General features: G+C 63.9%; 51 protein-coding genes, 1 tRNA gene and 1 pseudogene (2 of these 53 only partly in view). 32 read left to right on the top strand and 21 right to left on the bottom strand.

Features of this window, described 5'->3' with window-relative positions; all coding sequences use genetic code 11:
- Window positions 1-549: the 3' portion of an adenylate/guanylate cyclase domain-containing protein gene (locus AC1DXM_RS04980; protein WP_477232062.1), read on the top strand. The gene continues 1,110 nt to the left of window position 1, outside the view; only the last 549 of its 1,659 coding nucleotides appear in the window; its start codon lies beyond the left edge, outside the window; the stop codon is at window positions 547-549.
- A gap of 47 nt (window positions 550-596) precedes the next feature.
- Here AC1DXM_RS04980 and AC1DXM_RS04975 read toward each other — a convergent pair whose 3' ends face one another.
- The 8 genes from AC1DXM_RS04975 to speB all read right to left on the bottom strand — a co-directional run bounded on the left by AC1DXM_RS04975 (window position 597) and on the right by speB (window position 7,765).
- Entirely contained in the window at window positions 597-1,400 is an 804-nt protein-coding gene (locus tag AC1DXM_RS04975; protein ID WP_477232061.1) for an ABC transporter permease, read from the bottom strand.
- The gene (locus AC1DXM_RS04970) at window positions 1,397-2,251 is read right to left on the bottom strand and encodes an ABC transporter permease (RefSeq protein ID WP_192255206.1); all 855 of its coding nucleotides are present in this window, start codon (window positions 2,249-2,251) and stop codon (window positions 1,397-1,399) included. Before AC1DXM_RS04970 ends, AC1DXM_RS04975 begins: the two co-directional genes overlap by 4 nt.
- Window positions 2,248-3,285 carry an ABC transporter ATP-binding protein gene (locus AC1DXM_RS04965; RefSeq protein WP_477232060.1) on the bottom strand — a complete coding sequence of 346 codons (1,038 nt, stop codon included), beginning with the start codon at window positions 3,283-3,285 and terminating at the stop codon, window positions 2,248-2,250. Before AC1DXM_RS04965 ends, AC1DXM_RS04970 begins: the two co-directional genes overlap by 4 nt.
- Before the next feature lie 81 nt (window positions 3,286-3,366).
- Entirely contained in the window at window positions 3,367-4,455 is a 1,089-nt protein-coding gene (locus AC1DXM_RS04960) for an ABC transporter substrate-binding protein (RefSeq protein ID WP_477232059.1), read from the bottom strand.
- Window positions 4,456-4,524: 69 nt separating this feature from the next.
- Complete coding sequence (locus tag AC1DXM_RS04955; RefSeq protein ID WP_477232058.1) at window positions 4,525-5,172, bottom strand: amino acid ABC transporter permease; 648 nt, start codon at window positions 5,170-5,172, stop codon at window positions 4,525-4,527.
- Window positions 5,169-5,825 (bottom strand): amino acid ABC transporter permease, encoded by a 657-nt coding sequence (locus AC1DXM_RS04950; protein ID WP_477232057.1) that lies wholly within the window; start codon window positions 5,823-5,825, stop codon window positions 5,169-5,171. The genes AC1DXM_RS04955 and AC1DXM_RS04950 overlap by 4 nt, the downstream gene beginning before the upstream one ends.
- 6 nt (window positions 5,826-5,831) lie before the next feature.
- Window positions 5,832-6,623, bottom strand: coding sequence for a transporter substrate-binding domain-containing protein (locus AC1DXM_RS04945; RefSeq protein ID WP_477232056.1), 792 nt, complete (start codon window positions 6,621-6,623; stop codon window positions 5,832-5,834).
- 80 nt (window positions 6,624-6,703) lie between these two features.
- The gene (speB, locus tag AC1DXM_RS04940; protein WP_203277625.1) at window positions 6,704-7,765 is read right to left on the bottom strand and encodes an agmatinase; all 1,062 of its coding nucleotides are present in this window, start codon (window positions 7,763-7,765) and stop codon (window positions 6,704-6,706) included.
- 212 nt (window positions 7,766-7,977) lie between these two features.
- On the opposite strand from speB, the gene gcvA reads away from it, so the two are divergent.
- The 8 genes from gcvA to AC1DXM_RS04900 all read left to right on the top strand — a co-directional run bounded on the left by gcvA (window position 7,978) and on the right by AC1DXM_RS04900 (window position 16,947).
- Complete coding sequence (gene gcvA, locus AC1DXM_RS04935; RefSeq protein ID WP_477232055.1) at window positions 7,978-8,946, top strand: transcriptional regulator GcvA; 969 nt, start codon at window positions 7,978-7,980, stop codon at window positions 8,944-8,946.
- A 169-nt stretch (window positions 8,947-9,115) separates the two neighbouring features.
- The gene (pncB, locus tag AC1DXM_RS04930) at window positions 9,116-10,420 is read left to right on the top strand and encodes a nicotinate phosphoribosyltransferase (RefSeq protein ID WP_477232054.1); all 1,305 of its coding nucleotides are present in this window, start codon (window positions 9,116-9,118) and stop codon (window positions 10,418-10,420) included.
- A 189-nt stretch (window positions 10,421-10,609) separates the two neighbouring features.
- Window positions 10,610-12,052 (top strand): hypothetical protein, encoded by a 1,443-nt coding sequence (locus AC1DXM_RS04925; RefSeq protein WP_477232053.1) that lies wholly within the window; start codon window positions 10,610-10,612, stop codon window positions 12,050-12,052.
- Window positions 12,053-12,203: 151 nt separating this feature from the next.
- Window positions 12,204-13,508, top strand: a complete 1,305-nt coding sequence (locus tag AC1DXM_RS04920; RefSeq protein ID WP_477232052.1) for an ABC transporter substrate-binding protein — start codon at window positions 12,204-12,206, stop codon at window positions 13,506-13,508.
- Between the two features lie 157 nt (window positions 13,509-13,665).
- A complete protein-coding gene (locus tag AC1DXM_RS04915) occupies window positions 13,666-14,547 on the top strand; it encodes a branched-chain amino acid ABC transporter permease (protein WP_477232051.1) in 882 nt (293 codons plus the stop codon).
- The gene (locus tag AC1DXM_RS04910; protein ID WP_477232050.1) at window positions 14,544-15,506 is read left to right on the top strand and encodes a branched-chain amino acid ABC transporter permease; all 963 of its coding nucleotides are present in this window, start codon (window positions 14,544-14,546) and stop codon (window positions 15,504-15,506) included. The genes AC1DXM_RS04915 and AC1DXM_RS04910 overlap by 4 nt, the downstream gene beginning before the upstream one ends.
- Complete coding sequence (locus AC1DXM_RS04905; protein WP_477232049.1) at window positions 15,503-16,228, top strand: ABC transporter ATP-binding protein; 726 nt, start codon at window positions 15,503-15,505, stop codon at window positions 16,226-16,228. Before AC1DXM_RS04910 ends, AC1DXM_RS04905 begins: the two co-directional genes overlap by 4 nt.
- Window positions 16,225-16,947, top strand: a complete 723-nt coding sequence (locus AC1DXM_RS04900) for an ABC transporter ATP-binding protein (RefSeq protein ID WP_477232048.1) — start codon at window positions 16,225-16,227, stop codon at window positions 16,945-16,947. Before AC1DXM_RS04905 ends, AC1DXM_RS04900 begins: the two co-directional genes overlap by 4 nt.
- A 373-nt stretch (window positions 16,948-17,320) precedes the next feature.
- On the opposite strand, the gene AC1DXM_RS04895 is transcribed toward AC1DXM_RS04900, so the two are convergent.
- On the bottom strand, window positions 17,321-18,733 hold the full coding sequence (locus AC1DXM_RS04895) for a sodium:proton antiporter (protein WP_477232460.1): 1,413 nt from the start codon (window positions 18,731-18,733) through the stop codon (window positions 17,321-17,323).
- A gap of 41 nt (window positions 18,734-18,774) precedes the next feature.
- Window positions 18,775-19,389: a bifunctional nicotinamidase/pyrazinamidase gene (gene pncA / locus AC1DXM_RS04890; protein WP_477232047.1), complete on the bottom strand. Its 615-nt coding sequence runs from the start codon at window positions 19,387-19,389 to the stop codon at window positions 18,775-18,777.
- Window positions 19,390-19,660: 271 nt separating this feature from the next.
- Between pncA and AC1DXM_RS04885 the strand changes: the two genes are divergently transcribed.
- From AC1DXM_RS04885 to AC1DXM_RS04860, 6 genes are read left to right on the top strand one after another with little or no spacing between them, the layout of a single operon-like run.
- Complete coding sequence (locus AC1DXM_RS04885) at window positions 19,661-20,524, top strand: FAD binding domain-containing protein (RefSeq protein WP_477232046.1); 864 nt, start codon at window positions 19,661-19,663, stop codon at window positions 20,522-20,524.
- Window positions 20,521-23,346 carry a molybdopterin-dependent oxidoreductase gene (locus AC1DXM_RS04880; protein WP_477232045.1) on the top strand — a complete coding sequence of 942 codons (2,826 nt, stop codon included), beginning with the start codon at window positions 20,521-20,523 and terminating at the stop codon, window positions 23,344-23,346. The genes AC1DXM_RS04885 and AC1DXM_RS04880 overlap by 4 nt, the downstream gene beginning before the upstream one ends.
- Complete coding sequence (locus AC1DXM_RS04875; protein ID WP_477232044.1) at window positions 23,343-24,884, top strand: 6-hydroxynicotinate reductase; 1,542 nt, start codon at window positions 23,343-23,345, stop codon at window positions 24,882-24,884. The genes AC1DXM_RS04880 and AC1DXM_RS04875 overlap by 4 nt, the downstream gene beginning before the upstream one ends.
- Window positions 24,884-25,768: a UPF0280 family protein gene (locus tag AC1DXM_RS04870; protein ID WP_477232043.1), complete on the top strand. Its 885-nt coding sequence runs from the start codon at window positions 24,884-24,886 to the stop codon at window positions 25,766-25,768. Before AC1DXM_RS04875 ends, AC1DXM_RS04870 begins: the two co-directional genes overlap by 1 nt.
- Window positions 25,761-26,345, top strand: coding sequence for an amino acid synthesis family protein (locus tag AC1DXM_RS04865; protein WP_477232042.1), 585 nt, complete (start codon window positions 25,761-25,763; stop codon window positions 26,343-26,345). Before AC1DXM_RS04870 ends, AC1DXM_RS04865 begins: the two co-directional genes overlap by 8 nt.
- Window positions 26,342-26,797 (top strand): MarR family winged helix-turn-helix transcriptional regulator, encoded by a 456-nt coding sequence (locus AC1DXM_RS04860; protein WP_477232041.1) that lies wholly within the window; start codon window positions 26,342-26,344, stop codon window positions 26,795-26,797. Before AC1DXM_RS04865 ends, AC1DXM_RS04860 begins: the two co-directional genes overlap by 4 nt.
- A gap of 4 nt (window positions 26,798-26,801) precedes the next feature.
- On the opposite strand, the gene AC1DXM_RS04855 is transcribed toward AC1DXM_RS04860, so the two are convergent.
- Both AC1DXM_RS04855 and AC1DXM_RS04850 read right to left on the bottom strand, forming a co-directional pair.
- On the bottom strand, window positions 26,802-27,932 hold the full coding sequence (locus AC1DXM_RS04855) for an aminomethyl transferase family protein (RefSeq protein WP_477232040.1): 1,131 nt from the start codon (window positions 27,930-27,932) through the stop codon (window positions 26,802-26,804).
- 54 nt (window positions 27,933-27,986) lie between these two features.
- On the bottom strand, window positions 27,987-28,757 hold the full coding sequence (locus AC1DXM_RS04850; protein ID WP_477232039.1) for an ABC transporter substrate-binding protein: 771 nt from the start codon (window positions 28,755-28,757) through the stop codon (window positions 27,987-27,989).
- A 254-nt stretch (window positions 28,758-29,011) separates the two neighbouring features.
- Between AC1DXM_RS04850 and AC1DXM_RS04845 the strand changes: the two genes are divergently transcribed.
- Window positions 29,012-29,902, top strand: a complete 891-nt coding sequence (locus tag AC1DXM_RS04845; RefSeq protein ID WP_477232038.1) for an SGNH/GDSL hydrolase family protein — start codon at window positions 29,012-29,014, stop codon at window positions 29,900-29,902.
- Window positions 29,903-29,941: 39 nt separating this feature from the next.
- Here AC1DXM_RS04845 and AC1DXM_RS04840 read toward each other — a convergent pair whose 3' ends face one another.
- Both AC1DXM_RS04840 and AC1DXM_RS04835 read right to left on the bottom strand, forming a co-directional pair.
- A complete protein-coding gene (locus tag AC1DXM_RS04840; RefSeq protein ID WP_477232037.1) occupies window positions 29,942-31,627 on the bottom strand; it encodes a hydantoinase B/oxoprolinase family protein in 1,686 nt (561 codons plus the stop codon).
- A gap of 1 nt (window position 31,628) precedes the next feature.
- Window positions 31,629-33,713 carry a hydantoinase/oxoprolinase family protein gene (locus AC1DXM_RS04835; RefSeq protein ID WP_477232036.1) on the bottom strand — a complete coding sequence of 695 codons (2,085 nt, stop codon included), beginning with the start codon at window positions 33,711-33,713 and terminating at the stop codon, window positions 31,629-31,631.
- Between the two features lie 221 nt (window positions 33,714-33,934).
- Between AC1DXM_RS04835 and AC1DXM_RS04830 the strand changes: the two genes are divergently transcribed.
- The 5 genes from AC1DXM_RS04830 (at window position 33,935) to AC1DXM_RS04810 (ending at window position 40,568) form a co-directional block, all read left to right on the top strand.
- A complete protein-coding gene (locus AC1DXM_RS04830; protein ID WP_477232035.1) occupies window positions 33,935-34,762 on the top strand; it encodes a ferredoxin--NADP reductase in 828 nt (275 codons plus the stop codon).
- Window positions 34,763-34,971: 209 nt separating this feature from the next.
- The gene (gene deoC, locus AC1DXM_RS04825; RefSeq protein WP_477232034.1) at window positions 34,972-36,021 is read left to right on the top strand and encodes a deoxyribose-phosphate aldolase; all 1,050 of its coding nucleotides are present in this window, start codon (window positions 34,972-34,974) and stop codon (window positions 36,019-36,021) included.
- 165 nt (window positions 36,022-36,186) lie between these two features.
- Window positions 36,187-38,559: an aldehyde dehydrogenase family protein gene (locus AC1DXM_RS04820; RefSeq protein ID WP_477232033.1), complete on the top strand. Its 2,373-nt coding sequence runs from the start codon at window positions 36,187-36,189 to the stop codon at window positions 38,557-38,559.
- A gap of 318 nt (window positions 38,560-38,877) precedes the next feature.
- Complete coding sequence (locus AC1DXM_RS04815; RefSeq protein WP_477232032.1) at window positions 38,878-39,609, top strand: SDR family oxidoreductase; 732 nt, start codon at window positions 38,878-38,880, stop codon at window positions 39,607-39,609.
- A gap of 113 nt (window positions 39,610-39,722) precedes the next feature.
- A complete protein-coding gene (locus AC1DXM_RS04810; protein WP_477232031.1) occupies window positions 39,723-40,568 on the top strand; it encodes a fumarylacetoacetate hydrolase family protein in 846 nt (281 codons plus the stop codon).
- 170 nt (window positions 40,569-40,738) lie between these two features.
- Here the strand turns inward: AC1DXM_RS04810 and AC1DXM_RS04805 are convergent, their stop codons facing one another.
- A complete protein-coding gene (locus AC1DXM_RS04805; RefSeq protein WP_477232030.1) occupies window positions 40,739-41,758 on the bottom strand; it encodes an LLM class flavin-dependent oxidoreductase in 1,020 nt (339 codons plus the stop codon).
- 331 nt (window positions 41,759-42,089) lie between these two features.
- Between AC1DXM_RS04805 and msuE the strand changes: the two genes are divergently transcribed.
- The 5 genes from msuE to AC1DXM_RS04780 are packed head-to-tail and all read left to right on the top strand — an operon-like array spanning window position 42,090 to window position 46,774.
- Entirely contained in the window at window positions 42,090-42,647 is a 558-nt protein-coding gene (gene msuE / locus AC1DXM_RS04800) for an FMN reductase (RefSeq protein WP_477232029.1), read from the top strand.
- 49 nt (window positions 42,648-42,696) lie between these two features.
- Entirely contained in the window at window positions 42,697-44,073 is a 1,377-nt protein-coding gene (locus AC1DXM_RS04795) for an LLM class flavin-dependent oxidoreductase (protein ID WP_477232028.1), read from the top strand.
- Between the two features lie 25 nt (window positions 44,074-44,098).
- Complete coding sequence (locus AC1DXM_RS04790; RefSeq protein ID WP_477232027.1) at window positions 44,099-44,947, top strand: ABC transporter permease; 849 nt, start codon at window positions 44,099-44,101, stop codon at window positions 44,945-44,947.
- Between the two features lie 39 nt (window positions 44,948-44,986).
- Entirely contained in the window at window positions 44,987-45,985 is a 999-nt protein-coding gene (locus AC1DXM_RS04785; RefSeq protein WP_477232026.1) for an ABC transporter substrate-binding protein, read from the top strand.
- Window positions 45,986-46,009: 24 nt separating this feature from the next.
- The gene (locus AC1DXM_RS04780) at window positions 46,010-46,774 is read left to right on the top strand and encodes an ABC transporter ATP-binding protein (RefSeq protein ID WP_477232025.1); all 765 of its coding nucleotides are present in this window, start codon (window positions 46,010-46,012) and stop codon (window positions 46,772-46,774) included.
- 48 nt (window positions 46,775-46,822) lie between these two features.
- Here the strand turns inward: AC1DXM_RS04780 and AC1DXM_RS04775 are convergent, their stop codons facing one another.
- The 3 genes from AC1DXM_RS04775 to AC1DXM_RS04765 form a co-directional block, all read right to left on the bottom strand.
- A complete protein-coding gene (locus AC1DXM_RS04775; protein WP_436257667.1) occupies window positions 46,823-47,149 on the bottom strand; it encodes a hypothetical protein in 327 nt (108 codons plus the stop codon).
- Between the two features lie 162 nt (window positions 47,150-47,311).
- Window positions 47,312-47,387 (bottom strand) — tRNA-Ala (locus tag AC1DXM_RS04770).
- 171 nt (window positions 47,388-47,558) lie between these two features.
- Window positions 47,559-47,951, bottom strand: a complete 393-nt coding sequence (locus tag AC1DXM_RS04765; RefSeq protein ID WP_181056631.1) for a TIGR02300 family protein — start codon at window positions 47,949-47,951, stop codon at window positions 47,559-47,561.
- A gap of 206 nt (window positions 47,952-48,157) precedes the next feature.
- Here AC1DXM_RS04765 and aroA point away from each other — a divergent pair, with 206 nt between their 5' ends.
- From aroA to AC1DXM_RS04735, 6 genes and pseudogenes are all read left to right on the top strand, one after another.
- Window positions 48,158-49,516, top strand: a complete 1,359-nt coding sequence (gene aroA, locus AC1DXM_RS04760; RefSeq protein WP_477232024.1) for a 3-phosphoshikimate 1-carboxyvinyltransferase — start codon at window positions 48,158-48,160, stop codon at window positions 49,514-49,516.
- A pseudogene (locus AC1DXM_RS04755) lies at window positions 49,513-49,791 on the top strand (DUF6881 domain-containing protein); the annotation flags it as partial. The gene aroA and the pseudogene AC1DXM_RS04755, both read left to right, overlap by 4 nt.
- Window positions 49,792-49,821: 30 nt before the next feature.
- Complete coding sequence (cmk, locus tag AC1DXM_RS04750) at window positions 49,822-50,472, top strand: (d)CMP kinase (protein WP_477232459.1); 651 nt, start codon at window positions 49,822-49,824, stop codon at window positions 50,470-50,472.
- A 206-nt stretch (window positions 50,473-50,678) separates the two neighbouring features.
- Entirely contained in the window at window positions 50,679-52,376 is a 1,698-nt protein-coding gene (gene rpsA / locus AC1DXM_RS04745) for a 30S ribosomal protein S1 (RefSeq protein WP_112563700.1), read from the top strand.
- 246 nt (window positions 52,377-52,622) lie between these two features.
- Complete coding sequence (locus AC1DXM_RS04740) at window positions 52,623-53,444, top strand: MOSC domain-containing protein (protein ID WP_477232023.1); 822 nt, start codon at window positions 52,623-52,625, stop codon at window positions 53,442-53,444.
- A 95-nt stretch (window positions 53,445-53,539) separates the two neighbouring features.
- Entirely contained in the window at window positions 53,540-53,842 is a 303-nt protein-coding gene (locus tag AC1DXM_RS04735; RefSeq protein WP_477232022.1) for a hypothetical protein, read from the top strand.
- A 22-nt stretch (window positions 53,843-53,864) separates the two neighbouring features.
- Here the strand turns inward: AC1DXM_RS04735 and AC1DXM_RS04730 are convergent, their stop codons facing one another.
- The 3 genes from AC1DXM_RS04730 to AC1DXM_RS04720 form a co-directional block, all read right to left on the bottom strand.
- Window positions 53,865-54,572 (bottom strand): SDR family NAD(P)-dependent oxidoreductase, encoded by a 708-nt coding sequence (locus AC1DXM_RS04730; RefSeq protein ID WP_477232021.1) that lies wholly within the window; start codon window positions 54,570-54,572, stop codon window positions 53,865-53,867.
- Window positions 54,573-54,757: 185 nt separating this feature from the next.
- Window positions 54,758-56,338: a 5-guanidino-2-oxopentanoate decarboxylase gene (locus AC1DXM_RS04725; protein ID WP_477232020.1), complete on the bottom strand. Its 1,581-nt coding sequence runs from the start codon at window positions 56,336-56,338 to the stop codon at window positions 54,758-54,760.
- On the bottom strand, window positions 56,335-56,386 hold the 3' end of the coding sequence (locus AC1DXM_RS04720; protein WP_477232019.1) for a TetR family transcriptional regulator C-terminal domain-containing protein. The gene runs 617 nt beyond the window's last position; 52 of the gene's 669 nt are visible here — the last part of the coding sequence; its start codon lies beyond the right edge, outside the window; it ends in the stop codon at window positions 56,335-56,337. The genes AC1DXM_RS04725 and AC1DXM_RS04720 overlap by 4 nt, the downstream gene beginning before the upstream one ends.

Genomic DNA, 56,386 nt, shown 5'->3' with positions numbered 1-56,386 from the left:
ACGCTTGGCCCGCGCGAAGACGCACGTGCATGTCTGCGTATGGCCTTGGCCATGCAAAAGCGGTTGGAGTACCTGCAAGTCAAATGGCGGCATCAGGGTATCGAGCACCCCTTCCGTGTCCGGATGGGAATAAACACCGGCTACTGCAATGTCGGCAACTTCGGCAGCGAAGATCGTATGGATTACACCATCATCGGCGCCGAAGCCAACCTCGCTGCCCGGCTGCAGAGCATTGCACCTGCCGGCGGGATAGTGCTCAGCTACGAAACATACGCCAACGTACGCGACATGGTCGATGCGTCGCCAGGTGAGCAGATCAGCATGAAGGGGATCAGCAGACCGATCGTGCCTTATATGGTGCGGGGTGTCCTGGAACAGGCGCGTGACGACACTGTCATAACGGAAACGGACGAGGGCATGTCGTTGACGCTCGATACTGCCGGGCTCGATCCCGCCAGGGGTGCGCGTCTGCGCGACAAACTCCAGTCGGCGCTAGCTCAACTCGAAGCTAAATTGGCTGTGCCTTCGCCAAAGGGAACGAGCGGTTAGCGCATCGGGGCCGTTCAAGGCCCCGATGCTCACGCTATTACATGCATTCAGTTGCCGTCCGACGACATCGCGCCGAGCAGCCTGCGTATATCGCCGAACCTGGCGATCGAGCCGAACACCAGTGCCGCCACCGCGACGAAGAACACCGACACCGCGGCCATGGTCGGCGTGTAGCCGTAGCGCAAGGCGTTGAAGATCTTGATCGGCAGCGTCTCGGTGGTGAAGCCGATGGTCATATAGGCGACGATGTATTCGTTGAGCGACAGCACGAAGGCGAAGGCATAGCCCGAGACGAGGTAGGGCAGGATCAGCGGCAGCACCACCGTCTTCAACACCGTGCGGTCGTCGGCGCCCATGGTGGCGGCGGCTTCGACCAGCGAGCGGTCGATCGAGGCAAAGCCCAGCGACAGCGTCACCAGCGGCAGCGTCACGAAGAAGATGGCGTGGCTGATGATGGCGGTGAAGAACTGGCCGAACAGCCCGACCGTCGCCCAGAAGGAGAGGAAGCCGAGCGCGGTGATGACCGGCGGCAGGATGAAAGGGGCAAGCCCCAGTACCTGGAAAATGTTCGCCCATGGCGCGATGCGCCGCCACAGGAACCAGGCCAGCGGCAGCGCGACCGCAACGGCAATCGCGGCCGAACAGACAGCCAGCGTCACTGAATGGATCAGCGCCAGCCGCCATTCCGGGTCGGTGAAGATCTGGGCGTACCAGGCCAGCGAGAAACCAACCGGCGGGAAGGTGAGTTCCTGGCGTGAGTTGATCGACACGCCCGCGACCACGATCAGCGGCGCGGCCAGGAACAGCGCGACGATGGTGAAATAGACACGGCGCAGCAAGGTCGCGGTCATAGGGCGTTCTCCCGGCGTCCGACGAGAAGGGTCAGTCCGACCAGCGCCAGCGAGATCAACACAAGGAACACGGCCATTGCCGCGGCGAACGGCATGTTGGACTGGTAGATCGCCTGGTCGGTGATCAGCACGGACAGTGTCCAGTGTTGCGGCCGTCCGAGAATCTGCGGCAAAAGATAGGAGCCGAGCGCGAAGACGAACACCATGATCAGCGTCGCCACGATCGTGTTGCGCAGCGCCGGGGCGACGACGTTGAAGAAGGCGCGGATCGGCGACGCGCCGAGCGTGCGCGCGGCCTCCAACAGTGTCGGGTCGAGGCGGACCAAGGCGGGGTAAAGCACAAGGATCGTATAGGGCAGCGCCTGGTAGACCATGCCGGTCAGCACCGCGCCGAAGGTAGGCAGCAGCGCCACAGGCTTGTCCATCAGCCCGATCGCCACGAACAAATTAGTGATGCCTGCGGTACGCGAAAACAGCGTCGACCAGGCAAAGCCGATGATGACTTCCGACAGCGACAGCACCGACAACAGGCCGACCAGCCACAGTGTCTGCACGCGGCGCGGCCGGCGGGTCAGGAGATAGGTGAACGGGAAGGCGATGCAGATGCAGCAGACCGCGACCAGCACCGCTAGCATCAGCGAAAAGCCGAGCACGCCGCCGAAGAACACCGACAGGAAGCGGGCGTAATTGTCGAACACGAAATCCGGCGTGTAGAAGCCGGAAGGGTTGCGCTTGAAGAAGCTCACCGCGATCATCGTCGAGAACGGCACGACGAAGAAGACGATCAGCATCAGCGCCGGAAAGAACAGCGGCGTGTAGTCGGCTACAGACTTCGGAGCTTCGCGTCTCATGCGCCGAGCACCACGCAGCTCGCCGGCGGCAGCGTGACGCCGACCTTGGCGCCGACCGGCACGTCATGCCGCTCGCGCGGTGTCGTGACCGCAATGATGCTGGTGCCGCCGACATCGACGAAGGTCTCGATGGTGCCGCCGAGGTCGCGCACGAAGCTCACCTCGCCGGTAATGGCCGAGCCGCCAGGGCTGCCGAGATGCACGTCCTCGGGACGGACCGAGACAGAGGCCTTGGTTTGCCCGGCCGGCATGGTCAAGCCCGGAATGGCTGTACCCAAAATGGTGGTGCGCCCAGTGCTGTCGACTTCGGCCGGCAACAGATTGGTGATGCCGATGAAGTCGGCGACGAAGGCGTCGGCCGGCTTGCGGTAGATCTCGATCGGCGGCGCCGCCTGCAGGATCTTGCCATGGCCCATGACGACGACGAGGTCGGCCATGGTCATGGCTTCGCGCTGGTCGTGGGTAACGACGATGGTGGTGATGCCGAGCCGCTGTTGCAGCTGGCGCAGTTCCACCTGCATGGCCTCACGCAACTTGGCGTCGAGCGCCGACAGCGGCTCGTCGAGCAGGAACAGCTTTGGCGACAAGGCGAGCGCGCGGGCGATTGCCACGCGCTGGCGCTGGCCGCCCGACAGTTTGGCCACCGGACGGTCGGCAAAGCCGGTCAGATGGATCAAGCTCAGCAATTCGTCGACGCATTTCTTCTGCTCCTCCTTCGAGGCGCCGCGAATGCGCAGCGCATAGGCGATGTTATCGCCGACGGAGAGATGCGGAAACAGCGCCAGCGACTGGAACACCATGCCGAGATTGCGCTTGTGCGTCGGCAGCGGCGTGATGTCCTCGCCGTCGAGCACGATGGCGCCGCTGGTCGGTTCCTCCAGCCCTGCAATCATGCGCAGCAGCGTGGTCTTGCCGCAGCCCGACGGGCCGAGCAGGCACACGAAGGTGCCGTGCGGCACGTTGAGCTGGACATTGTCGACGGCGGCGAAATTGCCGAACTTTTTGGTGATGCTATTGATGTCTAGTCCGGACATGCTCATCCCTCTCAGGCTGTGCGCTTCAAGGCCGCCGAAAGAAATCCGGCGGCCGATCAGTTTTCAAGCGGATCCAACGGCTCAGCCGACGATCAGCTCGGTCCACTTCTGGTTGATCCAGTCGGCCTTCGACGTATAGAGGTCGTAGCGCGGAATGATCGGATCGATGTCCGACGACACCGCTGCGAACTCTTCCGGCTTGAGGTCGAGCACCTCTTTCTTCAAGGTTGGCGTGGTGCCGACCTTGCGCGACATGACGCCCTGCATGGACGGCTGGCTCATATAGTCGATGAAGGCATGTGCCTCGTCGACCTTGGTCGAGGCGCGCGACAGCACCCAGTTGCCGGAATCCTGGATGCCGCCTTCCTTCGGGAAGGTCGAGCGGACATGGAAGCCGTCGGCGACCGCGAGCCCGGTGACGTCGTGATAATACTGGCCCATCGGGATTTCGCCCGACTTCAGCGCCTGCTCGAACTGCGCCTCGTCGCGATACCAGAGGCGAACGTTCGGCTTGACCTCGGCGAGCTTTTCGAACGCCTTGTTCAGCCCCTCTTCAGTGTCGAGCGCATTGGTGCCGCCCATGAAGGTCTTGGCGGTCACTTCGAGCAGGAACGAGTTGGAGGCAAGCGCCAGAAGACCGAGCTTATCCTCGTTGGCCTTGTCCCAAAGGGCTGCCCACGATGTCGGCGCGTCCTTGTAGACATCGGTGTTGGTAACAAGCGTGATCCACCAGGCGACGGCGCCGATGCCGGCGACACGGCCGTCCGGATACTTGTTGATGAAGCGCGGCAACAGGTCGCCATAGTGCTTGAACTTCGACGTATCGAGCGGCGTCCACAATTCGGTCGACTGGCCCTTCAGCGTCGAGGTTTGCGACATCATCGAAAGGTCGGCCGGGGCCTGGCCGGCCTTGGCCGCCTGCTCCAGCTGCACCAGCCAGGCCTCACCGGTCGGCTCGGCGACCGATTCCACGGCAATGCCGGTTGCCTTGGTGAACTCGGGGAAGACGTGCTCGTCGAAGGATTTCTTGAAGTAGCCGCCATAGACGCCGACCTTCAGCGACTTGTCCTGCGCCCGCAGGATCGACGGCATGGCGAGCACGCCTGATATGGCGAGACCCGCGCCAAGCACGCCGCGCCGCGTCATGGATTTTCCGATCAGTCTGTTCATCCGATTTCTCCTCAGTTGGTGCCGGTCTGTCCCGGCAGGTTCCCTTCACGCACTGTCGCCATTCCGGCGTCAGTGGGCCGCCGCTCGTTGTTCGAGCGTACGGGCGTATTGCGTCAGTGGAAAGCACATGACGAAGAAGATCAGCGCCACCAGCCCATAAACCTTGAACGGTTCGAAGGTGGCGTTGTTGATGGCGTTGGACGTCCTGACCAGCTCCTCGAAACCGATGATCGAGGTCAGCGCCGTCGATTTGATCAATTGCACCAGGAAGCCGACGATCGGCGCCCTCGTGATCGAGAAGGCCTGCGGCAGGATGATCAGCCTGAGTTCCTGCAGGCGGTGCAGGCCGAGGCTGGCGCCGGCATCCCACTGGCCGCGCGGCAGCGCATCGACGCCGCTGCGCCAGATCTCGGCCAGATAGGCGCTGGCGAAGAAGGTGAGCCCGAGCACGGCGGCCGTCCACGGCTCAATGCGCAGGCCCAGCATCGGCAGGCCGAAAAACATCAGGAACAGTTGCATCAAGAGCGGGGTGCCCTGGAACAAAGCGATGTAGCCGGAAGCGATGCGGCGGCTCCATTTATTCTCTGCGATCCTGAAGAACAGCACCACCAGCCCGACCAGCGCCCCACCGACGAAGGCGGCCAGCGACAACAGCACCGTCCAGCGTGCGGCGAGCAGCAGATTGCGAACGATATCCCAGAAGGTGAATTCGATCATGACACGCCGGCTCCCAATACGCGGCGCCCGCCTGTGACCAGCAGCCGGCGCAAGGCCATCGACATCGAGAGATAGACCAGCGTCACGACAAAATAGGTCTCGAAGGAACGAAAGGTGCGCGCCTGCAGCATGTCGGCCTCATAGGTCAGTTCGCGCACCGCGATCTGCGACACCACGGCGGATTCCAGCATCATGATGACGATCTGGCTGGTCAGCGCCGGATAGATCACCATCAGCGCCTGCGGCAGCACGATCTTGATGAACACCTGGCGTGGCCTCAAGCCCAGCGAAAGGGCGGCTTCCGTCTGCCCGCCGGGCACGGCATCGAGACCGGCGCCGACGATTTCAATGGTGTAGGCCGCCATGTTGAGCGTCATCGCCAGCATGGCGGCCAGGATCGGATCAAGCCTAATGCCGAGGCTGGGCAGGCCGAAGAAGATGAAGAACAGCTGCACCAGAAACGGCGTGTTGCGCATCACCTCGACATAGACCGCGATCGCCCGCTTCACGAATACCGGGCCGTTGCGCCGGCCGGCAGCGCCCAGGATGCTGAGCAACGTACCCACGAGCGTGGTCACGACGATCAACAGGATCGTCGTGGCCGCGCCACGCGCGATGTCGCCCAGAGCACCTGGGAGCCAGGCAAAGGCCACGGGAACTCAATCCTTGAGGTTGTCGGGATTGAGCGGCGTCTTCAGCCAGGCCTTCGAGCTCTCGTCGAGCTTGCCGTCGGCCAGCATCTTGGCGACCGCGTCATTGACCGCCGCCTTCAGCCGGTCCTCTTTTTTGTTGAGGCCGATATGCGAGGGCGAGGTGAGCAGTTGGAATTTCTGCTCCGGCTTCAGCGCGTCCTGCTTGGCCAGCACCTGCGCGCCGACATCATTGCCGACCACCATCAGCTGGGTCTGGCCGGAGATGAAGGCCTGGATGACGGAGTTGTAGTTGTCGAAGCGCTTGATGTCGGCGGAAGCCGGCGCCGCTTCGGTCAGCGACGTGTCTTCCAGCGTGCCGCGGTTGACGGCGATCGACTTGTCGGCGAGGTCTTCCTTGCCTTTGACCGAGAGCGCTGCCGGACCGATGACGGCGATGTAATAGGGCGCGTAGGCGGCGGCGAAATCGATCACCTCCTCGCGCTCCTTGGAGTAGCCGACGCTCATCAGGATATCGACGCGCTTGTCGGTGAGATAAGGGATGCGGTTCTGGCCGGTGACGCTGACCAGATTGAGCTTCACCTTCAAGGAGTCGGCGATCGCCTGCGCCACATCGATGTCATAGCCCTTGATGCTCATATCGGCGCTGGCGGAGGAGAAGGGCGGGAAGTCGGAGAAGATTCCGACATTGATGGCGCCGGCCTTGGTGATGTCGTCGACGGCGTCGGCATTGGCCTGAGAGGCGAGGCCGAGGCCGGCGAGCATCAGCGCGGCGGCGATGGTTTTCATGTGAAACGTCATTGTGGTTCCCTTCTGGAAGCTTGTTTGTTTTGAAACGGTCGCCGGCTCCAGCGCGGCGACCGCCTTGCATGTGAAGTCCGTTAGGCCCCCTTGCTCGTTATGGCCGGGCTGAACACCATCAGGCTCAGGATCTCGAAAAGGACCTGCGCGCCGACATGGGCGGTGTTGGTGGTGGCGTCATATTGCGGCGCCACCTCGACGACGTCGCCGCCGACAATGTTGAGGCCTTTCAGGCCGCGCAGCAGTTCGAGCACCTCGCGCGTCGTCAGACCGCCTATCTCAGGCGTGCCGGTGCCCGGCGCGAAGGCCGGATCGACGCTGTCGACATCGAAGGAGATGTAGGTCGGACCGTCGCCGACAATCTTGCGCGCCTTCTCGATGATGGCGGGGATGCCGAGCCCGGTCACCTCTTCGGCGTGAACGACCGTCATGCCGGATTCGTAGGTGAACTCCCACAAATATTCGGCCGAGCCGCGGATGCCGATCTGGATGGTGCGGGTCGGGTCGAGTACGCCGTCCAGCACCGCGTTGCGGAACGGTCCGCCGTGGTGGAACTTGGTCATGTCGAACAGCCCGCTGGTGTCGCAATGGGCGTCGATATGGATCATGCCGACCGGCGCCTTCTTGCCGACCGCCTTCAGGATCGGATGGCTGATCGAATGGTCGCCGCCAACGGAAAGCGGCAGCACGCCGGCATCGACGATCTGGTTGGTGCGGCGCTCGATATCCTCATGGCTGATCTCCAGCCGGTAGCGGCTGCGGAATGGGGTGTCGCCGATGTCGGCGACGCGCAGCTCATGCGTCGGCGCGCATTCCAGCACATGGTTGTAGGGGCCGATGCGCTCGATGGCGCGCAGCGCCCTCGGACCGAAGCGCGAGCCTGGCCGGTTGGTGACGCCGAGATCCATCGGCACGCCGATGATCGCCACCTGCAAATCGCCGAAATCCGGATTGTCGGCCGCGACTTCGCGATAGGGCGCGGCGAGGAAGGTAGGGATGCCGGAATAGGGCGCCAGCCTCGTGCCGCTCTTGGAGAAGATCTTGTCGGCGACCTTGCGGAATTTCGGGTCGAACATCTCGCCGCCATGGCTTTCGCCATATTTGCGGCGCAGCGCGTCGAGCTTGCCACGATCATAACCCATGTCGGTCTCCTCCTGCCGGGCTGGTGCATGCGGTCGTGGCGGCATCTTGCGAACTGACCGTCATCCGGCCGGGTCGCTGTCCCGCTGGCTGCCTGCAGATTTCACATCATTGATGCTGTCTGGGACAAAGTGTCCGGCAGCCGCATTGAAAAATCAATTGATATTGTTAGGGTGCTGGTTGTGAGAAAATCTCACAGAGTATCCGGTTGCCCATGGCCAAGCGTCTGCCGCCCCTAAATCCCCTACGCGCCTTCGAAGCAACGGCGCGCCACGCCTCGCTGACCAAGGCGGCGAGTGAGCTGAACGTCACCCATGGCGCCATAAGCCATCAGATCAAGGCGCTTGAGCAGTCGCTGGGCGTAAAACTGTTCGAACGCACCGGACAGCGGGTAAAGCTCACACCGCATGGCGCCGAACTGCTGCCGGCGGTGTCGACCGCGTTCGACGGCATCGCCGCCGCCACCCAGCGCATGACCAGGCCGGCCAGCGCCGGCACGCTGTCGGTCTCCTGCGTGCCGGCGCTGCTGCTTTTGTGGATGACGCCGCGGCTGGGCAGCTTCATGGCGCAGTACCCCGACATCCGGCTGACGCTGGTTCCGTCCAACGACCCCAAGGACATCCGCGCGCCGCAGGTCGATCTCTGCATACTCTACGGGGATGGCAGCTGGACCGATTGCTGGATGCGCAAATGGTCGGGCCTCGAACTGTTCCCGGTGGTCAGCCCGACGCTGATCAACAACCGGCCGATCCGCACCTGCCGGGATCTGGCCGACCATGTCATCCTGCATGGCGATGACGGCCGCGAGTGGCACACTTGGCTGGCGGCCGCCGACGGGCTGGATCTCGAGCGCGGCCGCCGCCACCATCTCGGCGATGCGCGCACGGCGATCGAAGCCGCGGTGCATGGCCATGGCGTGGCGCTCGGCGATTCCGTTACCGCCAGCATGCTGCTCGCCAGGGGCCTGCTGGTGGCGCCGTTCAGCCTGTCGGTGCCGGCGGTCGACGATTTCTATGTCGTGTGCCGCAACGAGATGCGCTCGGCGCCGATCGTGCAATTGTTCGTCGACTGGCTGTTTGCCGAGAAGGAGCAGGCCGACAGCCGCGCCGACGCGCCGGTGGCCGGCCGCATCGGCATTCGCCGGAAGCGCCCGGCACTGAAGGTGATCGGCGCCAAGAGTTGAGGCTGGACCGGAGCGGCCGCTTTTTGTCGGGCCAGTTGGGAAAGCGGGCAGCGCTTTCAAAAATTCAATGCTAGTAAGGTCTTGCCAGGCAATTCCAGGAAAAGTGTGCGGCGGTTTTCGGTCCGGAATTGCGTAAGACAGACGTGAGCAGCGAAGGCGACGGCAGGACATGGCAAGAACCGATATAGCGCGGCGCGTCTACAACCACACCTGGAAGCTGGACCCGATCGTCCGCAGCCTGCTCGACACCGATTTCTACAAGCTGCTGATGTTGCAGATGATCTGGGGCATGTATCCCAAGGTCGACACCACCTTCTCGTTGATCAACCGCACCACATCGGTGCGCCTTGCCGACGGGATCGACGAAGGCGAATTGCGCGACCAGCTCGACCATGCCCGCACGCTGCGCTTCTCCAAGAAGGAGATGATCTGGCTGGGCGGTAACAATTTCTATGGCCGCAAGCAGATTTTCGAGCCGGAATTTTTGGCCTGGCTGGAAGGTTTCCGGCTGCCCGACTACGAACTCCACAAGCGCGACGGCCAGTACGAGCTCTCCTTCAGCGGCCCCTGGATGTACACCACCCTGTGGGAAATCCCCGCGCTGGCTATTATCAACGAGATGCGTTCCCGTGCGGCGATGCGCGCTTTCGGCCCCTTCGCGCTCGACGTGCTCTATGCCCGCGCCAAGGCCAAGATGTGGGCCAAGACCGAGCGGCTGAAGGCGCTGCCCGGCATCCGCATCTCCGACTTCGGCACCCGCCGCCGGCACTCGTTCCTGTGGCAGCGCTGGTGTGTCGAGGCGCTCAAGGAAGGCATTGGCGAAGCCTTCACCGGTACCTCCAACGTGCTGCTCGCGATGGACAACGACCTCGAAGCGCTCGGCACCAACGCGCATGAACTGCCGATGGTGTTTGCAGCCCTTGCCAGGACCGAAAAGGAATTGAAGCAGTCGCCCTACAAGGTGCTGCAGGACTGGCAGCGCTATTATGGCGGCAACCTGTTGATCGTGCTGCCCGACGCCTTCGGCACCGCTTCCTTCCTGCGCGATGCGCCAGACTGGGTCGCCGACTGGACAGGCTTTCGCCCCGACAGCGCGCCGCCGATCGAAGGCGGTGAAAAAATCATCGACTGGTGGCGCGAGAAGGGCAAGGACCCCAGGCAGAAGCTGCTCATCTTCTCCGACGGGCTCGAGGTCGAGACCATCGAGGAGACCTACAAGCACTTCCAGGGCAAGGTGCGCATGTCTTTCGGCTGGGGCACCAACCTCACAAACGATTTCGAAGGCTGCGCGCCGACCGAGACCAACAGCCTCGATGCCATATCGCTGGTCTGCAAGGTGACGGAAGCCAATGGCCGCCCGGCGGTGAAGCTGTCGGACAATCCGGCCAAGGCGACGGGCGACAAGAAGGAGATCGAGCGCTATCTCAGGATATTCGGGGCGAAGGACCGCGTGGAGCAGCTGGTCAAGGTTTGAGGCGCGCGGTGCCTTGCCAGACAAAATGGAAATCGCGATAGCGTGAGTTCCCGCCCACCCCCCTCTGTCCTGCCGGACATCTCCCCCGCAAGGGGGGAGATTGGCAGTGTCGGGCACCGCGCCTCTTTCTTCACCCTTGAAAATTGGCGAAAGCCTAGGCGACATCTAATCTCCCCCCTTGCGGGGGAGATGTCCGGCAGGACAGAGGGGGGTGTGAAGGATCGCAGTTGGCTGACATATGTCGCCTGCTCCCTCCCCCTCACCTTCCTCCCCACCGCCGCCTTCGCCCACGCATCCGATCGCGGCCACGTCCTCCTGCTCCCCACCGGCTATTACATCGCCGGCGGCGCACTCGCCGTCGCCGTCAGCTTCCTCGTCCTGGCTTTGCTGCCACCCGACGCACTCGACCGCTTCTGGCGTCGCCGCTTACAACTTTTCACATTCAGCGAAGCCCCTCGCACAATCGTCAGCCTGTTCTCCTTTGCCGGCTTTGCAATCCTCATCGCAGCCGGCCTGTTCGGCAGCCGCGACCCACTCTCCAACCCTCTCCCCTTAACCATCTGGACCCTACTCTGGGTCGGCGTCGCCATCGTGCAAGGCCTGCTCGGCGATCTCTGGTCGTGGCTGAACCCATGGTACGGCCCATGGCGGATCGTCACCCGTCTGTTCCGCCGACGCGGCGACCAGGCGCAGCATCCGCGCCTTCCCGCATGGCTCGGCTGCTGGCCAGCGTTCATCCTGTTCTTCGCCTTCGCCTCGTTCGAACTGATCGACCCGGCGCCCGACGACCCGACGCGGCTCGCCTATGCCGCCGGCCTCTATTGGCTGTTCACCTTCATCGCCATGCTCGCCTTCGGCTATCCCGGCTGGAGTCAACGCGGCGAATTCCTGACCGTCTTCTTCGCCATGGTGGCGCGCTTCGCCCTGCTTGAGCGCGACGAGGCGGGCCGGCTCAATCTTTGCTGGCCCGGTGCAAAACTACTCGCCGCCACGCCTCTACCGGCAAGCGGCATCACCTTTCTGCTGCTGGCGCTCTCCTCTGTCTCCTTCGACGGCCTGTCGAAAACCTTCTTCTGGCTCGGTCTGTTCGGCATCAATCCGTTGGAATATCCCGGCCGCACCGCGCTGATCGGCATCGGCAGCTTCGGCCTTGTGCTCACCTTCGTGTTGCTGGCGGCGGCATTCATGCTGGCCGTCATCCTCGGCCAGCGTCTCACCGGCAGCCGGCATTCCCTCGGCGAGGCTGCCGGACTACTCGTCTGGTCGATCGTGCCGATCGCGCTTGCATATCATGTCGCGCATTATCTGACGGCGCTGCTGGTCGACGGCCAGTATGCGATGGCCTCTCTGTCCGACCCGTTCGCACTGGGCTGGAACCTGTTCGGTAGCGCCGACATGCAGATCGAAGCCGGCATCGTCGCCGGCGCCGACTCCGCCTGGTGGCTGTGGAATGTGCAGGCGGGTATCATCGTCGCCGGCCACATGCTGGCCGTGCTCGTCGCCCATGGTCTGGCCTGGCGGCTGCACCCGGTTCCATCACGCGCCGCACTCACCCAGCTGCCGCTCACCGTGCTGATGATCGTCTACACGATCTTCGGTCTCTGGTTGCTTGCCACGCCGACGGCGGGATGACAAAAGACGACTGGCATGCCTTTGCGGAAGGCCGCTTGCCAGGTCGAGGCTTTGATGATTTAGTTTGTACACATGCGATTTCTGCCTCTCCTGAGAAGGAGTGGCCTTGCCTCGTTACAGACAGTCAAAATTCAAAAACAGGGGAACTGCCGTGACTGACAAGAATGGGTTTTTCGATCTCTCCAAATCCACGCTCTCTCGCCGCACGGCGCTGAAAGGTCTCGCCGCTGGCGCTGGCCTGACGCTCGCGCCCGGCTTTGTCCGTTACAGCCAGGCGCAGAGCTCGGCGCCGGTCAAGATCGGCTTCCAGTTGCACCGCACCGGCATCGGCGCCGCCTATGGCCGTTGGTACGAAAAGACCAGCGCGGCCGCGGTCAAGGCGATCAACGATGCCGGCGGCATCAATGGCCGGCCGGTCGAACTGGTGATCGAGGATGACGGCACCGATCCCGGCCGCGGCGCCGAAGTGGTCGGCAAGTTCGCCACCCAGCACAAGACCGACATCGTCTTCGGCACTTTGTTCTCGCATGTCGTGATCGGCTCGGCGCCCGCCGCCGGCGAAAACAAGATCCCCTATTTCGTCGTCAGCGAGGGTCACCACGTCGCCTCGACCAAGCTCAACCGCTACGTCTTCCAGCCCGGCATCACCGATGTGAAGAGCCAGATCCAGTCGATGGCGCCATGGATCGCCGCCAATGCCGGCAAGAAGGTGACGCAGATCTTCCCCGATTTCGCCTTCGGCTACGACCACCGCGACTACCTGCCGCCGGCGCTGAAGGCGCAGGGCGCCGAGGTCATCGCCCAGATCGCCATCCCGCCGACTGAATCGTCCTTCACCAAATATTTCCCGCAGATCCCGGCCGAGACCGAGGTGATCTACCACGTCATGGTCGGCCCGGCCGTGCTCACCTTCGTCAAGGAGCTCGGCGAGTTCTACGGCTCCAACCGGCCGCAGCTGTTCGGCTTCATGGATTCACTCGAAGCCACCGACATCAACAGCCCCGGCCTCGAATTTTTGGATGGCAGCCATTTCTGGGAAGGCTCGCCACGCTATGCCCAGGCCAATGACTCAGCCGCGCAAAAAGCCTACCGCGCCGCCGTCGGCATCGACGACAATGGCGCTGCCGTCGGCGACCCCAAGGACGTCTCCACGGCCTCGCACATGTTCGGTTGCTGGGAAACGCTCTATGTCGTCAAGAAGGCGATGGAAGACGCCGGCTACAAGGGTCCGGAAGACCGCGCCAAGCTGGTCGAGGCGACCGAAGCGCTGACCGAATTCGCCGAGGGGCCGGAGCATCCGCAGGGGCCAAAGACCTTCAACGGCAAAATCCACCAGTGCTTCGGCATCCAGAACATCTCCAAGGTCGAAGGCGGCAGGTTGAATGTCGTCCACAAGACCAAGATCGAAGATGGGCTGTACGAGGCCGAGGGCGATTACACGACGCAGGCGCTGTAGGCGCTCACCCTCCCACTTGTGGGGAGGGTCGGCATGCAAGCTTCGCACTTTGCGAAGTTTGTGAGACGGGGTGGGGGTCACGACGGCCCGTGCCCCACCCCCCACCCGACCGCTGCGCGGTCACCCTCCCCACGAGGGGAGGGTAAGGGCGCCCTGAATGCATTTCGGTCCCCATCTCCTCCTCGCCGCCCTCGAAGGCCTCGTCACCTCAGCCGTGCTGGCGCTGACGGCGCTTGGGCTGTCGCTGGTTTTCGGCGTCATGCGCGTCGTCAACGTCGCCCATGGCGAGTTTTTCATGCTCGGCGCGGTGCTCGCCTGGGCGATCTCGACAGCCGTCCCCGGCCATCCCACCGTCGGCTTCCTGGCCGCACTGGTGATTGCGCCGCTGATCGTCGGCGCCATCGCGCTGGTCGCTGAGCGGCTGGTGCTGCGCCGGCTCAATTACAATCCGGAGGCCACCATCGTCGCCACCATCGGCATGCTCTACATCATCCAGCAGCTGGCGCTGAGCTTCTACGGCCCGGAAGCGCGGCCGGTGGAGCCGCCCTTCAGCTATCGCATCCTTTTGCCCTGGTTCGGCTATTCCGGCTACAAGCTGTCGATCATCGCCGCCTCGGCGCTCCTGCTGGTCGCCACATGGCTGGTGCTGACGCGCACCAAGATCGGCCTCATCATGCGCGCCACCCAGTACGACAGCGAGACGGCGCAGGCCTTCGGAATTCCGGTCGACCGCGTCTATGCCGGTGTCTTCGCGCTCGGCGCCATGCTGGCAGCCATCGCCGCGGTGCTGATCGTGCCGATCAGCCAGGCGCATTATCTGATGGGGCAGGACCCGCTGCTGTTATCCTTCATCGTCGTCATCATCGGCGGCCTCGGCTCGCTGCGCGGCACCGTCGTTGCCGCCGTGCTGATCGGCCTCTCCGACGGCATCATCTCGGTGTTCTTCTCGCCGACCTTGGCCAAGATCATCGCCACGCTGCTGGTGGCCATGGTGCTGGTGTTCCGGCCGCAAGGCCTGTTCGGGACGGCATCGCGATGAGCGAAGCCTCTCCGGCAAAGGCCTATTCCCTGCATCTCGGCGTCATCGCGTTGCTCTTTGCGCTCGGCTTCGTCCTGCCGGAATACCATCACGGCCTGCTCGCCCGTATCATGGTGCTGGCGGTGTTCGCCATGGGTTACAACATGCTGTTCGGCTATGTCGGCCTGCTCAGCCTCGGCCATGCCATGTTCTTCGCCGCCGGGCTCTATGGCGCAGGCCTGTCGGTCATCCATCTCGGCTGGAACGTACCATTGGCGTTCCTCGCCGGGATCGCCTGCGGCGCCCTGCTGGCGCTGGTGATCGGCCTCTTGGCGCTGCGCACCACCGGCGTCGCCTTCATGATCGTCACCATGATGTTCGCGCAGGTGTTCTACCTCGTCATCCTCTATTTCGCCGCCTGGACCGGCGGTGACCAGGGCCTGGTGGTGCCGCAGCCGGCGCGGGTCCTGAGCTTCGGCACGACATTGCTCGACCTCACCAACCCGACCGTGCGCTACATGAGCGCGCTGGCGCTGTTCTCGGTCGTGCTGCTCATCACGCTCGCCATCGTCCGCTCCCGCTACGGCCGCGTGCTGGTTGCCGTGCGCGAGAACGAGGAGCGCACGAAAATGCTCGGCTACGACACCTTCTCCAACAAGCTCATCGCCGTCGTCGTCTCCGGCACCATCTGCGCGACCTCGGGTGCGGCCTATGCGCTGTTGTTCGGCTATGTCGGTTCGAGCTTCGCCTCAGTGCAGTATTCCATCCTGCCGCTGCTCTGGGTGCTGCTCGGCGGCGCCGCCACGACGCTAGGAGCGCTGATCGGCACGGTGTTCATGTACTATGTCATCGACATCGCCAGCGGCTACACCTCCGCCTATCTGCTGATCGTGGGCATCGCGCTCATCCTTTTGGTGCTGTTTTTCCCCAAAGGCATTTTGGGCACCCTCCGCCAGCGCTGGCTGGGGTGGCTGCCATGATGCCGCTGCTGACCACCAAGGGCCTATCGCGCAATTTCGGCGGTCTGCGCGCCGTCGACGGTGTCGATTTCCAGCTGATGCCGGGCGAAATCCGCGCCGTCATCGGCCCCAACGGCGCAGGCAAAACCACCTTCGTCAGCCTGATCAGCGGCCGCATCCAGCCATCCTCCGGCATGATCGTCTTCGACGGCGCCGACATCACCGGCCGGCCGGCCTATCTCAGGGTGCGCCAGGGCATCGCCTACACCTTCCAGATCACCAGCGTCTTTGCCAACCTGTCCGCCTACGACAATGTCGCGCTGCCGGTGCAGCGCACGCTGACCGATGGCCGCTCGAAAGGCGCCGTGCGCACCGGCGTCATGGCCGCGCTCGAGCGCACCGGCCTTGCCGACCGCGCCCATATGCCGGCCGGCCAGCTATCCTACGGCCATCAGCGCTTGCTAGAGGTGGCGATGGGCCTGGCGCTGAAGCCGCGGTTGTTGATCCTCGACGAGCCCACGCAAGGCCTGGCCGATAGCGAGATCGACAATTTCATCGAGCTGGTGCGCGAGATCGCCAAAAGCGCCACCGTGCTTTTGATCGAACACAACATGCCGGTCGTCATGCAGCTAGCCGACCGCATCACCGTCTTCAACGCAGGCAGGATCCTCGCCGAAGGCACGCCCGAACAGGTCCGCGCCAACACACAGGTGCAGGAAGCCTATCTGGGGACGGCGCCATGACCGAAGCCCCCACGACTGAAGCGCTGACCATCTCCGGGCTCGACTGCTTCTACGGCGAGGTCCAGGTGCTCTATGGGCTCGACCTTGTGCTGAACAAGGGCGAGGTGCTGTGCCTGTTCGGCCGCAACGGCGCCGGCAAGACGACCACGCTGAAGGCGATCATGGGGCTGGTCCCGTCGAGCGCCGGCTCGATCCGGCTAAACGGCAAGGAACTGACCGGCCTGCCGGCGCATGAGGTGCCGAAGGCCGGCGTCGCCTATGTGCCGCAAGGCAGGCGGCTGTTCGCCGAGATGACGGTGGCGGAAAACATCGAGATCGGCCTGATGGCGCGCGGCAAGGGCAAGGCCGTGCGGGAAAATGTCCTCGACCTTTTTCCATTGCTGCGCCAGCGGCTCAGGCAACGCTCCGGCACTTTGTCCGGCGGCGAACAGCAGATGCTGGCCATGGCCCGCGCGCTCTGCCTCGAACCGCAGGTGCTGTTGCTCGACGAGCCAACCGAAGGCCTGATGCCGTCGATGATTGCCAAGATCCGCGAAACGGTGGTGAAGCTGCGCGAACTTGGTGTCTCGACCATCCTGGTCGAGCAGCGCGTCGATGCCGTGCTGTCGGTGGCCGACCGCGTCTGCTTCATCGAAAACGGCCGCAACCGCGAGACCGTCGATGTCGAGCAACTGCGCGCCGACCCGTCGGCGGTCAGGCGTTATGTAGGGGTGGGATAAGGATTACCCTCCCCCTTGAGGGCAGGGCAATCGCATATGCCAGGTTTTCGCTCTACGAATACCCCCACCCTTAATCCCTCCCCACAAGGGGGAGGGAGACTTGGTAGGCGCTGATCTCCGCAAACCACCTAGGTTCGATGCCAAAAAGGGGTGGCATGCGGCAGCGTTCCCTCCCCCTTGTGGGGAGGGTTAGGGTGGGGGTCCTCTTCGTAAAAACTCATATGCGATTGCCCTGCCCTTGTGGGGGTCTGAAGGACGGGCGAGACCCGTGGCTCGCCCCGGCAAGTCGCCGCGAAGCAGCGGGGTGGTGGGTGCGGCGCCGACCCCCACCCGGCCTTCGGCCCGACCTCCCACAAGGGGGAGGTAAAGGCTCTCACCCAAAAAACAAAAAGCCCGCAATCAAAAACGTCGGCACCAGTACCAGCCCTGACCACGCCATGTAGCCGAAGAAGCCAGGCATCTTCACACCGCGATGCCGGGCGATGGCGTAGACCATGAAGTTCGGTGCGTTGCCGATATAGGTGTTGGCGCCCATGAACACGGCGCCGGCCGAAATCGCAGCCAGCGTCGAGGCAAACTCGTGCATCAGATGTTGCGGATCGCCGCCGGCCAGTTCGAAGAACACCAGATAGGTCGGCGCATTGTCGAGGAAGGACGACAGCCCGCCGGCCAGCCAGAAATAGGCGAGATCGTTAGGCTGACCGGTGGGCGAAGTGACCAGCGCGACCAACGGCGCCAGCGCGCCATCATGGCCGGCGCGAAGGATGGCAATCACCGGCACGATGCAGACGAAGATGCCGGCAAACAGTTTTGCCACTTCCGCGATCGGGCCCCAGGTGAAGCCGTTGGCCTTGCGATGACTTTTGTAAGAAACGACAAGTGACAGCCCGGCCAGCCCCAGGATGATCGCGTCGCGTACCAGGTTCTGCAATTCGAGGCTGACGCCCAGCGCTGGAAAGCTCACGCCTGGCTTCCACGCCGCCGACAGCAGGATCGCGCCAATGACGCCGGCCAGCAGCGGCAAATTGGCGAGGCCGCGAATGCGCACCTTCGTATCCGGCGTCGGATCCGTGATCTTCGGTGCACCGCCTTCGCGGCGGTGCAGCACGATGTCGATGGCCAGGAAGACAATCAGCACCAAGCCGCCTGTGAACAGCGTCTCGCGCCAGAGGTTCGCCGTCGTCCAGAAGAAGCCGACGCCGCGCAGGAAGCCGACGAACAAAGGTGGGTCGCCCAAGGGCGTCAGTGAACCGCCGATGTTGGACACCAGGAAAATGAAGAAGATGACGACATGGGCGTTGAACGGCCGGTTGTCATTGGCGCGCAGCACCGGCCGGATCAGGATCATCGAGGCGCCGGTGGTGCCGATCACCGAGGCCAGCATCGCACCGACAAGCAGCAGCCCGGCATTGACCAGTGGCGTGCCGTGGATGTTGCCGGCAACAAGGATGCCGCCCGAGATGGTGTAGAGCGCGAACAGCAGGATGATGAACGACATGTATTCGGTGAGCAGCGTGTGCAGCACGGCCTCGCTCGCCAAAGGCATGCCGAAGGCGATCGCCATCGGCACCACCACAAGTGCTGCCCAGGCGGCGGCGATCTTGCCGTAGTGATGCTCCCAGACATGGTGGAACAGCAGTGGTCCGGTGGCGATCGACAGCAGCAGCCCGGCAAACGGCAGCCCCCACCACAGCGACATTGCAGCACCGGGCAATTCGTGGGTTTCTGACGCGAAGGCCAGTTCGGGAAACAGGAGAATGGCGACGGTCAAGGTGCCAGACACCAAAACTGCCAACGATCGTGTGAAACTCCCCCGACGCCTCACGGTCAGGCCGAGGTCGGGTCTTCGAGCCTCACCCCGGCGTCGCGCATCCGCTTCAGCATCGCCTCGACCGAGCCGTTGAGATCGATGCCGCGGCAGGCGTCGAGCCGCACCGTCGTCTTGAAGCCGTGCTTGACCGCATCGAGCGCCGAGAAGGCGACGCAGAAATCGGTTGCCAGGCCGACTAGGGTCACGGTGTCGATACCGCGCTCCTTGAGATAGCCGGCGAGCCCGGTTGGCGTCTTGTGGTCGTTCTCGAAGAAGGCGGAGTAGCTGTCGATCGCAGGGCGAAACCCCTTGCGGATCACCAACTCCGCCTTGGTCCAGGCGAGCCCCGAATGGAAATCCGAGCCGAGGCTGCCCTGAATGCAATGGTCGGGCCACAGCGTCTGGGGCCCATAGGGCATCTCGATCGCGCTGAAAGGCTGCGCCCCCGGATGGCTGGAGGCAAAGCTCGAATGTCCGGCCGGGTGCCAGTCCTGCGTCAGCACGACATGCTCGGCGTGCCGGATCAGATCGTTGACCAGCGGCACGATCTCGTCGCCGCCGGCAACCGCCAGTGCGCCGCCGGGGCAGAAGTCGTTCTGCAGGTCGATAACAACAAGCGCTTCGTCGGCCATGGCGCCTCTCCTCTTTCTTCGTCTCGAGCGGGGATCGAGTGAAAAACGCCGCGGATGCGACCGGATGCAGAAACTTGACCAGATGGCGGCCTGCGTCAACCTCTGCAAGCGTAACAAATGCGTGGTGACGAGCTTCCCGCAAACTCCGGCTTTGACAATTTCCACCAGCTTGATATCATTTGCATACGAATGAATTTGGCCAGATCGAGTACTGGCGGGGTTTCGGGAAGACCCGCTTTTTTGGGAAGGCCCATTTTTTGGGAAGGCAGGCGTGATCCGTTACGCGAAACCCACTGCGCTGGACGAAGCGCTCGCCCTGTTGGGCGAGGGTGCCTGGCGCGTGCTTGCCGGCGGCACCGATTTCTATCCCGCGCAAGGCGCCAAGCCCTTCCGCGACAATGTTCTCGACATCAATGGTCTGGCTTGCCTGCGCGGCATTGTCGAGACCGAAACCCATTGGATCTTGGGTGCCCGCACCACCTGGACCGATCTCGTCCGCCATCCCTTGCCGCCAGCGTTCGCTGCGCTGAAGCAGGCCGCGCGTGAGGTCGGCTCGCTGCAGATCCAGAATGTCGCCTCGATCGCCGGCAATCTCTGCAACGCCTCGCCGGCCGCCGACGGCGTGCCGGGATTGCTGGTGCTCGACGCCGAGGTCGAACTGCGCTCAGTCGCAGCGACGCGCTACCTGCCATTGCAGGATTTCATTCTCGGCAACCGCCGCACGGCGCTGCTGCCGGGCGAACTGGTCACCGCCATCCGCATCCCGAAACGGGCGGCGGCCGGCAGCTCAGCCTTCGTCAAGCTCGGAGCGCGGCGTTATCTTGTCATCTCCATCGCCATGGTGGCGGCGCGCCTCGTCATCGACAAGGGCACAGTCACGGAAGCGGCCGTTTCCGTCGGCTCCTGTTCGGCTGTTGCGAGGCGGCTCGCTGGCGTTGAGACTGCACTGCGCGGGCTTACTGCAAATCACGAGTTGGCCGACGCTGTGTTGTCCGCGCCGATGGCCGAGCTGTCGCCGATCGCCGATGTGCGCGGCAGCGCCGAATACCGGCTTGATGCGGCGCGAGAGCTTGTCGCCCGCGCCGTGCTGGGCGCCTGCGGTCTGACGAACGACAACAGCATGGTGGCGGCATGAGCCAGGTTCGGTCTGAGGCGATAGAAGCTTTGCCGGACCTGGTACCGGGCGTCCGGCTCGAGCGCGCGGAAATTGCTTTCGCGGTCAATGGCGCCGCCGTCTCGGTCAATGTGCCGCCGCTGCGCCGGCTCTCGCAGGTTCTGCGCGACGAATTGCAGCTGACCGGCACCAAGGTCGGTTGCGATGCCGGCGATTGCGGCGCCTGCACGGTGCTGGTCGACGGCGACGCCGTCTGTGCCTGCCTGATGCCGGCGGCCTCGGCAGCCGGGACATCGGTGACGACTGTCGAGGGCCTCGCCAATGGCCGCCTGTCGGCGCTGCAGGCGTCTTTCCTGGCGCATGGCGCGGCGCAATGCGGCATCTGCACGCCGGCCCTGCTGGTCGCGGGCACGGCCTTGCTCGACAGCAACCCCAACCCGACCGAGGTCGAGGTGCAGGATGCGCTGGGCGGCATCCTCTGCCGCTGCACCGGCTACAGGAAGATCATCGCGGCGGTGATGGATGCCTCCTTGCAGGCAGCCAGCCTCGATTTCCGCATGCCGCAGTCGGGCCAGGCGATCGGCTCGTCGCCGGTGCGGCTTGATGGTGTGCCAAAAGTCACCGGCGCTGAAAAATTCGGCGGCGATTCCTTCCCCGCCGATGCGCTGGGCGTGCTGGTGGTCCGTTCGCCGCATTATCACGCCAGCTTCGCCTTCGGCGATCTCGACGGCTGGGTGAAGAAGCATCCCGGCATCGAAGGCGTCTTCACCGCCGCCGACATTCCCGGCAAAAACTGTTTCGGCGTCATCGGCCCGTTCGCCGATCAGCCGGCGCTCGCCGAAGGTTTTGCCCGCCTGCGCGGCGAGGCTGTGGCGCTGGTCGCCGGCGAGCGCGAGGCGATGCTCGATCTCGACCTCCAGGATTTCCCGGTCCGCTGGACCGAACTGCCGCATGTTCTGCAGCCTGGTGACGCGCAGGCCGAAGGTGCTGCGCTGATCCATCCGAACCGTCCGGCCAATTTGTTGACCGAGGGCTTTGTCGAGCGCGGCGACCCCGAGGCTGCTCTTGCCGGCGCTGCCGTCACCGCGACCGGCGCCATCGACACCTCCTATGTCGAGCACGCCTATATCGAGCCGGAAGCCGGCCACGCCTATATGGATGGCGACACGCTGGTTGTCGTCGCCTGCACCCAGGCGCCTTACATGGACCGCGACGACACGGCCAAAGTGCTTGGCCTTGCCGTCGACAAGGTGCGCATCGTGCCGACCGCGACCGGCGGCGGTTTCGGCTCGAAGCTGGACGTCTCGCTGCAACCTCTCATCGGCCTTGTGGCGCTGAAGACCGGCCGGCCGGCAGCGCTCGCCTACACCCGCAACGAATCCATGATGTCGACCACCAAACGCCATCCCTCCGAGATGAAGGCAACCATCGGCGCCGATGCCGAGGGTCGCGTCACCGGCATGGTCTTCACAGGCGATTTCAACACCGGCGCCTATGCCAGTTGGGGGCCGACCGTCGCCAACCGTGTGCCAGTGCATGCCTCCGGCCCTTATTTGACGCCCAACTATCGCGCCGAGGGTCGCGCCATCCACACCCATGGCCCTATCTCCGGCGCCTTTCGTGGCTTCGGTGTGCCGCAGGCGACGATCATGCAGGAAACGCTCTATGACGAACTCGCCGGCAAGCTTGGCATGGACCGGCTCGATTTCCGCTTGAAAAACTGCCTTCGGAACGGCTCCGAAACGGTTACCGGGCAGAGGCTGGAGTCGGGTGTCGGTATTTTCGAGTGCCTAGATGCTTTGCGGCCGCACTGGGCTCGCGCGACGGCCGACGCCGATACATTCAATTCCTCCAATACGAGCAAAAAGCGCGGCGTCGGCATCGCGTCCTGCTGGTATGGCTGCGGCAACACCTCACTGCCCAATCCGTCGACAATCCGGGTAGGCATTGCGCCAGCGGGCGAGGTCATCCTGCATCAGGGCGCCGTCGATATCGGCCAGGGCTCCAACACCGTCATCACCCAGATTTGCGCCGACGCCCTCGGCCTGCCGCTCGAAAGATTCCGGCTGAAGAGCGCCGACACCGCGATCAGCCCCGACGCCGGCAAAACATCGGCCTCGCGCCAGACTTTTGTCACCGGCAAGGCGGCCGAAAAAGCCGGCCGCGCCTTGCGCGAAAAAATCCTGCGCTTTGCCAATGTCTCGGAGAACGCCGCCCTGCAACTGGATGGCCCGGCGATCATCATCCGCGAGGGTGAAGCCACCCGCCGCATCGATCTCGCCGCCCTTGATGTCGATGCGGACGGTTTCGTCTTCCGCGCCGAGGAAACCTACGATCCGCCGACGCTGCCGCTCGATGCCAAGGGCCAGGGCAAGCCTTACGCCCTCTACGGCTATGGCGCGCAGATCGCCGAACTCGAAGTGGATCTCAAACTCGGCACGGTGAAGCTGATAAAGATCACCGCCGCGCACGATGTCGGCAAGGCGATCAATCCGCTGCTGGTCGAGGGGCAGATCGAAGGCGGCATCGCGCAAGGCATCGGTATGGCGCTGATGGAGGAATATATCCCCGGCCGCACCGAGAATTTGCATGACTATCTCATCCCGACCATCGGCGATGTGCCGCCGATCGAGCACATCCTGATCGAGGTTCCCGATCCGGAAGGCCCGTTCGGCGCCAAGGGCCTGGGCGAGCATGTGCTGATCCCGACCGCGCCGGCGATCCTCAACGCCATCCGCCACGCCACCGGCGTGCTCATCACCAAGGTTCCGGCGACGCCGACGCGCATCCGCGCTGGCATCCGCGAAAAAGATGGCATCCGCGACAAGGAGGCACGCGCATGAGCGAGCTTGCCGAACGCTTCGAAACCCACGATCCCGGCGAGAAGCTGGTGGCGGAAAAGATCCGCTGCGATGCCTGTCCGGTCATGTGCTATATCGCCGATGGCCGCACCGGCGCCTGCGACCGCTACGGCAACTCAGGCGGCCGCATCGTGCGCATGGACCCGCTGACCATTCTGGACCACGCGGCCGAGAGCGGCGCCGCCGTCGTGCCTTTCACGGCCGAAGGCGAGGAATGGGACGGCGAACTCGTCAACACCGGCCGCCGCTTCGTCACCGCAATCGGCGCGGGCACCACCTATCCCGACTACAAGCCGGCGCCGTTTATCGTCAGCCAGGAGGTCGAAGGCGTCGATCTGGTGACGGTGGTCACCGAGGGCATCTTCTCCTACTGCGGCGTCAAGGTGAAGATCGACACCGACCGCCATCTCGGCCCGGAAACGGCAATCGTGCGCTCGCAAGGCGAAGCGATCGGCCATGTCACCACAGGCGAATACGGCTCGCAGATGCTGTCGCTGGGCGGCGTGCATCATCTGACCGGCGGCTCCAAGTCGGAGGGACGCGCCACCTGTGACGCGATGCTCAATCTGTGCAACCGCAAGCCGGTGGAACTGACCATCGACGGCGGCGCCACCATCATCGTCGAAGCCGGCAAACCACCTGTCATCGACGGCAAGCAGGAACACCGCATGCGGGTCGGCTGCGGCTCGGCGACCATCGGCATGTTCGCCACGCAATGGCGCGGCCTCGTCGACGAGGTGGTGGTGGTCGACGACCACATCACCGGCGTTGTGTCAGAACATCAGGCCGGCAAGGTTCTGGGCTGGCAGGAGACCGGCATCAAGATCATCGGCCGCCGCTCGACGCCGGGCCGCTATTTCAAAGTGTCCGAGCCCGGTCTCGGCTGGGGCGGCACCTCGATTTCCGACCCGCTGTCGATCCTCGGCGAATGGAACGCCAAGAAGGGCGCACGCCCCGGCCTGTCGCTGCTGATGGTGTCGACGACCGGCGAGCAGTTTGCCTATTACGAACTCGATGACGATCTGAAGCCGGTCGAAAAGCCATTCCCGGAACGGCTGCAAAAATCGGTCGGGCTGATCGAGGACAATTGTGAGCCGGCGCTCTGCACGGTGCTGTTCATCGGCGGCGCAGGCGGTTCGCTGCGCGCCGGCGTCACCGAAAACCCGGTCAATCTCACCCGCTCGGTGCAAGGCCTGAAGACCTATGTGACCGTTGGTGGCGCGCCGGTCTATGTCTGGCCGGGCGGCGGCATCACGCTGATGGTCGATGTCACCCGGGTGCCGGAAGGCGCCTTCGGTTATGTGCCGACGCCGGCGCTGGTGGCGCCGATCGAATTCACGCTGCGTCGCGACGACTATGTCAGGTTGGGCGGCTATGAGGCCGAAATCCGCAGCGTCGACGACATCGTCGCCAAGGGCGGCGAATATCTCAATCCGCGCCGCGGCACCGGCGCCGAGGCCCAAAATCCTTGGCCGCCGCTGGCGCAGTTGCGCCGCGCCGGTTCGAATGGGGCCGGGTGATGCAAGGCCCGCAAGTAACCTGGCTGCAGGACGGCAAGCGGCTGCACCTCAACCACGGGCCGATCGACCTCATCGTCGAGGCCTTTGGCGAGGCGGATGAGTGTCGTGCCGCCTACGACCAGGCGGTCGCGCGCTTCCAGACGATCCTGATCGAGTTGGTCGAGGAGCTTCCCGAACTGCGGCTGCCGGCATTTTTCCTGGCGCCGCGCACCTTCGCCGGCTCGACGGCGCGGCGCATGGAAGCCGCTGTCAGTCCCTTGGCGGAATGCTTTATCACGCCGATGGCCGCTGTTGCCGGGTCGGTAGCCGACGAAATGCTCGCCGCACTGCTTGCCGGCCGCAAGCTCGATCGCGCCTATGTCAACAATGGCGGCGACAGCGCGCTCCATATCGGCAGGGGCCAGTCGATGAACCTTGCGATCGCCGGCACCGGCAACGGTATGGCCGACCGCATCACCATTCGCTCGGAAGACGGTGTGTGCGGAGTCGCCACCAGCGGCTGGCGCGGCCGCTCCTTCTCGCTTGGCATTGCCGACGCCGTCACGGTGCTGGCACGTACGGGCGCCGAGGCCGATGCGGCGGCGACCCTTATTGCCAACGCTGTCGACCTGCCGGGCAATCCCGCCATCAAGCGCGTTCCCGCACAGGATCTTGCGCCCGACAGCGATCTCGGCACGCGGCTGGTGACACAAGCCGTCGGCACGCTTGCATATGGCGACGTGGAGCGGGCGCTGGACAATGGCCTTGCCGTCGCCGAAGATTTTCGCCGGCGCGGCCTGATTGCCGCATCGGCCCTGTTTCTTGGCGATGAGACCCGCATCAGTGGTTCCATGGCGCTTGCCGCGCCCAACAAAAGTCGAGGGAAGGAAGTTGCCCATGCCTGAGTTTCCGATCCGCAAGATCGCGGTTCTGACCGAAGAGATCTTTCACGATGGCGGACCTGTCGCAGCCGCGCCGCGTCGCCGCGCCGCCGCCGTGGCGCTGGTCAAGAACCCGTTCGCCGGGCGTTACGTGGAAGAACTGCAGAGCGCCATGGACGATCTGAAGCCGCTTGGCCTGCTGCTCACCGACAAGCTCATTGCCGCATTGGGCGGCGACATCAAGCAGATCGACGCCTACGGCAAGGGCACCATTGTCGGCTCGGCGGGTGAGCTCGAACACGGTGCGCTCTGGCATGTGCCGGGCGGCTATGCCATGCGCGAGCGGCTCGGCGACGCCAAGGCGATTGTGCCGTCGGCAACCAAGGTCGGCGCCTTCGGCTCGCGGCTGGACGTACCGCTTGGTCACACCAACGCCGCCTATGTGCGCAGCCATTTCGACGCTATGGAAGTCGGCCTCAGCGACGGGCCGCGTCCCGACGAGATCCTGTTCTGCCTGGCCATGAGCTGCGGTCCGCGCGTGCACGACCGCATGGGCGGCCTGGCGGTTGGCGATATCAGGGCCTGGGACGGCTTGCGATGAGTGGCGGGGAGCTCAAGCTGGTCGAGGCCGACGAGCCGGACGACAATGACTACCGCCTGCAGGAGCAGGTTGGCTTCATCCTGCGCAAGGCGCATCAGCGCCATGTCTCGATCTTTGCCTCGCAGATCGGCGACCTGACGCCGCCGCAATTCGCAGCGCTCGCCAAGCTGCACGATGTCGGCGAGACCTCGCAGAACCAGTTGGGCACGCTGATCGCGATGGATGCGGCGACGGTGAAGGGCGTCATCGACCGGCTGAAAGCGCGCGGCCTGGTCGACCTCACAAAGCATGAGGTCGATAAAAGGCGGTTGCTGGTCAATCTGACGCCTGAGGGACGCGAGGCGATCGAACGGCTGATCCCGCTGGCCCGCGCCATCACCCAGGAGACGCTGGCGCCGCTGACGGCCAAGGAAGCCGCCACGTTTATGCGTTTGCTAGCAAAGCTCGCCTGAGTAATCAGGCGCGCAGCCGCGCGCCTTCGGGGTCGAAGAACGGCATCGGCGCCACCACCGCGCGTGTCGGCTTGCCGTCAATGTCGATGCTGAGTTCGGTGCCGATTGCGGTGAACGGCAGCCGCAGATGCGCCGTCGCCAGCACCTTGCCCAGGGAATAGCCGTGATCGCTGTAGGTGACCACGCCAACATCCTCGCCATCGGCCAACACCCTGGCATCCGTTGCCGCCGGCCTGTCGCCGTCAACGATCAGCCCGGTCCAGCGCTCGTCGAGCCCCTTGGCGCGGATCTTCAGCAGCGCATCGCGGCCGATGAACTCGTCCTTGTCGAATTTGATCCAGCGATCGAGGCCGACATGGAACGGCGTGCGGCTCTCGTCCATGTCGATGCCGTGCGCCGGATAGGCCTTCTCCAGCCCGAGCGTGAACATCGCCAGCACGCCGTACGGCTTCAAACCGAAATCGGCACCGGTCCGCATCAGCGCCTCCCAGACCGAAGTCGCCTCGTCGGCCGGCACGAACAGTTCGAAGCCGAGTTCGCCGGTCACGCCGGTACGCGAGATCAGCACCTTGGTCTCGCCGAGGCGGCCCGCGGTGAACGTCCAGCGTTTCAACCCGTCCAGATCGGCGTCCGAAACCAGCGCCTTCAGCAGCTCGCGCGAACGTGGGCCCTGTATGGTCGGGAAGGCGACGGCCGCGGTGATGTCTGTAACATAGGCCTTTCGTCCCTGCGCATGCTGCTGCAGCCAGGGCAGCATCTTCAGCCGGTTGACCGATCCGGTCACCAGCATGAAATGCTCCGGCGCCAGCCGGAACACGGTGAGGTCATCCATAATGCCGCCATCGTCGCGACAGACGGTGGAATAGCGCACCTGTCCCGGCCTCATCGCGGCGGCATCGTTGACGATGACATGGTTGACCAGCGCCTCGGCTTCCGGCCCCTTGATGTCCATCTTGCCCATCGTGCTGAGATCCTGGACGCCGACATTCTTGCGCGTGTTCAGGTGCTCGTCGGCGATGCCGGAATAATATTTGGCCGAGACGAACTCGCCGCCGACCCGGCCCATCGTCGCGCCCAGGCCGACAATGCTGGTGTAGAAAGGGGAGCGCCGCTCAACCAAGAAAGTCTCCATCATTCGTGAGAACGGCAGCGCTTGGTAGCGCTGCCGAAAAAGCGTTTTGGTTCGTTCTCAGCTGCCGTAGACGTCGAAGGAAAAGTACTTGTCGTTGATTTCCTTGTATTTGCCGTTGGCGCGCAGGGCGTCGATGGCGGCGTTGAACTTGTCGGCCAGTTCCTTGTTGCCCTTCTGCAGCGCGATGCCGACGCCGGGGCCGTGAATGGCTGGGTCGGCCGTCAGCGTGCCGAGCAGCTTGCAGCAGGCGCCGTCCGGCTTCTTCAGCCATTCGGTCAGGATGATCGAGCCGTCCATCATCGCGTCGAGGCGGCCATTGGCCATGTCGGTGCGGGCGTCGTCGCCGGTCGGATAGGCTTTCACGGTCGAGCCCGAGTATTTCTTCTCGGCGAAATTCTGGTGGATGGTCGCGCTCTGCACGCCCAGCACCTTGCCCTTCAGATCGTCCGGCGACGTCCCGGCAATGGTCGAATCCTTCGGTACGGCGATGGTCGGCGGCGTCTGGTAATATTTGTGGGTGAACTCGACCTTCTCGGCGCGCTCCGGCGTGATGGTGATGTTGATGATGGCATCGAACTTGCCGGCCTGCAGCGCCGGAATGGAACCATCGAAATCCTGCACGGAGAATTCGCACTCGGCCTTCATTTCGGCACACAGCGCCTTGCCGAGGTCGATGTCGAAACCGCCCAGCGTGCCGTCCGAATTGGCATAGTTGAAGGGCGGATAGGCGCCCTCGGTGCCGATCCTGAGTTTCTCGGCAGAGGCAGCACCGGTGGCAAGCAGCAAAGCGGCGGAAGCGGCAAGCACGAAACGACTGAAAAGACGCATGTTCTGGTTCCCCGTTGACCAAAGCAATTCCAGGGAAAGTGTGGGCGGTTTCCCCCCAGGAATTGCGCAAAAACAAGATAGAAGTCTATGGTCTTTTGCGGGCTCGACGGAGACGGAAACGACATGCTCTGCGGCGATCACGGCGCGGCGAGCCGTCCTTCTCAGGAGATCTTATTGTGATCTAAATTACAGATCGATCACGTACCTCGGCGTATGCTCAGCCAGACACAAACGGTCATGGGAGGGACCTGGGGATGGACCAGCAGGAATTCGTGCAGGAAGCCGCGCAACGGCGCATCGACGACGACATCGCCAAGCGCATCAAGGTCCACCAGGCCAATATCGAGCGGCTCGAAACCGCGAGGGAAAGCGCCGGCAATCTCGAGGCGGCCGTCGCCAATCGCCCGTTGGTGATGCTGGCGCAGGGCGATTCCTGGTTCGACTATCCGCTGACCGGCAACGGATTTCCCTTAGTCGACACCGATGTGATCGCGCAGCTGCGCCGGATCGGTCCGATGCCGCCGACCATCCTCAACCTTGCCCATCATGGCGATGCGGCAACCGACGAGATGTCGCTGCCCAAGCAGCAACGGATGATTTCAGCCTTGCGCAACAAGGCGAATTGGATCGACGGCAAGCCCGACGCCATCCTGTTCTCGGCCGGCGGCAACGACATTGCCGGCGACCAGTTCTGCATCTTCCTCGACTTCAATGACGGCCATGCCGCCGGGCTGAACAAGGACCGCTTCGGCAAGGCGCTCGGTATGGTCGAAGCCTGCTATCTCGATTTGTTCGCGCTGCGTGACCGCGTCGCGCCCGGTGTGCCGATCTTCGGCCATTGCTACGACTTTCCGATCCCGAACGGGGCGCATCCGTCCTGTGCCGGTCCATGGCTGAAACCGTCGCTCGATTTCTGCAACTGGTCGGTGGCCAAGGGCACGGTCATCGTCCACGACACGCTGGCGGCATTCCGCAACGTGGTGAAGCGCCTGGCGGACGTGCCCGCGAACAATTTCCATCTCGTCGACACGCAAGGCACGCTGAAGCCCGCGGACTGGGCCAACGAGCTGCATCCCGATCCCGCAGGCTTCAAGAAGATCGCGCAGAAATTCGCCGACGCGTTGAAGGCGAAGCTGCAGACCTGATGATTGGATGGCCTCTCGACAGCGCCAGCGCCGTCGAACTCATTTGGTCTCGAACAGGTGCTTGGCTTGCTCTGCCGTGTAATAGCCGAGCCTGACATCCTCGGCGACCAGTTTTGGATCGCGCTGGGACGGATCACCATAGCCGCCGCCGCCCGGCGTGCCGACGCGCACGCGGTCCCCGGCCTTGAGCGCGATGTCCTGTTCCTTGGACAGATGCGGCGGCACGTGTTCCTCGCCGCCGCGGAACACGATCACCGTATTCACCGCGCCGTCCTTGCCGCCGAGCGCGCCCTGCGGGCCGAAACGGCCATGGTCCATGACGAAGGAGGCGCGGGCTTCTCCTCGCAAAATTTCGACCTCATAGGCCAAGCCGAAACCGCCGCGCTGCTTGCCGGCGCCACCCGAGCCTTCGCGCAAGGCGTAGTGGCGATAGAGCACGGGGAAAGCCTGTTCCATGATCTCGACCGGCGGCGATTTGGAAATGCCGATGGTCGAGCAGCCATTGGTCAGGCCATCATGACCGGAATTGCCGCCATAGCCGCCGCCGGAGATCTGGTACATCACATAGTCGCGGCCGCGCGCCGGATCGTTGCCGCCGAGCGCGAAATTGCCGCTGGAGCCGGCGGGCGCCGCGGTCACCTTCTCCGGCAGCGCCTGCACCATCGCCGCGAACACCGCTTCGGCGATGCGCTGCGAGACTTCCGCCGCGCAACCCGAGACCGGGCGAGGATATTTCGCGTCGAGGAAGGTGCCTTCCGGCCGCTTGACGATCAGCGGTTCGAAAGCGCCGGCGCTGATCGGCACGTCAGGGAAAATATGGCGCATGGCGAGGTAGACCGAGGACAGGGTCGTCGCCAGCACGCTGTTCATCGGCCCGGCGCACGGCTTCGATGAGCCGGCAAAATCGAAGGTTAGCGTGTCGCCCTTTTTCTCCACGGCGAGCGCGATGGTCAGCGGCTCGTTGACCACCCCGTCGGAATCGACAAAGGCGGTGGAACTGTAGGTGCCGTCCGGAATGGCAGCAATGTTGGCGCGCATCTGTTCGGCGGCGCGGCGGCGCAGTTCGGCGATCGCCTCGACGACAGTTTCGTCACCGTAACGATCCAGGATTCCACTGAGCCGGTCCTGGCCGATCAGCAGTGCTGCGGCCTGCGCCCTTATATCGCCGATGCGCTGGTCGGCGACGCGGATGTTGGAGCAGATGATGGCGTAGATTTCGGGGTCGAGCACGCCCTTCTTGAACAGTTTGACCGGCGGCAGCCGCAGGCCTTCCTGCTCAACCGCGGTGGCGGAAGCAGAGAAGCCGCCCGGCACCGAGCCGCCAATATCGGGCCAGTGGCCGGTGTTCGATAGCCAGCAAAATATCTTGCCGTCGCGATAGACCGGCATGGCGAAGCGCACATCCATCAGATGCGTGCCGCCGAGATAGGGATCGTTGACGATGTAGATGTCGCCCGGCTCCGGCGCCAGGCAACGGCCGTCGGCGATCATCTCGATCACCGTCTTGGTCGAATATTGCATGACGCCGACGAACACCGGCAGGCCCTGGCTGCCCTGTGCGATCAGCGAACCGTCGACGGCGGAATAGATGCCGTCGGAACGGTCATTGGCCTCGGCGATGACCGGCGAGAAGGCCGCGCGTGAAAAGGTCAGGTCCATCTCGTCGCAGACCTGCTGCAAGGCCGCCTGGAGGACCGAAAGCGTTATGGCGTCGAGCTTTTGCATCTCAGGCCTCGCCGATGTCGATGATGATGTTGCCGTCGGCGTCCGACCTTGCGCGGTCGCCGGGTTCAAGCACTGTGGTGGCGTCCATCTGTTCGAGGATCGCCGGCCCCTCGATAACGGCGTCGAGCGGCAGTCTTTCGCGCGCATAGACCGGCGTGTCGTGCCAGCGTCCGGCGTACCAGACCGGCCTGATTTCGCGTAGCGCCTCGTCAAGCGTCTTGGCGCGTCCGGCTGGGTCGATCAGTCGCGATAGGTCGATCGCCGGTCGCACGCCGGTCACCGAGGTGTTGAGATTGACCAGATTGGCGCGGATCTCCGGCAGCTCGACCTTGAAGCGGGCGAAATAGGCCTTTTCGAACAGTGCCTGCAGCTCGCTCCGGGTCACCGAGGACGACGGCAGCGGCACGTTGATGATGTGGGTCTGGCCGACAAACTGCATGTCGGCGGAGTGGGTGACGCGGATCGTCTCCGGCTTCACCGCTTCCTTGCCGATCAGCTCTTCGCCTTCGTTTCGGTGCCGTTCCAATACAACATGGAGCTGAGTTTCATCGAGCACAGCCACCGGCTGGTTGATGGTGTTGACGAAATCATGGCGCAGATCGGCGACGACGCAGCCGAGCGCGTTGGTGATGCCCGGACGCGCCGGCACCAGCACCCGGGGCAGGCCGAGTTCACGCGCCAGCGCGGAGGCGTGCAGCGGCCCGGCGCCGCCGAAGGCGAACAGCGCGAAATCGCGCGGATCATGGCCCCGCGACACGGAGACCATGCGGATGGCGCCGGCCATTTTCATGTTGCCGAGCCGCAGGATTGCGCCCGCCGCCTCGACGCCGGAGAGCCCGGTGGCCTTGCCGATTTTGTCTTCGAAGATACCGGTGACGCGCTCGACGGTGACCGGATTCTCGACCGCCAGCAGCTTTTTCGGCGCCAGCCGCCCGAGCACCAGATTGGCATCGGTGATGGTCGGCTCGGCGCCGCCGCGGCCGTAGCAGATCGGGCCGGGATTGGCGCCGGCACTTTCCGGACCGATCTGGATCAGGCCGGCCGCATCGACGCGGGCGATCGAGCCGCCGCCGGCGCCGACCGTATGCACCGCCACCATCGGCACATGGATCGGCATCGCATATTCGATCTCGATCTCGTTCGACACCGCCGGCTCCGCATTGCGGATCAGCGCCACGTCGGTCGAGGTGCCGCCCATGTCGTAGGTGACGAGGTTCTCGAAGCCGGCGCGCTTGCCGGTATAGGCGGCGGCAATGACGCCGGAGGCCGGGCCTGACATGACCGTCTTGGCCGATTCGCGGGTGACGAAGCGGGCCGAGATCATGCCGCCATTGCCGTTCATGATCAGGAAGTCGCGGGCATAGCCCTTGGCCGCCAATTCCTTGCGCAGCCGCTCGACATAGCGCTCAAGGATCGGCTGCACCGAGGCGTTGACCGCGGCTGTCACGCCGCGCTCGAATTCGCGCGCTTCCGACAGCAGCGCATGGCCCGTGGTGATGTAGCCGTTCGGCCACAGCTCGGCGGCAATCTCGGCCGCCCGCCGCTCATGCGAGGGGTTGGCGTAGGAATGCAGGAAATGGATGACGAGCGATTCGCAACCGGCCGCGATCAGCCTCTTCACGGCGTCGCGCATCTCGGCCTCGTCGAGCGGCGCGCGTACCGCGCCCGACGCCTCGACACGCTCCGACACTTCCAGCCTGAGATCGCGCGGGATGATCGGAACGAACGTGCCGGTCATGCCGTAGGGCTGCGGCCGCGTGCGCCGGCCAAGCTCGATCACGTCGCGAAAACCGCGTGTGGTGATCATGCCGGTTTTCGCCAGCCGGCGTTCCAGAACCGCATTGGTGGTGGTGGTGGTGCCATGCACGATGAGGTCGATGCCATCGATCGCAAAGCCGGTGGCGCCTAGTGCTGAAACCACGCCGAAAGCCTGATTGTCGACCGTGGTCGGCGTCTTGGCGATATGCACCCTGCCGCCGTCTTTTCCATCGATCAAAATGAGGTCGGTGAAGGTTCCGCCGACATCGATGCCGGCAACGACGTTACCCAGGGAATCCGGCTGTTGCACCGAAAAATTCTCTTTCATTGTCGAAACCCGAAATGACAGGACTACGAATATGCCGCAGTTTGGAAAGCTGTTTTAGCGTGGTATCTTGACACAAATATCGTTTGTATACTAATAAATTTCGGACACAAGAGCTTACCGCTTTGGAGTGTGTGAACGGCACGCCGGGACCTGAATGGTCCGGGCGCGCAGGAATGGTTTGGCGCCCGCATATGTGAGTGGGCAAGACAGAGTTGGATTTGATGAACACCACATCCGCATTCAACATCGCCGGCGCCCGTCCGCTGCAGTTCCCGATTCCGGCCAATGTCTATGCCGAAACCGTGGTGTCGGTGAAGCACTACACCGACCGCCTGTTCTCGTTCCGCATCACCCGTCCGCAGTCGCTGCGCTTCCGCTCCGGCGAGTTCGTCATGATCGGCCTTCCCAATGCCGAAAAGCCGGTGTACCGCGCTTATTCGGTGGCGAGCCCGGCCTGGGACGAAGAGCTGGAATTCTTCTCGATCAAGGTGCCGGACGGCCCACTGACCTCCGAACTGCAGAAGATCCAGGTCGGCGACACCGTCATCATGCGCCAGAAGTCGACGGGCACGCTGGTTGTCGACGCGCTGACCCCGGCAAAGCGCCTGTTCATGATCTCGACCGGCACCGGCATCGCGCCCTTCGCCAGCCTGCTGCGCGATCCCGACACCTACGAAAAGTTCGATCAGCTCATTCTGACCCACACCTGCCGCGACAATGCGGAGCTGGTCTATGGCCAGGAACTGGTGGCTGCTCTCGAAAGCGATCCGCTGATCGGCGAACTCACCGGCGGCCGCGTCACCCTCTACAATTCGACGACTCGCGAAGAATCGGCGCGCATGGGCCGCATTACCGCGCTGATCGGCTCCGGCAAGTTCTACGCCGATCTCGGCATCGAGAAGCTCAACCCGGAGACCGACCGCATCATGATCTGCGGCTCGATGCATATGCTGAAGGACGTCAAGGAACTGGCCGAAAGCCTCGGCTTCCACGAAGGTTCACTCAGCCATCCCTCCACTTTCGTCGTCGAGCGCGCTTTCGTCGGCTGATATCAGCCGGCGCCTCGGCGCCTGCTTCTCCATCGCATTTTGACCATGCGGTCAAAATTCAGCTGCTTTCGCCGCCTTTTTCCACTATGACCGTTTGAAGGACTCGTGAAGCATCGATTCACGGGCTATCTTCGGTGCGTGTTGCCCCAAACCACCATAGGGTTCGGAGGAACGACACGACGTAAAATCGTCGAGCGAAAGGGCAGGAGATGAGCAGCACAATCCGCGAAGCCGATCTCGGCGCGTCCAAGGTTACGCCGCTGCCCGCGCGGGCGGCAGCCAACACCCCTGTCCCACAGTCGCATGGCATTGCCCGCAATACCGGCATGCGGCTCGATCTCGGCTTCATGGAATCGGTGCGCAGCGTCAACCGCTCGGCGCTGGAGCGCCGCGTCGCCAGCCTGACCAAAAGGCGCTCGATCAAAGCCGACAATCAGGCCGCCTGGCTGCTGCGCGCCGTCTCCTGCATGGATTTGACGACGCTGAATTCCAACGACACCGAAGAACGCGTGCGCCGGCTGTGCGCCAAGGCGATCAACCCGTTCCGTCGCGACATCGTCGAAGGCCTCGGCATTGAAGGCGAAAAGATCCGCCCGGCTGCGGTTTGCGTTTATTATCCGTTTGTTGCTACCGCCGTCGACGCGTTGCGCGGCACCGGCATCCATGTTGCTGCCGTCTCCACAGCTTTTCCGCACGGCCTTGCGCCGCTGTCGACCCGCCTGCAGGAGATCGAAGCATCGGTCCGAGACGGCGCCGACGAAATCGACGTCGTCATTCCGCGCGGCCTCGTCTTCGGCGCCAAATGGCAGGAGCTCTACAACGAGATCGTCTCGATGCGCGAAGCCTGCGGCGATGCGCATCTGAAGGTCATTCTGGGCACCGGTGACCTCGCCACGCTGCGCAATGTCATGCTGGCCTCGATGGTGGCGATGATGGCCGGCGCCGATTTCATCAAGACCTCCACCGGCAAGGAAAGCGTCAACGCCACGCTGCCGGTCGGCCTCGCCATGGTGCGCGCCATCAGGGCCTATTTCGAGGAGACCGGCTTTCTCATCGGCTTCAAGCCCGCCGGCGGCATTTCCACCGCCAAGGCTTCGCTCGACTGGCTGGTGCTGATGAAGGAAGAGCTCGGCCGGCCATGGCTGGAGCCGGACCTGTTCCGCTTCGGCGCTTCGAGCCTTTTGACCGATATCGAACGTCAGCTCGAGCACCACCTGACCGGGCACTATTCGGCCAATCATCGCCACGCGATGGCGTGAGCTCCCACCCTCCCCCTTGTGGGGAGGGTCGCCGCGCAGCGGCGGGGTGGGGGTCAAACAACAAACCAGCCTGACCGATGAACCAAGCTTTTCACCAATTACCCCCACCCCGATCGGCTTTGCCGATCGACCCTCCCCACAAGGGGAGGGTGAAGGAGGCACCACATGAACATCCTCGAACGTTATCACGCCATGGAATACGGCCCTGCGCCGGAAGCCCGCACCGAGGCCGATGCCTGGCTCGCGGCGCGCGATTTCGGCAAGGCGCTGTTCATCGACGGCGCCTGGAAGGCAGCCGCCAGCGGCAAGACTTTTGACACCAGCGAACCGTCCTCCGGCAAGCTGCTGGCCAAGGTCTCCGATGCCGGCGCCGCCGATATCGACGCAGCCGTTGCCGCCGCCAGCAAGGCGCTGCCGAAATGGTCGGCTTCCTCGGGCTACGCCAGAGCCAAAGTGCTCTACGCCGTCGGCCGCGCGATGCAGCGTCATCAGCGCCTGTTCGCGGTGCTTGAGACAATCGACAACGGCAAGCCGATCCGCGAAAGCCGCGACATCGACGTGCCGCTCGCCATCCGCCATTTCATCCATCACGCCGGCTGGGCGCAGGCGCTGGACAAGGATTTCCCTGGCCATAAGGGCGTCGGCGTCGTCGGCCAGATCATCCCGTGGAATTTCCCGCTCTTGATGCTGGCCTGGAAGATCGCGCCGGCCCTTGCCGCCGGCTGCACGGTGGTGCTGAAGCCGGCCGAGTTCACGCCGCTCACCGCCATCCTGTTCGCCGAGATCTGCGAGCGCGCCGGCGTGCCCAAGGGCGTCGTCAACATCGTCCAGGGCGGGCCTGAAGCGGGCGTCGCTATCGTCAACCATCCCGGCATCCAGAAGATCGCCTTCACCGGCTCGTCCGAGGTCGGCAAGATCATCCGCAAGGCCACGGCGGGATCAGGGAAAAAAATATCGCTGGAGCTTGGCGGCAAGTCGGCCTTCATCGTCTTCGAGGACGCCGATCTCGACAGTGCTGTCGAAGGCCTGGTCGACGGCATCTGGTTCAACCAGGGCCAGGTCTGCTGCGCCGGGTCGCGGCTTCTGGTGCAGGAAGGCATTGCCGAGGCCTTGATCGCGAAGGTCAAGGTCAGGATGAGCCGGCTGCGCGTCGGCAGCCCGCTCGACAAGAACACCGATATCGGCCCGCTGGTCGACGCCACTCAACTCGACCGTGTCAAGGGCCTGGTCGCCGAAGGCGCAAAACAGGGCGCCGTCTGCTGGCAGCCGGATGCGGCACTGCCATCTTCCGGCTACTATCATCTGCCAACGCTGGCCACCGGCGTTTCGCCGGCTAACATATTGGCGCAGGAGGAAGTGTTCGGCCCGGTGCTGGCCACCATGACCTTCCGCAACACCGAGGAAGCGATCGAGCTTGCCAACAACACGCGCTATGGGCTGGCGGCCTCGGTGTGGAGCGAAAACATCAACCTCGCTCTGCATGTTGCCCCGCAGCTGAAGGCCGGCGTCGTCTGGGTCAACGGCACCAACATGTTCGACGCCGCCTGCGGCTTCGGCGGTTACCGCGAAAGCGGCTTTGGTCGCGAAGGCGGGCGCGAGGGCATGTTCGAATATCTGTCGGCAAAGCTACCGCTCGGCCCGGTGATCAGGCCGGCGACGTCTTCCGCGCAGCCGGTCGAGCAAGCGGACGGCGGCGCCATCGACCGCACGGCAAAACTGTTCATCGGCGGCAAGCAGGTCCGCCCAGACGGCAATTACTCGCTGGCGATAGCCACTGCCAAGGGCAAGCTGGCCGGCGAAGTCGGCCTCGGCAACCGCAAGGATATCCGCGACGCCGTTTCTGCCGCTCGCGCCTGCAAAGCCTGGCCGGAGGCGACCTCCTACAACCGGTCCCAGGTGCTTTATTACCTCGCCGAAAACCTGTCCGGCCGCACCAGTGAGTTTGCCGCACGCTTGACCGAACTCACCGGCGTCAATGCCAAGGCCGCCCGGGAAGAAGTCGAACAGTCCATAGAGCGGCTGTTCCTCTATGCCGGTCTGGCCGACAAGTTCGAGGGCAGGGTGCATCAGCCGCCGGCCCGCGCCGTCACGCTGGCGCTGCACGAGCCGGTCGGTGTCGTCGGCATTGTCGCTCCGGACAGCGCGCCGCTGCTCGGGTTTATCTCGTTGATCGCCCCGACCCTTGCCATGGGCAACACCGTGGTCGCCGTGCCATCCGAGCGCTATCCTCTGCTCGCCACCGATCTCTACCAGGTGATCGAATATTCCGACGTTCCGGCCGGCGCCATCAACATTGTCACCGGCCGCACGGCGGAACTTGCAGGCGTTCTGGCCAAGCACGACGATGTCGACGGGCTCTGGCTGTTTGCCGATGCCGACACCTGCGCCAAGGCGGAGGCCGACTCCATCGGCAATCTCAAGCGCGTCTGGACCGGCAATGGCCGCAGCCTCGACTGGGCGTCCGATGAGGCCGCCGGCGATGCCCTGCTGCGCCGCGCCGTCGAGGTCAAGAACGTCTGGGTGCCTTACGGCGACTGATCGCCTCTGGGGCGTTTTGTGCTTGAGCGAACCAAGGCAGCGTGACTTGTTGCCCCGGTTGTCATCCATGTTGTTGCATCAGAAGAGCCAGCGATGTGCATTACATCTGCCGTCGCGAAGGTGATCGCGTTCGGGCTTGACGCCCTGGCGTGTGTTCTTTAACCAGAAAAAACATATTTTATTCATGGACTGATGGATTGTGCAGGCCGCATAGTCGCGCCTGTCTGGCACAGGACGCCTTGGCCAAGCGTCAGTAAATCGGGCGTCAGTAAATCGGGCTGAGCCCAGGAAAGCGGCACAAGCGCCGAGGAGAAAAGCATGGCGGATCTGGCAGGCAAGGTCGTTGTCGTCACGGCGGCGGCGCAAGGCATCGGCAAGGCGAGCGCGCTGGCCTTCGCCAAGGCAGGTGCCATTGTCCATGCCACCGACATCAACGAAGCGCTGCTGGCCGAACTCGCCAAGACCTCTGGCATCAAGACCCGCAAGCTCGACGTTCTCAACGACGATGCGGTGGCATCGGGCTTTGCTGAAATCGGCCGCGTCGACGTGCTGTTCAACTGCGCCGGCTTTGTCCATTCCGGCTCGATCCTCGAGATGAAGGATGCCGATCTCGATTTCGCCTTCAACCTCAATGTCCGCGCCATGATCCGCACCATCCGGGCCGTGCTGCCCGGCATGCTGGAGCGAGGCGACGGCTCCATCATCAACATGTCATCCGTCGCCGGCGCCGGCAAAGGCGTGCCCAACCGCTTCGCCTATGGCGTCACAAAAGCGGCTGTCATCGGCCTCACCAAGGCGATCGCCGCCGACTATGTCGCCAAGGGCATTCGCTGCAACGCCATCTGCCCCGGCACGGTCGAAAGCCCGTCGCTGCAGGATCGCATGCATGCGCAGGGGGATTATGAGGCCGCCCGCGCGGCCTTCATCGCCCGTCAGCCGATGGGCCGTCTCGGCACGCCCGAGGAAATCGCCGACCTTGCCGTCTATCTCGCCGGCGCCACCTACACGTCGGGGCAAGCCTACAATATCGACGGTGGCTGGTCGATCTGAGCACTATTCCCGATCCGAAGGTCCGGGATCCGATAGCCAGAGTCCGCCCAGCCCCTTGTCCCTTTGGCTGAGTGAGTTTGAAAACGGCCTTGGGCCGCAATTTGGAGAGCAAGATGAAACTGCTGCGCTATGGCGAGGTTGGGAGCGAGCGCCCCGGCCTGCTCGATGCGGATGGAACGATCCGCGATCTTTCAGGTCATGTCTCCGACATTGCCGGCAAGGCGCTCGATCCGGCGTCGCTCGAAACATTGTCGAAGCTCGATCCGAAGTCGCTGCCGGCGGTGTCCGGAAAGCCCCGGCTCGGCGCCTGCGTTGCCGGCACCGGCAAGTTCATCTGCATCGGCCTGAACTATTCCGACCACGCCGCCGAAACCGGCGCCACCGTGCCGCCGGAGCCGATCATCTTCATGAAGGCAAGCTCGGCCATCGTCGGCCCGGATGACGATGTGCTGATCCCGCGCGGCTCGGAAAAGACCGACTGGGAGGTCGAGCTCGCCGTGATCATCGGTAAAACGGCGAAATATGTCAGCGAGGCCGACGCACTGGATTATGTCGCCGGCTATGCCGTCGCGCATGACGTGTCCGAGCGCGCCTTCCAGGCCGAGCGCCAGGGCCAGTGGACCAAGGGCAAGAGCTGCGACACGTTCGGCCCGACAGGCCCGTGGCTGGTCACCAAGGATGAAGTGGCCGACCCGCAGAACCTGAAAATGTGGCTGACCGTCAACGGCAAGACCATGCAGAACGGCTCGACCAAGACCATGGTCTACGGCGTCGCCTATCTCGTCTCCTACCTCAGCCAGTTCATGTCGCTGCATCCCGGCGACATCATCTCCACCGGCACACCCCCCGGCGTCGGGCTGGGCATGAAGCCGCCAGTGTTTTTGAAGGCCGGCGATGTGGTGGAACTCGGCATCGAGGGGCTCGGCCAGCAGAAACAGACCTTCAAGGCGGATGTCTAGCCGCCTCTTCTCCTGGAGCAGTTCACCGTTTCACCGAAACGGCGACCTGCTCTAACTCTTTGTTTTGGCGCAATTCCCAAGGGAAAGCGCTATGCGCTTTTCCAGGGAAAACCGCACACACTTTTCCTGGAATTGCTCTAAGTCTGCGTGCCCGAGGGCTGGCGCCCGCGTCAGCGCCAACCAAGAGCCGGCGCGACGTGCTTCAGGATCGCCTCGATGACATGGGCATTGTACTCCACGCCGAGCTGATTGGGGACGGTCAGAAGCAGCGTGTCGGCCTCGGCGATCGCTTCGTCCTCTTTCAGCTGCTTGATCAGCACATCAGGCTCGGCGGCGTAGGTACGTCCGAAAACGGCGCGCTTCTCCGGTTCGATGTAACCAAAGTGGTCCTCACTGTCATTGCCGCCGAAATAGGCGCGGTCACGGTCATCGACCAGCGCGAAGATGCTGCGGCTGACCGACACGCGCGGCTCGCGCGCATGCCCGGCCTCCTTCCACGCCGCGCGGAAGGCGCGGATCTGTTCGGCCTGCTGGATGTGCAGTGGCTGCCCGCTTTCGTCGAACTTCAGCGTCGAGCTTTGCAGGTTCATGCCGAGCTTGGCCGCCCATTCGGCGGTGGCGTTGGTGGCGGCGCCCCACCAGATCCTGTCGCGCAGGCCGGCCGAGAATGGTTCGAGGCGCAGCATTCCGGGCGGATTGGGAAACATCGGTCGCGGATTGGGCTGCGCAAAGCCTTCGCCACGCAACACGTTCAGGAAAACCTCGGCATGACTACGCGCCATGTCGGCGTCGTTCTGGCCTTCCTGCGGCACGTAGCCGAAGTAGCGCCAGCCGTCGATCACCTGCTCCGGCGAGCCGCGGCTGATGCCGAGCTGCAGCCGGCCACCGGCGATCAGGTCGGCAGCACCCGCATCCTCGGCCATATACAGCGGATTCTCGTAGCGCATGTCGATGACGGCGGTGCCGATCTCGATGCGGCTGGTGCGGGCGCCGACCGCAGCCAGAAGCGGATAGGGCGAAGCAAGCTGGCGGGCAAAGTGATGGACGCGGAAATAGGCCCCGTCGGCGCCAAGCTCCTCGGCGGCCACCGCCAGGTCGATCGACTGCAAAAGCGCATCTGACGCCGAGCGCGTCTGCGATTGCGACGAGGGCGACCAATGGCCGAAGGAAAGAAAGCCGATCTTTTTCATGCGCGCATCCTGTTCATTGCAGGTCCCTACTTCGTCGCCCGTGCGATTGGGTTCAATCGTACCTGACGCAACGCAGTGTCAATGGCGCCGACCCTTGACGGTTTCGGGACGATACCCATCAGCGTGTAAAGCACCAGGATTGTCTATTTGTCGGAGCCAGCGGATATCGAACCGGATCTGCCGCGTCGCTTTTGGGCCAAATGAACCAAGGAAAGGCGATGTTCCGCAAACTCCATTCGCTTGACGGGCTGGTTTTGAAATCTTCTCGCTCATTTAATTCTACAAAATCGGTAGCCTTAATGCACATACCATGGTGCAAGGAGCCGCAAAAATGTCGAGAAAGCTGGTGGTGGGGTTGTCTGGCAACCTGACCCGTCCGTCCAAGACCAAGGCTTTCGTCAGCCACATCGCCGGTGAAGTGGCGAGCCGTGCAGGTGCTGCTTTGAGCGTTTTCGACATCGAGGATCTCGGCCCGTCCTTTCCGCTCGCCAAGAAACTTGACGATCTCGATCCGGAGGCCCGCGCCATTGTCGACCAGTTGCTGGGCGCCGACGTGCTGGTGGTCGGCTCACCGACCTTCAAAGGCAGCTATACCGGGCTGTTCAAGCATTTCTTCGACCTGCTCGACCCGTCATCGCTGCGCGGCAAGCCGGTCATCCTCGCGGCGACCGGCGGCGGCGAGCGGCATTCGCTTGTCGTCGAGCACCAGTTGCGGCCGCTGTTCGGCTTCTTCGAAGCGCAGACCTTGCCGACCGCGATCTACGCCTCGGACAAGGATTTCGCCAATGGCGTGCTGGTGTCCGAAGCCGTCCAGGCGCGGGCCCGGCAGGCGGTGGCCGAGGCATGCCGGGTGGCTGGCGTGCCGTACAGCGTCGTCCGTGCCGCCTGAAGATCAGCAACGCAACATCTCTTCCCGTATAGACTGAAGGACGCCTGCAATGACCCGAGCCAGCAAGTCCGATAGCAAGCCGCGGCAGATCAAGCTCGGCGCTTTCCTGCCCGGCGGAGGGCAGCATATCGCCGCCTGGCGCCATCCCGATGCGCCGGCCGACGGCGCCACCAATTTCGAGTTCCACAAGCAGCTGGCGCTGACCGCCGAGCGCGGCCTGTTCGACGCCTATTTCCTGGCCGACAATCTGACCGTCGGCCTCGGCGCCCGCGAAGGCGGCAATGCCAAGATCGCCGGCTTCGAGCCGGTGACGCTGTTTGCGGCGCTGGCGCCGCTGACCACGCATCTCGGCTTCATCGCCACGGCCTCCACCACCTATGAGGAGCCCTATACGCTGGCGCGCAAATTCGCGTCGCTCGACCTGCTGTCGAACGGTCGCGCCGGCTGGAACGTGGTGACCTCGGCCGGCGACGAAACGGCGCGCAATTTCAACCGCGATGTCCAGCCCAACCATGCCGAGCGCTATGCGCGGGCGCATGAGCATGTCGAGACGGTCAAGGCGCTGTGGGACAGCTGGGAGGACGACGCCTTCATCCGCGACAAGCAGTCGGGCCGCTTCTACGACAAGGACAGACTGCACGACATCGACCACAAGGGCGAGCATTTCAGCGTCAAGGGTCCGCTCAACGTGCCGCGCCCGGTGCAGGGACATCCGGTTGTCGTACAAGCCGGGCAGTCCGAAGACGGACGCGGGCTTGCCGCGCACTCGGCCGAGGTCATCTTCACCGCCCATCAGAAGCTGGAGACCGCGCAGGAATTCTACCGCGACATCAAGGCACGCGTGGCGGAAGTCGGCCGCGATCCCGACCAGGTGCTGATCATGCCGGGCGTCGCCCCCTTCGTCGGCCGCACCGAGGAAGAAGCCCGCGCCAAATACCAGCAACTCAACGACCTCATCCTGCCCGAGGACGGTGTTGCGCTGCTCAACGGGCTTGCCGGCCAGACGCTCGACATCAGGGGTTATCCGCTCGACGGCCCGCTGCCGCCAAGCAAGGAAACCGAAGGCATGAAGAGCCGCCAGGCGTTGATCCGCCAGATTGCCGACGAGCACAACTTCACCATCCGCCAACTCTATCAGTGGGTGGCGACGGCGCGCGGCCACTACACCATCGTCGGCAGCGTCACGCAGGTCGCCGACCAGCTGGAGGAGTGGTTCACCAAAGAGGCCGCCGACGGCTTCAACATTCTGCCGCCCTGGCTGCCCGGCGCGCTCGACGATTTCGTCGACCTGGTCATTCCCGAGCTGCAACGGCGCGGCCTGTTCCGCACCGCCTATGAAGGACGCACATTGCGAGAGAATCTCGGTCTCAGGCGGCCGGAAAATCCATGGACCGTCGCCCGCTCGACCGTCCTTGCCGCCGAATGATCCTCGTAGCTGAAGGGATGACGCCATGACATTGCAGCACATCGATCGGCCGATCACGATCCGCGCCAGTCGCAGCGAAAGTGGGCCTAGCGACGACCTTCTGCGCCTCAGCGGCAGGGCGGCTGTCCGCGTCCTGTCGCGCTACGGTGTGCTTGTCGGTTTCCTGGCGCTCTGGCAGGTAGCGAGCAGCGTCGGATGGGTCAACGCGGCGGTGCTGCCGCCGATCGACATGATCATAGCTGCGCTCTGGAAAGGGCTTGCCGGCGGCAGCCTGCTCGGCGACATCGCCATCAGCCTGCAGCGTGCCGGCATTGCCTTTGCAGCGGCCGTCGCGGTCGCCATCCCGCTCGGCCTGTTCATGGGTCAGGTGCGTCCGGTCGAAACAGCGCTCGATCCGATCCTGCAAGTATTCCGGCAGACGTCGGCGCTGGCGCTCTACCCGGTGTTCATCCTGCTCTTGGGACTCGGCGAAACCTCGAAGATCTTCGTCATCTTCTGGGCAACGCTGTTTCCGCTGCTGCTCAACACCACCAGCGGCGTCAAGGAAGTCGATCCCAAGCTGCTCGAAATGGCGCGTGTCTACGGCGCGAGCCGGCTCACCGTGTTTCGCCGCGTCGTGCTGCCGGGCGCCGTGCCGTCGATCTTCGTCGGCTTGCGGCTGAGCGCCACCACCGCGCTGCTGCTCCTGATCGCCTCCGAGATGATCGGCGCCAACAAGGGCATCGGCTTCCAGGTGATGAACGCGCAATACAATTTCCAGATCCCGCTGATGTTTGCGGCAATCGTCATCCTCGCTGGCCTCGGCTTGATCGCCAACCAGGCGTTGGTCGCGCTGCAGCGGCGGCTCTGCCGCTGGAGCAACCCAGTCAACTAGCAGTCCGTCCCTCACCCTCCACTCAGGAAAGACCGCATCATGAAAATCACCCGCCGTTCCCTGCTTGCCGGCGCACCGCTAGCCGCCGGCCTCATCGCCGCCGGCCTGCCGCGCCTGGCCTTTGCCGAAACCGCACCCGTAAAATTTCGCTACCTCGCCAGCCGCGGCAGCATCTCGCCACATGAGCTCGCCGCCGAGCTCGGCTACTACAAGGGGCTCGGCGTCGAGCTGGAGAATGTCGGCTATGCCTCCGGCGGACCGGAATCGCTGTTTGCGCTTTCCTCCGGCAGCGTCGACATCGGCTCTGCCGCCACCGCGGCGGTGATCAACTCGATCTCGGGCGGCAACGACTTCGTCGCGGCGTATCCGAGCAACGGCATCAACAAGGACGTCAAAAGCGTCTTCTATGTGCTGGAAGACAGCCCGATCAAATCGATCGCCGACATCGCCGGCAAGACCATCTCGGTCAACACGCTCGGCGCCCATCTCGACTATACTGTGCGCGAAGCCCTGCACAGCGTCGGCCTGCCGCCGACTGCCGCCAACCTCATTGTCGTGCCCGGCCCGCAGCTGGAGCAGACCTTGCGTTCGCGCCAGGTCGATATAGCCGGGCTTGGTTACTGGCAGGCAACGTTTGCCGGCGCGCTGGTCGCCAATGGCGGTGTGCGTGGCGTGTTCGACGATACCCAGGTGCTCGGCGAACTCGCCGGCGGCTTCGTCGTGCTCAGGCGCGACTTCATTGCGGCCAATCCGGATGCGGCGCGCAACTTCGTCGAACAGTCGGCGCGCGCTTCTGACTGGTCGGGCCAGAACCCGGACGAAGCCCGCAAGGTGCTGGCCAATATCCTCAACAAGCGCGGCGAAAACGGCGATCTGGCCAAATACTGGACCGGCTTCGGCTTGCGGGAAGGCGCGCAGGCGAATGATCGCGACATCGATTTCTGGGTCGCCGTGCTGGAGCGCGACGGCCGTCTGGCCAAGGGCAAGCTGAAGGCCGCCGACATCCTGTACCGGCCCGGCGAAACCAAGACGAACTGAGCTCTGGAATAGCTGAGAGATGAGATGACCGGTTCCACCCGCGGCGGAGAGGTCTCGATCCGCGACCTCTCCAAATCCTTCAGCCTCGGCGGGCGCCAGCTTGCCGTGCTGCGGACGCTCAACCTCGACATTCGTTCGGGCGAATGCCTGGTCATCGTCGGCGCCAGCGGCTCCGGCAAGACCACCCTGCTGCGCATTCTGGCCGGACTGGAGACTGCCGACGGCGGTGCCGTCGCGATCGACGGCCAGCCGGTGCATGGCGTCGGCGCCGAGCGGGCCGTGATTTTCCAGGAGCCGCGCCTGCTGCCTTGGCTGAGCGTACTCGGCAATGTCGCCTTTGGCCTTGAAGTGCGCGGCGTGCCCAAGCTGCAAGCCGAGGAACGAGCCCGCTTCTACGTCGCGCTGGTCGGGCTTGCCGAATTCGCCGATGCTTTTCCGAACCAGCTCTCCGGCGGCATGGCGCAACGCGTCGGCATCGCCCGGGCACTTACCGTCCAGCCCGAGATTCTTCTGCTCGACGAGCCGCTGGGGGCGCTGGACGCCATGACCAAGATCGGCATGCAGGAGGAACTGGCGCGCATCTGGAGCGAGGAGAACGTCACCATGGTGATGGTCACCCACGATCTGGAAGAAGCGATCTATCTAGCCGACCGGGTGCTGATCCTGCCCAAGGAGAAAGGCGGGGCGGCGCGATTGATCGACATCGACCTGCCACGCCCGCGCGAACGCAGCGAAAGCCGCTTCGTACGCTATCGCGAAGAATTGCTGCGCGAGTTCGGCCTGCATTGATCGAGGCAGGCGCCAGCCGGGGCTGACACCGGAGATTCGCTCTCGCGACTACTGCTTGGTGAACGTGCCCGTATAGGTGCGGTCGGCAAGCCCATAGGTGACGGTCAGCGTGCCGTCCGCCTGCATGACCGCGCTGACGTCCCCGCCATTGGGAAGCCGCCGCAGTTTCAACGTGTTGCCGAAAATCTTGCCTTCGCCGTCGGCCACGCCCGGTTTGTTGTCGGCGATATCGCCCCAGGCGTAGGTGGCGGTGACATTGCCGCCGCGCGAAATCGTTAGCACGGCGAGCTTGCCGTCATACATCCCATCGAGACGTCCGCCCCATATGCCGGAAAATGCGACATATTTGGCCGGGATGCCCTCGCCAGGGGGCATGACTCTCACAGACGGATCGAGGACGGCTGCGCCGTCCGGAGAAATCGCGGCAGGCGCGATGGGCTGGGGTGCGGGCGCTGGCGGCGGTGATGATGGTTCAGGGGCCGACTGGCAGGCGACAAGCATGAATGCCGCGAAACCCAGCGTCGGAAAGAGACTGTTTGGTGGAGCCAATCGGAATCGAACCGACGACCTCTTGAATGCCATTCAAGCGCTCTCCCAACTGAGCTATGGCCCCACTCCGGCAGTCAGCCGGCGCCGTTGCCGGCGTAGAGGTCCGGAGCGGTTTCAACACCGCGCCGTTTAGTGCAGGCGGCTTCTAACCCCGCCTTCCCTGAATATCAAGCCTGCAAGAACCGCTTTTTCGTCACAGCTCAAGAAAGCCGCGGGCGCTGGTGCCCGCAGCCGATCAGACCTCGTCGTCGTCGTCGCCGACGCCGATCATGTCAGCGACATCGTCATCTTCTTCTTCTTCGTCGGCAAGGAACGTATCGTCCTCGTCGTCGCCGAGGTCGACATCGTCCTCGTCGTCGCCCAGATCGGGAAGGTCGTCGCCGGCCTTGACGTCTTCGTCGGCCTCTTCAAGCGAGACGACTTCAACGCCTTCTTCTTCCTCGGCGTCTACTTCCTTCTCGGCCACTTCCTCTTCCTCTTCGATGGCGGCAATCTTGCCTTCCTCGAAGTAGGAACGCGGATAGGTCTTGCCCGTATAGGGCGAGACGATCGGGTCCTTGTTCAGGTCGTAGAATTTTCGACCCGTCTCAGGGTCGACACGCTTTGTGCCAAGTTCGTTTTTTGCCACGGCAAGCCTCGTCAATAAAAGAGTGGTCCCCATAACCACAGTTTACCGCGCTGTCAAAGCGAAAAGCCGGCGTCACAAAACCAAGTACTGAAAGGCCCCGCGCCAAGTGACGACCATGGGGATGACCATTTGTGCCCGCCGTGATACGAGACCGCCGCAACAAATGAAAAGCGCCGGTGCGCCGGCATTCCGTCCAGGGAAATTCCATGTCTCACGCCGCCGCTGCCAAGCCGGCCACCGCCCGCAAATCCCTAGCCCTTTCCGGCACCGCTCGCGTGCCGGGCGACAAGTCGATTTCACACCGTTCCATGATGTTCGGCGGCCTCGCCTCCGGCGAAACCCGCGTTACCGGCCTGCTCGAAGGCGAGGACGTGATGCGCACGGCCGCAGCCATGAAGGCGATGGGGGCGCATATCGAGAAGCGTGGCGCCGAATGGGTGATCCGCGGCACCGGCAATGGCGCGCTGCTGCAGCCCGAAGGCCCGCTCGATTTCGGCAATGCCGGCACCGGCTCTCGCCTGACCATGGGTCTTGTCGGCACTTATGACATGGAAACGACCTTCATCGGCGACGCCTCGCTGTCGGGACGGCCGATGGGCCGCGTGCTCGAACCCTTGCGCCAGATGGGCGTGCAGGTGCTGAAGGCGACGCCCGGCGACCGCATGCCGATCACGTTGCATGGGCCGAAGCACGCTGCACCCATCACCTACCGCGTGCCGATGGCCTCGGCGCAGGTGAAGTCGGCCGTGCTGCTGGCCGGTCTCAACACGCCGGGCATTACCACCGTCATCGAGCCGGTGATGACGCGCGACCACACCGAAAAGATGCTGAAGGGTTTTGGCGCCAATCTCTCGGTCGAGACCGACGAGCGCGGCGTGCGCCATATCTTCATCGAAGGCCAGGGCAAGCTGACGGGACAGATCATAGCGGTGCCCGGCGACCCCTCGTCGGCCGGCTTCCCGCTGGTGGCTGCGCTCATCGTGCCGGGTTCCGACATTGTCATCGAAAACGTGCTGATGAACCCGACCCGCACCGGCCTGCTTCTGACGCTGCAGGAAATGGGCGGCCAGATCGACATTTTGAACCCGCGCAATGCCGGCGGCGAAGACGTCGCCGATCTGCGCGTGCGCCATTCCGACCTCAAGGGCGTTGCCGTGCCGCCCGAGCGGGCGCCGTCGATGATCGACGAGTACCCGGTGCTGGCGGTTGCCGCGAGCTTCGCCGAGGGCGAAACGCTGATGCAGGGCCTGGAGGAGCTGCGGGTGAAGGAATCCGACCGCCTGGCGGCGGTTGCCAACGGCCTGAAGATCAATGGCGTCGACTGCACCGAGGGTGAGGCTTCGCTTGCGGTGCGCGGCAAGCCCGGCGGCAAGGGGCTCGGCGGCCATCCCAATGGCCAGGACGCGACGGTGCAGACCCATCTCGACCACCGCATCGCCATGAGCTTTCTCGTCATGGGATTGGCGACGGAAAAGCCGGTGACCATTGATGATGCCGCGATGATCGCGACGAGCTTTCCGGAGTTCATGGATCTGATGACGGGGCTGGGTGCGGAGATCGGGTGAGATACGTTTACGTCCACTGGAAACATGACATACCAAAGGAGCCGTCCCACCTCTGGTATGAAGTCGCCGACGATAATTTTCAGAACCGAACAATAGAATTCTATGCCGATGGCTCGGTGTGCTTCGCCATTCGCAGCCCCGCCCTTGACGGGTCGGAGGATATAGAAGTCGGAGGGACTGTAAATTCGACGGAAAGCTTTCCTGATCTCGCAGAGATCAATTCGGACAGCCAGTTCGAAGCCTCGGAAGTCACGGCGGTTGACTTCGAGCGCCAATGGCGTGAGGCACTTGCATCGAGGTTTCGAATGACACACTTCTTCACCATCGCCATAGACGGCCCCGCCGGCGCCGGTAAAGGCACGCTCGCACGCAGGCTCGCCGACCACTACCGCCTCAACCTGCTCGACACCGGCCTCACCTATCGCGCGGTTGCCCATGCGCTGATCCAACACGCACTGCCGCTCGATAATGTCTCGGCGGCCGAAACCGCTGCCCGTCAGGTCGATCTGGCAAAACTCGACCGCGCGGTGCTGTCGGCGCATGCGGTTGGCGAGGCGGCGTCGAAGGTTGCGGTTTACCCGACCGTGCGGCGCATCCTGGTCGAAAAGCAGCGCGACTTCGCCAAGACGCCGCCGGGTGCGGTGCTCGACGGGCGTGACATCGGCACCGTGGTGTGCCCAGACGCCGACATCAAACTCTATGTGACGGCGAGCGCGGAGGTGCGCGCGCAGCGCCGGCTGGCGGAGATCGAAAGCATCGGCGGCACCGCCAATTTCACCGAAATCCTCGCCGATATCGTGCGCCGCGACGAGCGCGACATGGGCCGCGCCGACTCGCCGCTGAAGGCGGCGACGGACGCGCACTTGCTTGATACCTCCGAAATGGCTATAGAGGCCGCGTTTCTGGCGGCCAAAGCGATCATAGACGACGCCTTGGCCAAGAGAGATAAAGCCTGATTGAAGGTTTTCCCGCTGCCACCGATTGCCGGAAGCGAAGAAAATACCCATATCGGGCACGAACCAGCCTGCCAGCATTCTTCATGCGCCGGAATTGCCGCTTAGGCGGCCCAGGGCTTTTGTAGCCCGGAACGCCGGCAGGCCAACGCAACGCTAACCCACGGCGCCCGTCCCGCTTCAGAATGCGGGGCACTCCAGGAGAAAATATGTCAGCTGCAAATCCCACTCGCGACGATTTCGCGAGCCTGCTCGAAGAATCATTTACCACCGGTCACTCCGGCGAAGGCCAGGTCGTCAAGGGCACGATCCTGGCGATCGAAAAAGACATGGCCATCATCGATGTCGGCCTCAAGGTCGAAGGCCGCGTGCCGCTGAAGGAATTCGGCGTCAAGGGCAAGGACTCGACGCTCAAGGTCGGCGACACTGTCGAAGTCATGGTCGAGCGCATCGAAAACGCGCTGGGCGAAGCCGTCCTGTCGCGCGACAAGGCCCGCCGCGAAGAGAGCTGGGTCAAGCTCGAAGAGAAGTTCACCAAGGGTGAGCGCGTCGAAGGCGTCATCTTCAACCAGGTCAAGGGCGGCTTCACCGTCGACCTCGACGGCGCCGTAGCCTTCCTGCCGCGCAGCCAGGTCGATATCCGCCCGATCCGCGATGTCTCCCCGCTGATGCACAACCCGCAGCCCTTCGAGATCCTCAAGATGGATCGCCGCCGCGGCAACATCGTCGTGTCGCGCCGCACCGTTCTGGAGGAAAGCCGCGCCGAACAGCGTTCGGAAATCGTGCAGAACCTCGAAGAAGGCCAGGTTGTCGAAGGCGTCGTCAAGAACATCACCGACTACGGTGCGTTCGTCGACCTCGGCGGCATCGATGGCCTGCTGCATGTCACCGACATGGCATGGCGCCGCGTCAACCATCCGACCGAAATCCTCAACATCGGTCAGACGGTCAAGGTGCAGATCATCCGCATCAACCAGGAAACCCACCGCATCTCGCTCGGCATGAAGCAGCTCGAGAGCGATCCGTGGTCCGAGATCGGCACCAAGTTCCCGATCGGCAAGAAGATCAAGGGTACCGTCACCAACATCACCGACTACGGCGCGTTCGTCGAGTTGGAGCCGGGCATCGAAGGCCTCATCCACGTTTCGGAAATGTCGTGGACCAAGAAGAACGTGCACCCCGGCAAGATCCTGTCGACGACGCAGGAAGTCGACGTTGTGGTGCTCGAGGTCGATCCGGCCAAGCGCCGCATCTCGCTCGGCCTCAAGCAGACGCTCGAGAATCCGTGGCAGGCTTTCGCCTCCAGCCATCCGGTCGGCAGCCAGGTCGAGGGCGAGGTCAAGAACAAGACCGAGTTCGGCCTGTTCATCGGCCTCGAAGGCGACGTGGACGGCATGGTGCACCTCTCCGACCTCGACTGGACCCGTCCGGGCGAGCAGGTCATCGAAGAGTACAATCGCGGCGACATGGTCAAGGCGCAGGTGCTCGACGTCGACATCGACAAGGAGCGCATCTCGCTCGGCATCAAGCAGCTGGCCAAGGATACGGTCGGCGAAGCCGCGACTTCGGGCGAACTGCGCAAGAACGCGGTCGTCACCTGCGAAGTCATCGGCGTCAAGGATGGCGGTCTGGAAGTGCGGCTGGTCGACAGCGGCATCGAGACCTTCATCAAGCGCTCCGACCTCAGCCGTGACCGCGACGAGCAGCGCCCCGAGCGCTTCACCGTCGGCCAGAAGGTTGACGCCCGCGTCATCGCCTTCGACAAGAAGACCCGCAAGCTGCAGGTCTCGATCAAGGCGCTGGAAATCGCCGAAGAGAAGGAAGCGGTCGCACAGTACGGCTCGACCGACTCCGGCGCTTCGCTGGGCGACATCCTGGGCGCCGCGCTGAAGAAGCAGGGCAGCTAAGCCGCTTCGCGCGCAGCGCGTAAGCCTCGGCTGCTGTCGCGCTTCGCGCGCGGACTGAACAAGAAAACCCGCGGGCTGCAAGGCTCGCGGGTTTTTTCATGCGCGGTGAGAGCTGAGCGGTTGGCACAAGACAAAGACGGTGGAACCCCTTCAATTCGGCACGGGCGGCTGTAGGTTCGGGCGCATGTCGTTTGCCGGCATAAACGTGGGATGTCACGCCCTTCGGGCAAAAGAGAAGCATTGCGCATGAAGGTCGTCGAACTCTATCGCTATCCGGTCAAGAGCCTGCGCGGCCATGCCGTGCCTAGCGCCGATATCGAGACCATGGGCATGGAAGGCGACCGTCGCTGGATGGTCGTCGACAAGGACGGACAGTTCCTCACCATTCGCCAGATACCGGCAATGACGACGATCGACGTCGAGCATCGCGGCACCGGCATCCTGCTTAGGCATGACAGGCATGGCTCGCATACCGTTGACGCTCCGGGCCCAGGTGCCGCGCTGCGGCAGGTCAAGATCTGGAAGGATATGGTTGTTGCGCGGTCGGGCGATCCGGCCGCCGGCGCTTATCTCTCGGCTATTCTTGGCCGGCCAGTCGATCTCGTCTATTTCGATGATCCGAAAAACCGGCCGGTCGACCCGGAATTCGGCCAGCCTGGCGACTACGTCAACTTTGCCGACGGTTTTCCGCTGCTGATCGCCACGACGGGCTCGCTGGAGCATCTGAACAGCCATCTTGCCGCGCCCATCAAGATGGCGCGGTTTCGCCCGAACATCGTCCTCGACGCGGAAGGCGCATGGCCCGAAGACAGCTGGAAGACGATCCGCATCGGCTCTGTCGAGCTGCGGATCGCAAAGCCCTGCTCGCGCTGTGTCATCACCACCCGCGATCCGCACAGCGGCGAGCAGCCGGACCCGCGCGAGCCGTTGCAGACGCTTGGGCGTCTCCACCGCTCCGCCAAGGGCGGCATCATCTTCGGCCAGAATGCGATTCCGAACAACGCCGGCACGATCTCAATCGGCGACGCAGTCGAGGTCGTGGAGGCGGGTGTCTCGAACCTGACATAGTCGCGGGGTCTTCTAATTCCGTGGAAGCGTCGGCGGCCGCCATGCTCGCCAGGTCGGCAAAGGCCGCTAGTGGAAGCCAGACGATCGGAGGCCCCATGACCCGCATCGGTTTTGTCGCAGCATTCCTGTTGGCCGGCACAGTGGCGGCGTCACCGGCATTGCCACCCTACTGGCAGTGCAAGGCCGAGATCGACGCCATCACCGACAGCGGCGATGTTGCGCGCAGGCTGGAAAACCATGGCCCCATCGACATGATCGCGCATGTCGGAGACGACCACTACCAGGTAGGCGCCGGCGGCTGCACGCTCGATGTGTTTATCGTCGACGATGCGAGCGCGGAACCGATGCCGGGCCCGCGCAAGTTCAAGCTGCAGATGGGCGAGCTCGTCTGCAAATGAGCTGCCCCGCGGCGTCGCCTCCTCAGGCGCGGCCGTAAAGCGGCACCAGCGTGCCGCTCATCGCTAGATTGGCCGGTGATGCCAGATAGGCGATGGCTTCGGCGGCAGCTTCCAGGCTGACCCATTTGGTGACATCGGCATCCGGCATGTCGGCGCGGTTGGCCGGCGTATCGAGCGTCGAGGGCGCAATCGCGTTGACCAGTATGCCCTTGTGCTTCAGCTCTTCCGCCATTGCCACAGTCATTGCCGCCACCGCGGCCTTGCTGGCGGCATAGGCGACCATGCCGGCGCCGCGACGCGGGTCGAGCCCGGCGCGGGCCGTGACATTGACGATGCGGCCTGCCGTAGCCGAGCCAAGCATGGAGCGCACCGCGGCGCGGCAGCACAGGAAAGCGGTGCGCGCGTTGGTGTCCATCATTTCAGCAAAGGAAGCGGATTCGATCTTCTCAACCGGTGCCGCGGCAAAGCCGCCGGCCAGATGGATGGAGGCCCACAGATCGGGAACGCTGTCGTAGAAGGCATCGACCTTGGCGGGATCGGCGAGATCGACATTATGCGCCAGCCGGACGCGCTCATCAGCCGTGAAAGGAAAATGCGACGGGGCCGACGCGTGCGCATTGGGCACGTGGCAGATCGCGCCGTCGGCCAATAGTTTGCCGACGACCGCAGCACCAAGCGCGCCAGTGCCGCCGGTGACCACGATATGCCTGCCCTGAAGTGTTTCCGTCATCCTGGACCGCTCCTGTAATTTTTTATGATTATGTCGTTCTTTCGCCGCGCCCGACGCAAAGCGTCGCGCCTTTTGCACGATCACTCAACCGCCATCTCGACATGGCAGTGTTGCGTCTTTGCATCGCTCGAAGCTGCCGGCCTCCCGCTTTGCCGGCGCATGGACGTACGGCGGATGGCAAAGCGTCAATCGATGGTGATTTCGATGACGTGCGGTAGCCCGGTTGCGCGTGCGCGTTTGAGCGCATCGGCAAGATCAGCAGTACCGGCAAGCCGTTCGGCGGCAATGCCGTAAGCCTCTGCCAGCTTGCAGAAATCCGGCGGCGCCGGCGACACGCCGACTGGTTCGACGCCGACATCGAGCATCGAAGTCTCGATCTCGCGATAGCCTCTGTTGTTCCAGACGACGAAGATGACCGGCGCCGGAGCATCGAGCGCCGCGCCCAGTTCCGGCAGGGTGAACTGGAAGCCGCCATCGCCAGTGAGACACACCACCGGCACGCCGGGCATGGCAAGCGCGGCGCCGATCGCCGCCGGCGGCCCATAGCCGAGTGCGCCGAAGCCGGTGGCGGCGTTGAACCAGCCGCCCGGCCGGTCGTGGTCGTAATAGAGATTGGCGGCGTAGATCGGCTGTGTCGAATCGCCGACGATGATGGCGCCCGGCAAGGCGTCGCGGATGGTTTCCACCGCATGCACCTGTGCGGCATAGGCCGGGCTCAGTTCGGCAAAGGCCGCTTTTCGTGCCACGTCGGCGCGGCTCTCGCCGTCCTTCGCTGCGACATGATCAGGGCCCATCACGGCAAGCAAGGTTTCGATCGCCTCAGCGCAATCGGCCTGGATGCCGACGCTCACCGGGCGGCGGGCGAGCTGGTCGGCGCCGATGTCAATGCGGATCAGATTGGCAGGCAGCACGAAGCCGCCGTCGCTGTAGCCGTCATAGTCGGTCGGGCCGAATTCGGTGCCGGCGGCGATGACCAGATCGGCGCCGGCCATCAGCGCACGCACCGCTTTCAGGCTGGGGCTGGCGGGCACGCAAAGCGGATGCGCATGCAGCAGGCCCCGTGCATTGGCCGTCTGGACGACAGGCGCTCCCAGCCGCTCGGCCAGAAGCTGCAAGGGCTCACCGGCGCGCTTGGCGCCGCCGCCGGCCAGGATCAGCGGTCGCCGAGCGGCGGCGATGAGCCTGGCGGCTTCGGCAATGGCCGCGCCATCGGGCGCCGGCGGCGCCGCATTGGTGAGCAAGGCAGCAATACCGTCGGCCGGTTTGACCATGACGTCGGTCGGGATTTCGATATGCACAGGCCCCGGTCGCGAGGACGAAAACAGCGCGAAGGCCTGCGCCAAAGCGCCTGGCAATTCGCTGGCCTCGGTGACGCGCTGCGAAAACAGCGCCACCTTTTCCATCATGCCGCGCTGGTCCGGCAGCTCGTGCAGGAAGCCCAGCCCCTTGCCCAGCGTCGGCATCGCGTTGACGCCCGAAATCACCAGCATCGGCACGGAATCGGCGCGCGCCTGGCCCATGGCGGTGATGGTGTTGGTCAGCCCCGGCCCGGTGATGACAAAGGCGACGCCCGGCCTGCCGCTGGCGCGCGCATAACCATCGGCCATGAAGCCGGCGCCCTGTTCGTGCCGCGGCGTGATGTGGCGGATTTTTGAGCGCGCCAGGCCGCGGTAAAGCTCGACCGTGTGGACGCCGGGAATGCCGAAGACGGTGTCGACGCCATGCGCCTCGAGCAGCGTGATGAGGGCTTCGCCCAGCGTTGTCATTTGTTCTCTCCCTTTTCCGGCGCGAGGCCGAGCTCGGCCTCTATGGCT

This window comes from Mesorhizobium sp. P3_A2 (assembly GCF_056403115.1).
Note: the sequence above shows the minus strand (reverse complement) of the source record. Positions and strands in the feature narration are given on the sequence as shown.

What these genes read in the sequence shown, in the direction of transcription:
- AC1DXM_RS04975 (WP_477232061.1), bottom strand. Translation starts at nt 1,400, where the DNA reads ATGACCGCGACCTTGCTGCGCCGTGTCTATTTCACCATCGTCGCGCTG.
- AC1DXM_RS04970 (WP_192255206.1), bottom strand. Translation starts at nt 2,251, where the DNA reads ATGAGACGCGAAGCTCCGAAGTCTGTAGCCGACTACACGCCGCTGTTC.
- AC1DXM_RS04965 (WP_477232060.1), bottom strand. Translation starts at nt 3,285, where the DNA reads ATGTCCGGACTAGACATCAATAGCATCACCAAAAAGTTCGGCAATTTC.
- AC1DXM_RS04960 (WP_477232059.1), bottom strand. Translation starts at nt 4,455, where the DNA reads ATGAACAGACTGATCGGAAAATCCATGACGCGGCGCGGCGTGCTTGGC.
- AC1DXM_RS04955 (WP_477232058.1), bottom strand. Translation starts at nt 5,172, where the DNA reads ATGATCGAATTCACCTTCTGGGATATCGTTCGCAATCTGCTGCTCGCC.
- AC1DXM_RS04945 (WP_477232056.1), bottom strand. Translation starts at nt 6,623, where the DNA reads ATGACGTTTCACATGAAAACCATCGCCGCCGCGCTGATGCTCGCCGGC.
- speB (WP_203277625.1), bottom strand. Translation starts at nt 7,765, where the DNA reads ATGGGTTATGATCGTGGCAAGCTCGACGCGCTGCGCCGCAAATATGGC.
- gcvA (WP_477232055.1), top strand. Translation starts at nt 7,978, where the DNA reads ATGGCCAAGCGTCTGCCGCCCCTAAATCCCCTACGCGCCTTCGAAGCA.
- pncB (WP_477232054.1), top strand. Translation starts at nt 9,116, where the DNA reads ATGGCAAGAACCGATATAGCGCGGCGCGTCTACAACCACACCTGGAAG.
- AC1DXM_RS04925 (WP_477232053.1), top strand. Translation starts at nt 10,610, where the DNA reads ATGTCCGGCAGGACAGAGGGGGGTGTGAAGGATCGCAGTTGGCTGACA.
- AC1DXM_RS04915 (WP_477232051.1), top strand. Translation starts at nt 13,666, where the DNA reads ATGCATTTCGGTCCCCATCTCCTCCTCGCCGCCCTCGAAGGCCTCGTC.
- AC1DXM_RS04910 (WP_477232050.1), top strand. Translation starts at nt 14,544, where the DNA reads ATGAGCGAAGCCTCTCCGGCAAAGGCCTATTCCCTGCATCTCGGCGTC.
- AC1DXM_RS04905 (WP_477232049.1), top strand. Translation starts at nt 15,503, where the DNA reads ATGATGCCGCTGCTGACCACCAAGGGCCTATCGCGCAATTTCGGCGGT.
- AC1DXM_RS04900 (WP_477232048.1), top strand. Translation starts at nt 16,225, where the DNA reads ATGACCGAAGCCCCCACGACTGAAGCGCTGACCATCTCCGGGCTCGAC.
- pncA (WP_477232047.1), bottom strand. Translation starts at nt 19,389, where the DNA reads ATGGCCGACGAAGCGCTTGTTGTTATCGACCTGCAGAACGACTTCTGC.
- AC1DXM_RS04880 (WP_477232045.1), top strand. Translation starts at nt 20,521, where the DNA reads ATGAGCCAGGTTCGGTCTGAGGCGATAGAAGCTTTGCCGGACCTGGTA.
- AC1DXM_RS04875 (WP_477232044.1), top strand. Translation starts at nt 23,343, where the DNA reads ATGAGCGAGCTTGCCGAACGCTTCGAAACCCACGATCCCGGCGAGAAG.
- AC1DXM_RS04870 (WP_477232043.1), top strand. Translation starts at nt 24,884, where the DNA reads ATGCAAGGCCCGCAAGTAACCTGGCTGCAGGACGGCAAGCGGCTGCAC.
- AC1DXM_RS04865 (WP_477232042.1), top strand. Translation starts at nt 25,761, where the DNA reads ATGCCTGAGTTTCCGATCCGCAAGATCGCGGTTCTGACCGAAGAGATC.
- AC1DXM_RS04860 (WP_477232041.1), top strand. Translation starts at nt 26,342, where the DNA reads ATGAGTGGCGGGGAGCTCAAGCTGGTCGAGGCCGACGAGCCGGACGAC.
- AC1DXM_RS04855 (WP_477232040.1), bottom strand. Translation starts at nt 27,932, where the DNA reads ATGATGGAGACTTTCTTGGTTGAGCGGCGCTCCCCTTTCTACACCAGC.
- AC1DXM_RS04850 (WP_477232039.1), bottom strand. Translation starts at nt 28,757, where the DNA reads ATGCGTCTTTTCAGTCGTTTCGTGCTTGCCGCTTCCGCCGCTTTGCTG.
- AC1DXM_RS04845 (WP_477232038.1), top strand. Translation starts at nt 29,012, where the DNA reads ATGGACCAGCAGGAATTCGTGCAGGAAGCCGCGCAACGGCGCATCGAC.
- AC1DXM_RS04840 (WP_477232037.1), bottom strand. Translation starts at nt 31,627, where the DNA reads ATGCAAAAGCTCGACGCCATAACGCTTTCGGTCCTCCAGGCGGCCTTG.
- AC1DXM_RS04835 (WP_477232036.1), bottom strand. Translation starts at nt 33,713, where the DNA reads ATGAAAGAGAATTTTTCGGTGCAACAGCCGGATTCCCTGGGTAACGTC.
- AC1DXM_RS04830 (WP_477232035.1), top strand. Translation starts at nt 33,935, where the DNA reads ATGAACACCACATCCGCATTCAACATCGCCGGCGCCCGTCCGCTGCAG.
- deoC (WP_477232034.1), top strand. Translation starts at nt 34,972, where the DNA reads ATGAGCAGCACAATCCGCGAAGCCGATCTCGGCGCGTCCAAGGTTACG.
- AC1DXM_RS04820 (WP_477232033.1), top strand. Translation starts at nt 36,187, where the DNA reads ATGAACATCCTCGAACGTTATCACGCCATGGAATACGGCCCTGCGCCG.
- AC1DXM_RS04815 (WP_477232032.1), top strand. Translation starts at nt 38,878, where the DNA reads ATGGCGGATCTGGCAGGCAAGGTCGTTGTCGTCACGGCGGCGGCGCAA.
- AC1DXM_RS04810 (WP_477232031.1), top strand. Translation starts at nt 39,723, where the DNA reads ATGAAACTGCTGCGCTATGGCGAGGTTGGGAGCGAGCGCCCCGGCCTG.
- AC1DXM_RS04805 (WP_477232030.1), bottom strand. Translation starts at nt 41,758, where the DNA reads ATGAAAAAGATCGGCTTTCTTTCCTTCGGCCATTGGTCGCCCTCGTCG.
- msuE (WP_477232029.1), top strand. Translation starts at nt 42,090, where the DNA reads ATGTCGAGAAAGCTGGTGGTGGGGTTGTCTGGCAACCTGACCCGTCCG.
- AC1DXM_RS04795 (WP_477232028.1), top strand. Translation starts at nt 42,697, where the DNA reads ATGACCCGAGCCAGCAAGTCCGATAGCAAGCCGCGGCAGATCAAGCTC.
- AC1DXM_RS04790 (WP_477232027.1), top strand. Translation starts at nt 44,099, where the DNA reads ATGACATTGCAGCACATCGATCGGCCGATCACGATCCGCGCCAGTCGC.
- AC1DXM_RS04785 (WP_477232026.1), top strand. Translation starts at nt 44,987, where the DNA reads ATGAAAATCACCCGCCGTTCCCTGCTTGCCGGCGCACCGCTAGCCGCC.
- AC1DXM_RS04780 (WP_477232025.1), top strand. Translation starts at nt 46,010, where the DNA reads ATGACCGGTTCCACCCGCGGCGGAGAGGTCTCGATCCGCGACCTCTCC.
- AC1DXM_RS04775 (WP_436257667.1), bottom strand. Translation starts at nt 47,149, where the DNA reads ATGCCCCCTGGCGAGGGCATCCCGGCCAAATATGTCGCATTTTCCGGC.
- aroA (WP_477232024.1), top strand. Translation starts at nt 48,158, where the DNA reads ATGTCTCACGCCGCCGCTGCCAAGCCGGCCACCGCCCGCAAATCCCTA.
- cmk (WP_477232459.1), top strand. Translation starts at nt 49,822, where the DNA reads ATGACACACTTCTTCACCATCGCCATAGACGGCCCCGCCGGCGCCGGT.
- rpsA (WP_112563700.1), top strand. Translation starts at nt 50,679, where the DNA reads ATGTCAGCTGCAAATCCCACTCGCGACGATTTCGCGAGCCTGCTCGAA.
- AC1DXM_RS04740 (WP_477232023.1), top strand. Translation starts at nt 52,623, where the DNA reads ATGAAGGTCGTCGAACTCTATCGCTATCCGGTCAAGAGCCTGCGCGGC.
- AC1DXM_RS04735 (WP_477232022.1), top strand. Translation starts at nt 53,540, where the DNA reads ATGACCCGCATCGGTTTTGTCGCAGCATTCCTGTTGGCCGGCACAGTG.
- AC1DXM_RS04730 (WP_477232021.1), bottom strand. Translation starts at nt 54,572, where the DNA reads ATGACGGAAACACTTCAGGGCAGGCATATCGTGGTCACCGGCGGCACT.
- AC1DXM_RS04725 (WP_477232020.1), bottom strand. Translation starts at nt 56,338, where the DNA reads ATGACAACGCTGGGCGAAGCCCTCATCACGCTGCTCGAGGCGCATGGC.